This window comes from Pseudomonas sp. RIT-PI-AD (genome assembly GCF_025642785.1).
In the GTDB taxonomy this organism is placed as follows: Bacteria; Pseudomonadota; Gammaproteobacteria; order Pseudomonadales; family Pseudomonadaceae; genus Pseudomonas_T.
On sequence record NZ_JANZKU010000017.1, the window covers coordinates 56916 to 110342 of the forward strand.

Consider the following 53427-nt stretch of genomic DNA (forward strand, 5'->3'; position numbering starts at 1 on the left):
CATCAGGAAGCCCTCGGCGTGCGCTTCCACCTGAGCACCACCCTGGGCGCGCTGACGCCCCTGACGGAGGGCCGCCTGGCCGTGGAGCTGTCCGACGGCCAGCGCCTCGAAGTCGATCTGGCGGTGGTCAGCATCGGCGTCCTGCCCAATGTCGAGCTGGCCGAGCAGGCCGGCTTGCCCATCGATAACGGCATCGTCGTCGATGCCTACCTGGGCACCGCGGACCCGGACATCTCCGCGATCGGCGATTGCGCCGCCTTCGCCTCGCGCTTCGCGCCCGGCCTGTGCCGCATCGAGTCGGTGCAGAACGCCATGGACCAGGCGCGTTGCCTGGCGAAACGGCTGGTCGGGCAACCCGCGGCCTACGACGCGGTGCCCTGGTTCTGGAGCGACCAGGGCGGCCTCAAGCTGCAGATCGCCGGGCTCTCCACCGGGGCCGACGAAGTGGTGCTGCGCGGCGACGTGGAGGCGCACAGCTTCTCCGCCTACCGTTTCCGCGAGGGCGAACTGGTCGCGGTGGAGTCGGTGGCGCGGCCCAGCGACCACATGGCCGCGCGCCGGCTGCTGAGCAGCGGTGCGCGGGTCACGCCGGCCCACGTACGCAACCAGGCGTTCGACCTCAAGACCCTGCTGCCGGCGGCACCGGCCGTTTCGCCCACGGCATGACGGGCACAGGCCGCCTTCCCGGCGGATTCCGATCCCTCGGCGACCCCGCGCGTTCGCGCGCCGGCGTCGCCTCCAGACAGGAAGACTTCAGATGTCCACGCTCCATCCGCGGCTCGACGCCGCCGCCGCCGACTTCATCCGGCGCGAACACCGACTGCTGATCGACGGCCGCTGGGTCGCGGCCAGTTCCGGACGCCTGTTCGAGGTCGAGGACCCCGGCACCGGACGGATCATCGCGCGGGTCGCCGAAGGCGTCGCCCGGGACATCGACCTGGCGGTGGACGCGGCGCGCCGCGCCTTCGACGGCGGCGACTGGCCGAAGCTGAAGCCCGCCGACCGCTCGCGCCTGCTGTTGCGCCTCGCCGACCTGATCGAACGGCACGGCGACGAACTGGCGCAGCTGGAGGTGATGGACAACGGCAAGCCGCTGGCGGTGGCCCGTCGCGGCATCCTCGGCACCGCCGACATGGTGCGCTACATGGCCGGCTGGGCGACCAAGTTCAACGGCGAGGCGGTGCCGCTGTCGATGCCCGGCGAATGGCACGCCTACACGGTGCGCGAGGCGGTGGGCGTGGTCGGGCAGATCATCCCGTGGAATTTCCCGCTGTCCATGGCCATCTGGAAGCTCGCGCCGGCTCTGGCCGCCGGTTGCACCATCGTGCTCAAACCGGCCGAGCAGACCCCGCTGAACGCCCTGCGCCTGGGCGAGCTGATCCTCGAGGCGGGGTTTCCCGCCGGGGTGGTGAACATCGTCACCGGCTTCGGCGCCGAGGCCGGCGCCGCGCTGGCCGCCCATCCCAAGGTCGACAAGGTGGCGTTCACCGGTTCCACCCAGACCGGCAAGCGCATCGTCCAGGCGGCCCTGGGCAATTTGAAGAAGGTCACCCTGGAGCTGGGCGGCAAGTCGCCGGTGTTCATCTTCCCCGACGCCGACCTCGAGGCCGCCGTTCCCGGCGCCGCCAACGCGATCTTCTTCAACAGTGGCCAGGTCTGCTCGGCCGGCTCGCGGCTGTACGTGCACGCGCGTGTCTACGAACGGGTGGTGGCGGATCTCGCCGCCTACGGCGATCGCCTGCGCCTGGGGCACGGCATGGAGGAGGGCGTCGACCTCGGCCCGTTGATCTCGCGGGTGCAGATGGAGCGGGTCCGGGGCTACATCGAGAAGGGGTGCAGCGACGGCGCGACCCTGGTCAGCCAGCGCCGGCTCGACGGCGGCGACGGTTTCTTCGTCGCGCCGACGGTGCTCGCCGACACCCGTGCCGAAATGAGCGTGGTGCGCGAGGAAATCTTCGGCCCGGTGCTCTGCGCCATGCCCTTCGACGACGATGACCTGGAGCGCCTCGCCGGCCTGGCCAACGACAGCGACTACGGCCTGTTCGCCGGCATCTGGACCCGCGACTTCGGCATGGCGCACAAGCTCGCCAAGCGCATCCGCGCCGGTTCCGTCTCGGTCAACGCGCACATGGTCAACGACCCGGCGCTGCCGTTCGGCGGCTTCAAGCAGTCGGGCTGGGGCCGCGAACGGGGCCGCGAGGCGCTGGACATCTATTCCGAGCTGAAAAGCGTCGCCATCAACCTGGGCTGACCGGCGGGCGTGCCCGTGCCGGTCGAGGACAATGCGTCATGAGCGATTACGACTACATCATCGTCGGCGGCGGTTCGGCGGGCTCGGTGCTCGCCCACCGCCTGTCCAGCGATGCCACTACCCGCGTGCTGCTCTGCGAGGCCGGCGTCGATACGCCTGAAGGGCAGGTGCCGGCGGCCATCCTGGACAGCTATCCCGGCACCGCCTACCTCGACCCGCGCTTTCTCTGGACGGGCCTGCAGGTCACCACCCAGGCCGTTCGCGAGGCGTTCAAGCCGCCGCTGCGCAAGTACGAGCAGGGGCGGGTGATGGGGGGCGGTTCCGCGATCAACGGGCAGTTCTTCAACCGGGGTGGGCCTTCCGACTACGACGAGTGGGCCGCCCGCGGCGCCCATGGCTGGGACTGGGCGTCGGTGCTGCCGTATTTCCGCAAGGTCGAGCGCGACCTGGATTTCGACGGCCCCCTGCACGGCGACGCCGGGCGGATCCCGGTCCGGCGAATCTTCCCCGAGGCCTGGCCCGGCCATCCGAAGGCCGTAGCCCGCGCCCTGGACGAGGCCGGCTACCGCTACCTGCCGGACCAGAACGGCGTGTTCGAGGACGGCTATTTTCCCATCGCCATTTCCAACCAGGACGAACGCCGGGTATCGGCGGCCATGGCCTACCTGGACAGCGCCACCCGCCAACGCGCCAACCTGACGATCTGGTCCGGCGCCCAGGTGAGCCGGGTGCTTTTCGAGGGCAACCGCTGCACCGGCGTCGAGGTGGAGTTCGCCGGCGAGATGCGCCGGATCGGCGCCCGCGAGGTGATCCTCAGCGCCGGGGCGATCCATTCCCCGGCCTTGCTCATGCGCTCCGGGGTCGGCCCGGCCGAACACCTGCGCGAGTGGGGCGTCGAGGTGGTGGCGGACGTGCCGGGAGTCGGCCAGCACCTGATGGAGCACCCGTCCATCGCCCTGGCGTCCTATATCCGCAAGGCGGCGCGGGTCAACGACCTGACCCGCCGGCACATCATGCTCGGCTGGCGCTATTCCTCGGGCATGTGCGGCGCGCCGCCGGGCGACATGTTCGTCGCCGCGGTGACCAAGACCTCCTGGCACGCTGTGGGTCGTTGCGTCGGCACCCTGTTGATGTACGTGAACAAACCCTATTCGGACAGCGGCCAGGTGCGCCTGGCCTCCACCGACTGGCGCGTGCCGCCGCGGGTGGAGCTGAACCTGCTGTCCGACCCGCGCGACCTCGATCGCCTGGTGGATGGCTTCCACCGCATGGCCGCCCTGCAGGCCAGCGCGGCCATGCGCGAGGCGACCTCGGAACCCTTTCCCGCCAGCTACAGCGAGAAGGTGCGCCAGGTGGGCATGCTCAGCACGCGCAACCGCATCCTCACCGACGTGCTCGCGGCCCTGCTGGACGGCCCCGCGCCCTTGCGCAAGCTGCTGATGCGCAAGCTGGTGGCCGGCGGCCCGACCCTGGCGGCGGTGCTCGCCGACGAAAACCTGCTGCGCGAATTCATCCGCGGCGCCTGCGTGGGGGTCTGGCACCCCGGCTGCACCTGCCGGATGGGCGCGGACGACGACCCCAGCGCGGTGACCGATGCCGCCGGGCGGGTCCGCGGCACCCGCGGCTTGCGGGTGGTCGACGCCTCGATCTTCCCGGCGCTGCCCAGCGGCAACATCAATTTCCCGACCATGATGGCCGCCGAGCGCATCGCCGACCTGATCCTCGCCGGCGACCCGGCGCCGGAGCGGGCCGCGGTCGCCGACCCGCAGCGCGAGCCCAGCCTGGTCCAGGAGTAGCCGCCACCGGGTTCGAGCGAACCCCCTTCGTGCAACGCCCGCCCGGCTTCCGCCGGGCGGTCACCTTCATTGCGCCGGCATGGGCGCCGGCGCGTGGACCGGGCGTCGGTGGCGGTATGCCGCTCAAGGAGCGAAACCGCCATGCAACCCCGTTCGGTTCTGCTCGCCCTGGCGGTCGCCTTGCTCTGGGGCGGGAATTTCATCGCCCTGAAATTCGCCAGCCAGGCGTTTCCGCCGATCTTCATCGCGGCCATGCGCTTCGCCTGCGTGGCGATCCTGATGCTGCCCTTCGTCAAGGTCCCCAGCCGGGCCAGGATGCCGGGCATCCTGGCGGTGTCCTTCACCCTCGGCAGCCTGCACTTCGGCCCCATGTTCACCGGGTTGGCGCGGGTCGAGGCGGCGACCGGGGCGATCATGTCGCAGCTCAGCGTGCCCTTCAGCGCGCTGCTCGCCGCGTTCTGGTTCAAGGAGCGCCTGGGCCTGCGCCAGATCGGCGGCATCGCCCTGGCCTTCACCGGCGTGGCCCTGCTGGCCGGCGCGCCGAGCGGGGCGAGCGACCCCCTGGGCATCTGCCTGATCGTCTTCGGCGCGCTGTGCTGGGCGCTGGCGAACGGCGTGATCAAGCATTTCGGCCCCTTCGATCCCTACATGCTCACCGCCTGGATGGCGCTGTTCGCCGCGCCGCAGCTGTTCGCCATGTCCTACGTCCTGGAACAGGGCCAATGGCAGAGCCTGCGCCAGGCCGGCTGGGCGGATTGGGGCGCGGTCGCCTACATCGTGGTGGGGGCCGGCATCCTCGGCTACACGCTCTGGTACCGCCTGCTGAACGACAACCCGGTCAGCCAGATCGTGCCCTTCGCGCTGCTGCCGCCGGTGATCGCGGTGTTCCTCGCGATCCCCATCCTCGGCACTCCGCTGAGCGCCGCGCTGCTGCTCGGCGGTTTCCTCACCGTGGCCGGGGTGGGGCTCTGCGAAATCCACTGGCCACGCCGCGGGCACCGTCCGTGGCGCAAGCGCTAGGGATTCCCCGGCAGTTCCCGTGGCGAATGCGCGGCCGCTCCGGGACGCGCGTGCAGCGTCCGTGAACCGCGCCTTTCCGCCGATTCCCGCCTCGCTTGGCGTTTCCGGCCGTCTTCCTGCCATGCCGGCGCTTCCCGCGCCACCGCTCTGCCACGGGCGCCGCGGGCCCGCGCGCGACATTGGCCGGGGACGCGCCCGGAAGTTTTGCCGCGGAGCGTGTTGACAAGACCAGTCCGAACACCGATGCTTTTGTCAAAGGTTCATCCAATGGGCCATTGATTGAGGCGCGAAGAAAGCCTCGGCAACTTGCAGGAGATAATCGCTATGGCGGGAGCACTGGAGGGACTGCGTGTCCTGGATTTCACGCAGATGATGAACGGCCCGTTCGGCACCATGTTGCTGGCCGACTTCGGCGCGGACGTGATCAAGGTCGAGCCGCCGGAAGGCGACACCATGCGCAAGACCGGCGAAACCTTCCTCGGTGACGATGCGGTCTACTTCCTGACCCTGAACCGCAACAAGCGCAGCGTGGTGATCGACCTGACCACGCCGGAAGGCCAGGCCACCGCCCATGAGCTGGCGGCCCAGGTGGACATCGTGGTGGAGAACTTCCGCCCCGGGGTCGCCGAGAAGCTGGGCATCGACTACGACACCCTCAAGCCGCTCAACCCGCGGATGATCTACTGCTCCACCTCGGCCTTCGGCCGCGTCGGGCCGGACAGCAAGCGCCCGGGCATGGACCCGGTGGTGCAGGCGATGTCCGGGATCATGCAGCTCACCGGCGACGAAGCCACCGGGCCGCTGAAGACCGGCATGCCCTATTCGGACCTGATCACCCCGTTGCTCTCGACCATCGGCGTGCTCGCCGCCCTGCAGGCGCGCAACAAGAGCGGCCGCGGCCAGCGGGTCGACCTGTCGATGCTCGACGCCACCATCTTCAGCATGATCCCGCGCGACGCCTACTACTTCGCCACCGGCGAGACCCCCGGGCGGATCGGCAACGCCCACTGGCAGATCGTGCCCTACAACACATACCGCACCGCCGACGACCGGCACATCATGATCATCGCCCACACCGACAAGTTCTGGCAGGCGCTGACCGCCGCGCTGGAAGCCCCGGAACTGGCCGGCGATCCGCGCTTCGCCAGCAAGGACGGCCGCCTGGCCCATCGCGAACTGGTGGACAGCGGCGTCGCCGCGGCCTTCGCCAAAAAGCCCATGGCCTACTGGGACGCGAAGCTGCTGGCTGCCGGGGTGATGTATTCGCCGGTGCTGACCTTCCCCGAAGTCTTCGAGGACCCGCGGGTGCAGCGCGACCTGGTGGTGGAGGTGGACCACCCGGTGGCCGGCGTCTTCAAGCTGATCACCAATCCCATCCGGCTCTCGGAAAACCCGCCGTCGACCCGCCTGGCGCCGCCGGTGCTGGGCCAGCACACGGCCGAGGTGCTGGCCGAGTTCGGCATCGCCGCGGCGACGCCGAAACCGGCGCATTCCTGATCCCCACCGACCGACCCACGGGGCGCGCCCGTCGAGACGCGTTCCACGAGGCGACCCTGGCAGGAGCTTTCCTTGAGCATCATCACCTCCCACGACGGCGCGCATTCGCTCAGCGCGCGCCCCGGTGACTCCGCCGCTTCCGGCTCGCCGGCGGCCGCCGCCGAGGCCCGGCGCGCGGCGTACTACCGGCAAGGGTACTGGCGCGACCAGGACCTCTGGACCTCGATCCAGGCCAGCACCGCCGGCCTGGCCGGGCGCCTGGCGCTGATCGACGGCGAGCAGTCGCTGACCTTCGCCCGCCTGTCGAGCGAGGCCCGGGCCTTCGCCGCGGGGTTGCGGCAGGCCGGCGTCGAGCCCGGCGACGTGGTGCTGATCCATGCGCGCAACGGCCTGCACTCGTCCCTGGCACTGCTGGCCTGCGCCTGCCTGGGGGCGGTGATGGCGCCGATCCCGCCGATGTTCGCCGCCGCCCAGGTGAGCCAGATCTGCCGCAGCGTCCGCGCCCGGCTGTTGTTCGCCCTGGGCGACGAGCGCGAGCGCGCCGCGGCCCTGGAGGGCGCCCGCGACGCCGGCTGCGTCGAGACCTGCGTGGTGCCCGACGACCACCGCCCGGGCCCCGGCCTGCGGGCCTGGTCGAGCCTGCGGGCGAGCGTCGCCGAGGCGCCCAGGCAGCCGCGGGACGCCGACGCGCTGGCCCTGCTGGTGTATTCCTCCGGCACCACCGGCGCGCCCAAGGGCGTGATGCATTCGGCCAACACCCTGCGCTACGCCGTGGAGCAGCGCGCCCGCATGCACGGGGTGGCGGCGGGGGAGGTGAGCCTGGTGGCCTCGCAGTTCGGCTTCGTCGGCAGCGTGGTGTTCGGCCTGCTGGCCGGTCCGCTGCTGGGACTGACCAGCGTGTTGATGCGCGCCTGGAACGGCGACGAGGCGGTGCGCCTGATCGCCCGCCACCGGATCGGCTATGGCCTGCTGATGCCCACCCATGTCCACGACATCCTGGCGTCGCCCCTGCTGGAAAGCAGCGACCTCTCCAGCTTTCGCCGCTGCGCCATGGGCGGCCTGACCCGCGAGCGGCGCCTGGACGTGCGCCGGCGCCTGTGCCCGAGCCCGTTGCCGGCCTATGGCATGTCCGAATGCCTGGGCTTCGCCAGTTGCACGCCCACGGACGACGACGACCTGCTGCTGGGCTGCGACGGCTACCCGTTCCCCGGCACCGAGGTGCGCATCGTCGACGACGCCGGCCTGGAGGTCGCCACGGAAATGGCCGGGCACATCCTGGTGCGCGGCCCGAGCCGCTTCCTCGGCTATTACGACGCGGCGTCTCTCAGCGCCGCCGCCCTCGACGGCGAGGGCTTCTTCCGCACCGGTGACCTCGGCCGGCTCGACGCCCGCGGCGGCATCCATTACGTGGCCCGGGAGAAGGACATGATCCGCCGCGGCGGCGTGAGCATCGTGCCGGGCGACCTGGAGGCGGCGCTGGCCGGCCACCCGCGCATCGAGCACGTGGCGGTGGTCGGTTTGCCGGACGCGCGCCTCGGCGAGCGCGCCTGCGCCTGCGTGATCACCCGCGACGGCCTGCCGCTGACCCTGGAGGAGGTCTGCCGCCACCTGGAGCAGCGCGGCGTCGCGCGCTACACCTGGCCGGAGCGGGTCGAGCGCTTCGACAGCTTCCCGCGCAGCGCCTCGCTGAAGGTGCAGAAAGGCGTGCTGATCGACCTGTTGAGCGGCACGCCATGAGCGCGAACGAGCCCGCCGGGCAGCCTTCGCCGCTGCGCTACCCGTTTCCGGCGCCGCCGGCGCGCGGCCGCCTGCTCGAAGTGGGCCCGGGGGTGTTCTGGATCCGCATGCCGCTGCCGTATGCCCTGGATCACATCAACCTCTGGGCGCTCGCCGACGGACCCGGCTGGACCCTGGTGGACACCGGCCTGCACGTGCCGCTGACCCTGGAAGTCTGGGCCGAGCTGTTCGCCCATTGGCCGGACGCGCGGCCCATCACCCGGGTGATCGCCACCCACATGCATGCCGACCACGTCGGCCTGGCCGGCTGGTTCGCCGAGCATCACGGCTGCCGCTTATGGATGTCGCGGCTGGATTACCTGAACAGCCGGCTGACCGTCGCCGAAGCCGGCGACCCGCCCTCGGCGGTGGCCCGCGCCTTCTATCGGCGCTGCGGCTGGGGCGACGAGGCGCTCGACGCCTACCCCCGTGGCCGCAGCCGCTATGCCAGCCAGTTCTATCGGTTGCCGGAGAGCTACCGGCGCCTGCAGGACGGCGAGGAGCTGGCGATCGGCGCGCAGCGCTGGCGGGTGATCGTCGGCACCGGCCATTCGCCGGAGCACGTCTGCCTGTACTGCGCGGAACTGGCGCTGTTCATTTCCGGCGACCAGGTGCTGCCGCGCATCACCTCGAACGTGTCCACCTACGCCAGCGAACCGGAGGCCGACCCCCTGGCCGACTGGTACGCCTCCCTGGCCAAGCTGCGCCTGGCGGTGCCCGACGAGGTGCTGGTGCTGCCCTCGCACAACGTTTGTTTCTACGGCCTGCATGCGCGCCTGGAGCAGTTGCGGGACTCGGCGGACGAGGCCCTGGCGTCGCTCAGGCGCCGCTTGCGCCAGCCCGCGCGGGTGATCGACACCTTCGCCGCGCTGTTCGCCCGGCCGATCCCGGAAAGCGACCCCAGCCTCCTGCGCATGGCCACCGGCGAGGCGCTCTCGCACCTCAACTGGTTGCTGCGCCGCGGCGAGATCCATTGCCACCTGGATGAGCACGGCATCGCCTGGTACCGGCTCGCGCCGGAGGCGGGCGAGCGGCCAGCGGCCGCGTTCCCCGATGTGACAGTTTGACCTTTTAGCCAGACAGGATGAAGGAAATGAGTGCGCTCGGAACCACCACGCCCGCAGAGGCGACCATGACCGACGGCGACGCCCGCCGGGCCCTGAAGGCGGACCTCGCCCGCTTCAATTGCCGGGTCCACCAGCCGGACGACCCGCCGTTGTTCACCCGCGAACCCACTTCGGACATGCAGAACGTGCATTGGCGCTGGACCGACCTGGAGCCCCTGCTGGAGCGGGTCGGCGCGGCCATCGCGATCGGCTCGGGCGGCCAGCGGCGTACCCTGCGCCTGGCCAACCCCGGGCTGGCGTTCGGCACCACCCACACGTTCTGGGGCTCGATCCAGTACATCCTGCCCGGCGAAGTGGCGGCGGCCCACCGGCACACCGCCAACGCCTTCCGCTTCATCCTGCACGGCACCGGCTGCAGCACCACGGTCGACGGCGAATGCTATGAGATGAACGAGGGCGATCTGGTACTGACCCCGAGCATGGCCTGGCACGACCACGTGCATCGCGGCAGCGAGCCGATGATCTGGCTCGACGTGCTCGACATCAGCCTGTCGCGCTCGCTCCAGGCGACCTTCTTCGACCCCTACGACCAAGGCGACATGCAGCCCCTGGACAGTGTGCCGGAGCGGTCCTACCGGGCGTTCGGCAGCGGCGTGATGGGCAGTCCGCGAGCGCCCTATCGACGTGGCAGCAACCCCTTGCTGGCCTACCCGCGGCAGCAGGCGGAAACGGCGCTGGAGCTGGCCTGCGGCCTGCCGGCCGATCCCTGCGACGACGTCATCCTGGAGTACCGCAACCCGGTCGAGGGCGGCCCGGCGATGAAGACCCTGGGGATGAAGCTGCAAAAGATCCGCGCCGGTTTCCGCGGCCAGCCGCGTCGGCACACCGGCAGCAAGCTGCTCTGCGTGCTCCGCGGGCACGGCTCGACCCTGGTGGACGGCCAGCGCTACGACTGGGCCCCCGGCGACTTCATCGCCATCAAGCCCTGGGCCTGGCACGCGCATCTCAACGCGTCCGGCGAGGATGCGCTGCTGTTCCAGGTCGACGACAGCCCGGCGCTGCAAGCACTGGGTTACTACCGGGAAGAACTCCTTTCTCCGCATGACGGCCAGGCGGCCGATGAGGGTATGCAATGAAACTCGCGGTGTACGACGATTACCGGCTGGCCGTGGTGGAAGACGACCGCCTCTATGACATCACCCAGGTGCTGCCCGAGGCCCTGGACGGCCTGCCGCAGCAACGGATGAACTGGCTGATCGCCCACTGGGAGGCGCTGCGTCCGCAGGTCGAAGCCCGGCGCCGCGAGGTCGAGGGGATACCGGTCTCCCAGGCCCGGCTGCTGCCGCCCAGCCCGCATCCCTCGCACCTGTTCGCCGCGCCGGCGAACTACCGCAAGCACGTCGGCGAGCTGGGCGTGCGCTCGGTGAGCAAGGGCCGCACCGCCCGCGAGCAGGGCTTCTTCCTCAAGGCGCCGGGCTCCCTGGTGGGCGCCGGCAACCGCATCGTCCTGCCCAAGGGCTCGACCCGACGCTTCGACCATGAATCCGAACTGGCGGTGATCATCGGCCGCGCCGGGCGCAACGTGCCGCGCGAACGGGCGATGGAATACGTGTTCGGCTACAGCTGCCTGATCGACGCGACCATGCGCATCGAGCCGGGGGTCGCCGAGGAGGAGCGCTCGATGCGCAAGTCCTTCGCCACCTTCACCCCGCTCGGGCCCTTCCTGGTGACCGCCGACGAGGTGCCCGACGCCGAAGCCTTGGGCAATCGCCTGTGGGTCAACGACACCCTGAAACAGGACGCCAATACCGGCGACATGATCGTCGGCATCGCCGAACTGATCGAACTGATTTCCTCGGTGCTGCCGATCAGCCCGGGCGACGTGATCGCCACCGGCACCCCGGAGGGCGTCGGCCCCTTCGCGCCCGGCGACCGGGTGCGGATCGCCATCGAAGGGGTGGGCGACATGCGCCTCGAGGTGGTCGAGGCCGAGCAGCGCGCGCCGCGCGCCTACTGACCGGCTCCCGGGGCCGAGGGGCCGCCCGCGCGGCCCCGGGCTTTTCCGATTTGATCCGACGAGGCGTTGCCCGGGAGGGAGAAACCCGCAGGGGCGGGAAACGATGCGGTAACCACAGCTCACGCGTGTCCGGCTTTTTCCTAACAACAATAAGAGTGGAAAGCACATGCAAAACAAGCGCAGCAGTATCGAGCGTTTCAACGGCGGCAAGAGTCTCGGCGTCCTCTCCTGCCTGGTCGCCCTGTCGGCCGGTGGCGCCGTCGCGGCCGGCCAGGACGAAGCCAAGGGCTTCATCGAAGAGAGTCACCTGGACCTGCTCAACCGCAACTTCTATTTCTACCGGGATATGCGCAACGGCGCGCGCAACAACCTGGGCGCCAACGCCCACAAACCGGTTTCCGAGCGCAACGGCTACCGCGAGGATTGGGCCCAGGGCCTGATGGCCACCTACCGTTCCGGCTTCACCCAGGGCGTGGTGGGCTTCGGCGTGGATGCCTACGCGATGGTCGGTATCAAGCTGGACAGCGGCGGCGGTCGCACCGGCACCAGCCTGTTGCCCTGGGATGGCGACGGCGAGCCGGAAGACGAATTCAGCAAGTTCGGCGGCGCGGTGAAACTGCGTTTCTCCAATACCGTGCTGAAATACGGCCAGCAGATTCCCAACGTGCCGGTGTTCTCCTCCAACCAGTTCCGCCTACTGCCCAGCACCGCCACCGGGTTCAGCCTGAACAGCGACGAAATCGACGGGCTGAACGTGCAGGCCGGGCATTTCACCTCGGTCAGCAGCACCGATTCGAGCAACAACGACGGCGAGATCACCACCGACTACACGGTGTTGCCGGCGGCCCGCAGCATCGACTACCTGGGTGGCAGCTACCGGGTCAACGACCGGCTCGGCGTGGTGTTCTACGGCTCGCAGCTCAAGGACATCTGGCGCCAGTACTACGGCAACGCCACCTACATCCAGCCGCTTTCCGATACCCAGTCGCTGTCGCTGGCCTTCAATGTGTTCGATACCCACGACTACGGCGACGCCAAGGGCGGGGACATCGACAACACCTCCTGGTCGCTGTTGGCCGGCTACGCCTTCGGCGCGCACAAGGTGTCGGTCGGCTACCAGATGATCGACGGCGACGAGCCCTTCGACTGGGCCGCCTACGAGGGGACCCAGAGCGGCGCGGTGTACCTGAGCAATGCCGGCGCGGTGGTGCCGTTCAGCGAGCCCAACGAGCAGTCCTGGCAACTGCGCTACGACCTGAACATGGCCGGCTACGGGGTGCCCGGGTTGAGCTTCATGGCGCGCTACATCCGGGGCGACGGCATGGACAACTCCGACAGCCGCAACCCCTACTACCGGCGCATCGGCAACTACGACGAGGATGCCAAGGCCAACAAGGAGTGGGAGCGCAACCTGGAGGTCGGCTACGTCGTGCAGTCCGGCCCGGCCAAGGATTTGAGCCTGCGGGTGCGCCAGTCGACCCACCGCGCCTCGTCGGGCACGCGTTGGGTGGATCACGACGAAGTGCGGGTGATCCTGGACTACCCGATCAGCATCTTCTGACGCCCGCCGCGCTCGCGAAAGGCCCGCCTTCCGGCGGGCCTTTTTCGTCGCGCGGCGCTCATTCCTGCTCGCGGGCGGGCAGGGCGTCGATCCGGTCCAGCCAGTCGACCGCCGAGCGGCACCACTTCTGCCGCTGCGGCGCCAACTCGCGGCGCTGGCGAATGCTGCCCCAGCGGATTCCCCACTCGCCCTGGTCGGGGTCTTCGCCGCTGCTGAACAGCGGGGAGCCGCAATCCGCGCAGAAGTACAGCAGGCGCGCGCGACCGCTCTCGGCGATCTTGCGGTACACCTTCGGCGGCGTGCCGCTCAGGCTGATGGCTTCGCGCGGCGTGCTGACGCTGATGCGGAACGCGCAGCCGGTGAGCGCCTGGCAATCGTTGCAATGGCAGATGGCGACCTTCTGCGGATCGATTTCCGCGCGGTAGGCGACTTGCCCGCAATGGCATTGACCCTCGATGTTCATCTCGTTCGTCCTCGTCCGGTGCGGCCGCCACGGCGTCGGCCCCATGCCGATGGCCAGCGACCCAGCCTTGAGACCGGTCTTCCGCCGCGCCGTGCGGCCAGCCCGCCGACCGGCGCGGCGCGCGCTCAGCCTTGGCCGCGGCGCTCGCCGCTGGCGAAGCCGCGGCCTCCCTCCAGTTGCACGCAGAGCGCGGCCACCGCGATCAGGCCAAGCAATGCCCAGGGAACGCTACCGACCCCGGCGCGCTCCAGCAGCAGGCCGCCGAGCAGGCCGCCCCCGGCGATGGCCAGGTTCCACACGGTGACGATCATCGACTGGGCCACGTCGGCGCCGTCACCGGCCGCGTCCGCCGAGGCGGTTTGCAGCAGCGTCGCCGCGCCGCCGAAGGTCAGCCCCCAGAGGGCCACGCCGACATACAGCACGGCGGGCGACCCGCCGCCGAGCCCCAGCAGCAGCGCGGCCAGGGCGAAGCCGGCGAGGCTGAGCAGGACCAGCCGGCGCAGGTGGCGATCGATCCCCAGGCCCACCCCGGCGATGCCCAGCAACGCGCTGCCGCCGAAGGCCAGCAGCACCCATTCGATCTGCCCGGCCATGCCCTGCGCGGCGAGGAAGGGCGCGATGTAGGTGTACAGCAGGTTATGCGCCAGGACCCAGGCGAGGATCACCAGCAGCACCGGCCGCACCCCCGGCGTGCGCAGCACGCTCGCCAGGCCGGCGCGCTGCCCGGCGCGGCGCCCCGGGAAGTCCGGGACCTTCCACGCCACCCAGGCCAGCAGCGCCAGGGCGAAGCCGGAGACCAGCCCGAACAGGGTGCGCCAGCCCAGCAGCAGGCCCAGCCAGGTGCCGAGCGGCACCCCGAGGGACAGCGCCAGGGGCGTGCCGATCATCGCCAGGGCCATGGCGCGCCCTTGCAGGGGCGGTGCCACCAGGCGCCGGGCATAGCCGGCGAGCAGACCCCAGACCAGCCCGGCGGCGACCCCGGCGCAGAACCGCGCCAGCAGGATGAGCCCATAGTGGTCGGACAGCGCGGTGACGGCGTTGAACGCCAGGAAACCGATCAGCGCCAGCATCAGCAACGGCCGGCGGCGCCAGCCCTGGGTCAGGCTGACCAGGGGAATCGCCGCCGCCAGCGAGCCCAGGGCATAGACGCTGACCAGTTGTCCGGCGAGGGCCTCGCTGACCCGCAGGCTGGCGCCGATACCGGGCAACAGGCCGGCCGGCAGGGTTTCGGTGAGGATGGCGATGAAGCCGGTCATGGCCAGGGCCAGCAGCGCCGACAGCGGCAGCCTGGCCACCGGCTCGACGGCCGTCCCGGCGTCGGGTTCCAGGCAGGCGGTTTTCATCGGCCGTGGCCCCCGCGCCCGTAGACCGCGTCGCGCAGGTCCTCGACGAAGCGTCCGTTCATGCCCTCGTAGAGGGTGTTGGTCAGGGCCACCACGCTGAGCGCCCGGGCGCGGTCGACGAACCAGGAGTGTCCGTAGGCGCCACCCCAGCGCCAGGTGCCGGGGGATTCCGGTGAGTTCGCGGCGCGCGGGTCGCGCAGCACCGAGAAGCCCAGGCCGAAGCCGAATCCGGGCGCGGTGGGCAGGTCCGGCCCGCCGATCTGGTCGCGGCCCATTTCCTCCACCAAAGCCGGCGGCAGCAGGGGCGCGCCGCCGCGGCGCAGGCTTTCCAGGAGCGCGAGGACGTCCCCGGCACTGCCGACCATGCCGGCACCGCCCGAGTGAAAGGCGTCGGCATCGAAGGCCCGCGCCGGTTCGAAGCGGATGCCCACGCAGCCGTCGAGCGGCGCGACGGTTTCCCCTTCCGCCAGGCGGTGGGGCGCTGGCGTGTCGCTGACGTAGACCGTCGCCAATCGCTCGGCCGTGGGCGGTTCGAAGCCGCTGTCGAGCAGGCCGAGCGGCACGCCGACCCATTCCCGCAGCGCGTCGCCCAGGCTGCCACCGCACACCCGCGCGACCAGGGCGCCGACCACGTCGGTCGCCAGCGAATAGCCCCACTGGCTGCCGGGCGGGTAGAGCAGCGGCACCTGGGCGATTCGCCGGAGGTTCTCCGCCAGGTCGATACCGCTGCGGTCCATGCCGTCGGAAACCCCGGCGCGGGCGTAGGGCCCGTCGGCGTCCTCCTCGAGGAAGCGGTAGCCGAGCCCGGCGCTGTGGCTGAGTGCCTGGCGCAGGCTGATGCGCGCGGGGCGGCCATCGGCCAGGCACGGACGGAATTCCGGCAACTTCCGGTCCAGGGGCTCGTCGAGGGCGAGCCGCCCTTGCGCCACCAGCACCAGGGCGGCGGTGCTGACGAATACCTTGGTCACCGAGGCCAGGCGAAACAGCGTGTCCTCGCGCATCGGGCGCCCGGCTTCGCGGTCGGCCAGGCCGGCGGCACGGCGGTAGACCGGGACGCCGTCGCGGGCCACCAGCACCACGCAGCCGACCAGGCGGCGCTCCGCCAGGCTCGCCTGGACGACGCGGTCGAGCCGTGCTTCCAGGTCGGGGTCGGGGAGGGCGGCGGTGGATGAGTCCAGTGGGTTCGGCATGGGGAATCCTGCGTATCGATGGGGAGGCTTACAGGTTAGAAGTTCACCCGAAGCGGAAAAAGCCGGATAGAGTTCCGTTCAATGCGGAAGCCGATGTCCGCAATGGCCGGGGGTGCGCAGTGGATAGCCTGAGCGGTTTCATCGTTTTCGTGCGCGTCGCCGAAACCCGCAGCTTCGTCGCGGCAGCCCGCGGCCTGGGGGTCAGCGCTTCGGCGGTGGGCAAGCGCGTGGCGCGCCTGGAGGAGCGCCTGGGCGTGCGCCTGTTCCACCGCAGCACCCGCAGCATCACCCTCACCGCGGAAGGCGCGCTGTTCCTCGAACGCAGCCGGCGCATCCTCGGCGAAATCGAGGCCACCGAACTGGAGCTGTCCCAAGGCCGCGACGTGCCACGGGGCAAGCTGCGGGTGAGCCTGCCGCAGGTGAGCAGCCTGGTGTTGCCGGTCCTGGCGGACTTCATGGCGGACTACCCGGAAATCGAGCTGGAGCTGGTGTTCACCGACCGCGTGGTGGATGTCATCGAAGAAGGGTTCGACGCGGTGCTGCGCACCGGGCAACCGGCGGACTCGCGGCTTTCCGCGCGGCGCCTGGGCGATTTCCGTTTCCGCCTGGTCGGCGCGCCGGATTACTTCGCCCGCCACGGCGTGCCCGAGCGGCCCGCCGACCTGGCGCAGCATCGCTGCCTGCATTACCGCTTCCCCAGTTCCGGCAAGCTGGAAGAATGGCCACTGCGCCGCTCGCCCGGCGAGCCGGCGGCGCAGATCCCGCGCGCGATGGTCTGCAACAACATCGAGGCGCGCCTGTGTTTCGCCCTGCGCGGGCACGGCATCGCCTACCTGCCGGACTTCGCCTTCCCCGGCCTGCTGGAAAGCGGGCAATTGCGCAGCGTGCTCGACGACTGCGTGCTGGGCGAAAACAGCCTCTACATGCTCTGGCCGTCCGGTCGGCAGGTCGCACCCAAGCTGCGGGTGTTCATCGATTACCTCGACCAGCGGATCTTTCCCGCCGACGCGCCGGCCTGATCGCCACGCGCGGAAAACCTGGCCGGCCGGGCTTGCGCGGAACAGCGGCGGATGAGGCGGCGGCCGCCGCGTTTTCGCCCCGGGTATGTCCTCCGGGCGCCTTCGCCGTTTACCCTGGGGCCGCGCGCGCCTCGCCCCCATGCGAGTCCGCCGCGCCTCGAGGGCGCTCCCCGAGCGAGCGCCGAATCGACATCGACAGCCTATCCACCCCACAGTGAGTGTCGCCCCATGTTCGATTTTTCCGCCGACGAATACCCCTATGCCTCGCAACGCCAGAGCGTCTTCGCCCCGCGCGGGATGGTCGCCGCCTCCCAGCCCCTGGCCGCCGAGGCCGGTATCGAAATGCTCCGCAAGGGGGGCAACGCCATCGACGCCGCCATCGCCAGCGCGGCGGCGCTGACGGTGGTCGAGCCCACCGGCTGCGGGATCGGCGGCGACGCCTTCGCCCTGGTCTGGAGCCAGGGGCGCTTGCACGGGCTGGATGCCAGCGGCCATGCGCCCCAGGCGCTGACCCTGGACGCGGTGCGGGCGGCCGGGCACGACAGGATGCCGGCCTATGGCTGGACGCCGGTGACCGTGCCGGGATGCCCGGCGGCCTGGGCCGAGTTGTCCGCGCGCTTCGGCCGGCTGCCCTTCGCCGACCTGCTGCAACCGGCCATCGACCTGGCGGCCGAGGGCTTCCCGGTGTCGCCGGTGATCGCCCGCCAATGGCAACGCGCCCTGGAGACCTTCGGCGCCCAGCGCCAGCCGGCCCTGGAAGCCTGGTTCGACACCTACCTGATCGACGGCCGCGCGCCCCGCGCCGGCGAGCCGTTCCGCAACCCGGCGCAGGCCGAGACCCTCGCCGAACTGGCCGCCAGCGGCTGCGAGAGTTTCTACCGGGGCGCCCTGGCCGAGCGCCTGGACGCGCACTCGCGGGCCAGCGGCGGCTACCTGCGCGCCAGCGACCTGCAGGACTACCGGCCGCGCTGGGTCGAGCCGATCGGAGTGAATTACCGGGGCGTCGACGTCTGGGAAATCCCGCCCAGCGGCCAGGGCCTGATCGCCCTGATGACCCTGAAGATCCTCGAAGGCTTCGCGTTCGAGCAGCGCGACAGCCTGGGCACCTGGCACCGCCAATTGGAGGCGATGAAGCTCGCCTATGCCGACGGGCTGCAGCACATCACCGATGCCGCGCACATGCGCGTGGCGGTCGCCGAGTTGCTCGGCGCCGACTACGCCGCGCGTCGCCGGGGAAGCATCGGTGCGCGGGCGGCGACCCCGGCGGCCGGCGATCCCCAGGCCAGCGGCACGGTGTACCTGGCCAGCGCCGACGGCGAGGGCAACATGGTTTCGTTCATCCAGAGCAACTACGGCGGCTTCGGCTCCGGGGTGGTATTGCCCGACAGCGGCATCGCCCTGCAGAACCGTGGGCAGGAATTCAGCCTCGATCCCGGCCACGTCAACTGCCTGGCGCCGGGCAAGAAGACCTTCCACACCATCATTCCGGGCTTCCTCAGCAAGCAGGGCCACCCCCTCGGGCCCTTCGGCGTGATGGGGGGCTACATGCAGCCCCAGGGCCATGTGCAGATGGTGATGAACCTGGTGGATTTCGGCCTCAACCCGCAGGCCGCCCTGGACGCGCCCCGCTGGCAGTGGCTGGGCGGCCTGAGGGTGGGGGTGGAGCAGGCGACCCCGCGCGATCTGGCCCTGGCGCTGGCCCGCCGCGGCCATCGGATCGAGGTGGCGCACGATTCCCTCGATTACGGCCGCGGCCAGATCATCCTGCGCGATGCCGAGAGCGGGGTGCTCTGCGGCGGCACCGAACCGCGGGCGGACGCCCACATCGCGGTGTGGTGAGAGGCGCTCGTCGTCTTCAACGGATGCCCGTGGCCGGACGGCGCGCCGGTCGGCATCTCGGGCGAACCGGGGAGGCCGGCCGCCCCTCGAAGCACTGAACCCCACCGGCGAGCGCCATGCCCATCGACGACGACCAGATCCGCGCCTGCATCCTGGAGGCGCTGAGCGCACGCGACGCCCAGGCCTCCGCCTGCCCTTCGGAAATCGCCCGTCGCCTGGCGGCGGACGAAGCCGGCTGGCGAGCGCTGATGCCGGCGGTGCGGCGGGTAGCGCTGGAATTGGCGGCCGGCGGCCGGCTGAGGATCACCCAGGGCGAGCGCATATTGGAAGGCGAGGATCTGCCGCGCGGCCCCATCCGCCTGCGGCGCGGTCCGGCGTTCGAGGGCTGATCGGGGTGGCGGGCGCGGCCGCAGCAGCGGCTCGCCGTCGCGCTCAGGCGCGGCGCAGGTCGAGCACCACCGCGGCGATACGGTCGGCGCCGGCGTAGGCGGGTTCGAGCAATTCCTCGCCGAACACGTCCGGGTCCATTTCCCGGTAATGCCAGTTCACCGGGCTGTCTGCCAGGCGCTGGCGCAGGCGGCCGAGGAAGGGGTCGCGGCCTTCCACCATGGCCACGCCGGTGTACAGCAGCAGGGCGCCGCCCGGGGCGAGGCGCTCGAGCGCCGCGTCGACGATGGCCAGGGAAAGCCCCAGCCCCAGGCCGCCACCGCCGTGTCGATAGGCGCGTTCGCCGGGGTCGAGCAGATAGGGCGGGTTGGAGACGATCAGGTCGAAGTCGCCCTCGACGTCCTTGAGCAAGTCGCTGTGCCGGGCGCTGAGCCGCTCGGCACCCGCCAGGGCGGCGTTCACCCGGGTGAGCGCGAGGGCGCGGGGATTGATGTCCAGCGCCAGCACCTCGGCCTGGGGGCATGCCCGGGCGACGCGCAGGGCGCCGGGGCCGGCGCCGCAGCCGATGTCCGCCGCGCGGCGGATCGAACCGGGGACGACGCCCTCCAGGTGCCGATCGATGGCCTGGACGAACCGGTAGGTGTCGGGGCCGAAGAACACCGCATCGGTGGCGTCGGTGGGGTAGCGGGAATGCACCAGCAGGCCGTCGTCCAGGCTCGACCAGCGTACCCGGCTGCGCCAGCCGTCGCCGTGCGCCTCGAGGGCGTCAGCAGCCTCCAGGGCGGCGAAGACCTCAGCGTCGAGCACCTCCCGGCGAAACGGTCGGCTCCAGCCGAAGACATCCGCCAAGCCACGCGCCATACGGTTTTCCGGGCGGGCGTTGACCCGCGCATGGGTCGCCGGGGTGACGGTGACGAAGCGGTAGTCGCGGGCTTGCAGCAGCCGGCCCAGGCGCAGCAGCGCCTCGTCCCTGGCCGGCAGGGCGGTTCCGGCGAGCGGCGCGGTCATTGGGTCAGTTCCCTGAACAGGCGCGTCGCCAACAGGCCCGGCGGGGTGGAATGGAGCGCGGGGGCCATGAGTTCGATGAGCCGCGCCAGGCGCTCGGGGTCGGAGCAGCCCTGCAGTTCCGCTTTCAAGGCGGTGAGTTCGCGGTCGAATTCCGACCCGGCGACGGCTTCGCCCGGAGCGGCGTTGCCCAGGGCCAGGCCCGGGCGCCGCCATTGGCGGAAATTCGTTCGGCCCTGGGGACCCTTGGGCCGGACCTGGGCGGCCAGCCAGTCGCCGGCGATCCAGTCGTGCAGGAGTTGCTGCTCGTAGGGGCTGAACACGCCGAACATCACCGCCCGGTCGCCCTGGACCAGTTGCCAGAAACGGCTCTCGGCCGGGTCTTGGTGACGGCGGATCCAGCCGCGCGTTTCCAGGGCGCCGAGGAATTCGCCGATCTGGCCGGGGCGGCTCAGCCATTCGTTCACGGTGCGCCCTTCGATGCGGCAGAAGTCCGAATGCACCATGCCGGCGGTCTCGCGCTTGCGTTCGAACATCGCCAGCAGCTCGCGCTCCAGGTCGAAGGCTTCGATCACCGCCGTCGTGCCCAGCCCCAGGTCGTTCAGGCGGTAGCCGAGGGCGACGCGTCGGTAGAACGCCTCGGCGTCGCCGATCACCGGCAGGTTGTCCAGCACCGCTTGCGCGGCCTTGTGGGCATGTCCGGTGCTGGCGTTGTCGATGGTCACGTGCAACTGGAAGTAATAGGGGTCGATGTCCAGCTCGCTCAATTCGAACGCGGTGATCAGCAGGTGCAGCGGCAGTTGCTCGTAGCCCAGGTTGTAGCCGATCACTTCCGGCAGGTAGTCCTCGGCCAGGGTGCCCAGCACCAGTTGCAGGGCGCCCTGGGTGAAATGCGCGTCAGACAGCATGGAGGTGTCTTCGCAGCCATGGCTGGCCAACAGCTTCTTGTACAGGACCACGTGGTTCTGCGCGGGATTGCCGTCGCCCAGTTCTTCGAGGTAGGTGCGCGCCAGGCCCTGGAAGCGCGCGTCGTACCAGCGCGGCAGCACCCCGTGCAGCCAGGCGCCATCGACCAGCTTGGTCGGCGCCACGGCGTGGATGAAGTACAGGGCATGGGAGCGGTTGGCGAAGTAGCGACGCGGCTGGCCCTGCTTGCGGCGGGTCAGGTACTGGTTATAGGCCGCGGTGGTGCGTTTCGCGCCGGCGATCACCCAAGCGGACAGTTCTCGGGCATCCTTGGGCAGGTCGCATGGCAGATCCTGCGCCCGCGCCAGTTGCCGCTCCAGGTAGTCGCGGCCGAGCTCGCGGTTGGCCAGCGGCTGCTCCAGCAGCGCCTGGTAGACGTCGCGATCCTGCACCGGGCTCGGGTGAGGAAGGGACATGGCGCGCGGCTGGGTCGAAATCGGGGTCAGTGTCGTCATGATGCAACCTTGGCTTGCCGGAAAGTGCGCAGCGACATGGCCAAGGAGCGGCGACGGATTCGGCGTTATCGCCGATGCCTGCCTGGGTCCCCGTGGTACTCCACTGCTACTGCGAAGCGTCTTGTGAGGCCGAAGCGTTCTGGGCGGTGCGCTTCTGGCCTGTCGAGATTGTGAGTTTGCCCGCGGAAAAAGATTCCGGTTTTAAGCCGGACGGCGTCGTGCCCCGGGAGCGGCTATCCGGAGCCGGAGCGACGGCCTCGCGCAGCGAGGCGCCAGGCTGCGCCAACGCGCGGGCAGGCGGCCCGACGCCAGGGCCTGTGGCGGGTGCGGGCGAGCTTGGCGGCTGGGGACGCAGGCAGGCGACGGGCGGCAAGCATTGACCCCACGCCAAGGGTGCCCGACGCGCAGGGTTCGCCGCGCCGCGCGCACCTGGGCGGACGCGCTCGGCGCCGTCGTCTTCGGAGGCCGGCAGCGCTAAGCTGTTTCCCGGCGTCATGGCTGCAAGCGGCCCGTCGGGACGTATGCCAACGGCCTTTTGGCGAAGCCTCCCATCCCCTCACTCCAGGCGCTCTCGATGCCCGAATCCAACACCTCGATGTTCACACTCGATCCCGCGCCGAAGGTCATCACCTTCGACTGCTATGGCACGCTCGTGCAGTGGTACGAAGTGCTGCTGCGGGAGATCGGCGCGACGCTGGCGAGGCACGACGCGCGCGGCGCCAGCGCATCGGCGATCCTCGACAGCTTCTCCGCGCAGGGCCGACGCCTGACGGCGGAGCGGCCGCACCGCCTCTACGCGGACATCCTGCGCATCGGCTTTGCCGCCGCGTTCGGCGAACACGGCCTGACCCCGAGCGCGGACGAGCTCGAAGGCATCGCCTCGTCGCCCATGAGGATGGGCCCGCACCCCGAGGTGCCGGGTGCCCTGCGGCGATTGCGCGAGCGCTACAAGCTGGCGATCTTCACCAACTCCGACGACGCTCTCATCGCGCCGACCGTGGCGCGCATCGGCGTGCCCTTCGACTACGTCATCACCGCCGAGCAGGCGCAGGCCTACAAGCCGTCGCGCCGGCTCTTCGAGTACGCCTACCGCGCGATGGGCGTGACGCCGGACGAAACCCTGCACGTGGCGATGGGCATGTACTGGGACATGAAGGCCTGTCATGAGCTGGGTCTACGCGGCATCTGGGTGAACCGGCGGGGTGAGGTCGGCAACCCGGACTGGCTGCCCTACGCGCAGGTGTCCGACCTGGACGGCGCGGCCGCCTTGCTCTTGCCCGCATGACGCGAGCCTGGCGCGGCGCCTGTGGCGCTCGGGGTCGGGAGCGGCGCCTCGCCGCCCGGCGGGTGGGGCGAAGTCCTAGAGCAGGCTCATCAGCGCCGCCTTGGCGATGGCCTGGCTCTTGTTGCGCGAGCAGAGCTTGCGGTTGATGCGCTTGATATGGAAGTTGACGGTGCTCTTGCTGATGAACACCTGGTGAGCGATTTCCTCCGCGGTCATGCCGTCGGCGCTGAGCCGGAGGATATGCAGTTCGCGGCTGGAGAGTTTTTCCCGGGGCAGCAACGGGAAGTCGCTTTTCCGCTCCCGGGCCACGATGTCCAGCAGCGTCCGGCACGCCTGGTAGGCCAGGGGCCGCAGGTCCTCGGCCAGTTGCCCGGAGAGCGGCAGGGCGCCGCGGGTCAGGGACAGGATGGCGGTGACCCCGCCCTTGAAGATGAACCAGTAGCTGAGACCCTCGTCGCTGGCGTCCCGCCAGAGCAGGGGGATGCGCCGATGCCGGGGGAGTTCTTCGCGCCAGATCAGGGTGTCCTTGCCGCCGCTGTAGTTCAGCACCGGATCGTCCTGCCAGGACCGTCCTTCGTCGTAGGCCCGGCGCGCGGCGTCGCTGAAGTTGTCCAGCACGTAGACCACCGGAAACGACACCGGCAGCGGCGAGCGCAGGGCGAAATGGAAGTGCGAGAAACCGGCCTTCTCGACGATCAGCCGCTGGACCTCGCTGGTCCTGCTGAGGTGGGGAATGACCCGGGTGAAATCGAACGTGCCGCGTTGCGACGGCTTTCCTGCCTGTTCCATAGCATCCTCCATGACGTGCGTTCCTTGAATTCCAGCATTCCGTGCAGCGCTTCCGCGGTGTCGCGACTCTGTTCCTTTTTCTACGGCGTCGGCCGGCTCGCTTCGTCGCTGCGCCCGCTGCTCTGGCGGTCGCCCGCGCGCTCCCGCGCGAGGGCCTCAGGCGCTCCGCCCCCCCAGGCGCCGTGCCGGGGGCGGGTCGACCCGCTCCGGCGCGTCCCCGACCACGGGGCAGAGCACCCCGGGATAGCGACCGGCCGCCAGGCGGTCCCGGAGGCGCTGGATCAGGCTGCGCATCGCCTGGGTGATGCCGGGGCGCGGCGGGCTGAGCAGGTGCAGCGGCGCCGGATCGGCTTCGTACGCATCGAAGAGCGTAGACAGCCGCCCGCTCTGCAGGTCCTCGTGGCAAGCGAACAGCGGCAGATGCGCCACGCCCTGGCCGCTGCGCGCGGCGGCCAGCAGGAGCGGCAGGCTGTCGCTGCTCAGGGCATTGCCCTGCAGGGTGCGCGGTCGTGCCTGGCGCAGCAGCCAGGGGCGCAGCGCCTGCGGTGGGCCGAAGCCCAGGCAATGCCGTGTCTCCAGTTCGTCCGGGTGGTGCAGGGGGCCCAGGCGGTGCAGCAGCGCCGGGCTGGCCACGCTGACGAAGCGCACCTGGGCCAGAGGGTGCGCCACCAGGCGGGCGTCGTCCCGGGGCGGCGCTTCCAGCCTCAGGGCCAGGTCCAGGTCCTGCAATCCGATCGGCGGCTCCGCGTAGGCCGTCAGCGAGAGGCGCACCTTCGGGTGGGCGGCGGCGAAACCCTGCAGCAGGTCCGGCAACAGGTCCAGCAACAGCGAAGGCACCCCCAGGCGCACCAGCCCCTGGGCTTCCTCCAGGGCTTCCAGGGCCGCGCACTCGGCGGCCTGTGCGGCTTCCAGCATGCGCAGCGCGTGGCGGTAGACCTGCTCGCCGACGGCGGTCATGGCGAAGCTGCGGGTGCTGCGTTCCAGCAGGCGCACGCCGAAGCGGCGCTCCAGTTCGATGATCCTCCGGCTGAGCAGCGAGCGGGCGAGCCCGGTGCCGCGGGCGGCGGCGGAAAACCCGCCGGCCTCGATCACCCGGGTCAGCAGGTACAGGTCGCCCAGGGTGCCCGCCTGGCTCTGCGGCGCGGCTCTGCCCTCGCTTGGCAGGCTTGGCGGGGAATCGGTGAGGAAGGGCGTGGTGCGCATGGCCGGAAGACTGCGAGTGAAGAGTGATCGCCATCCTACGGGCTTCGTCGACGGCGAAGCTTTGCCAGGGCGGACGAGGCTTTTTCCCGGGCGGCGTTTTTCTCCCTTCCGGCAAAACGATTCCCGCGTCGAAAGCCCGCCCGGCGACAGGCGGTCGAAACAGGGTCGCCTGCCGCCGAAGCAAAGCCCGCCGCCCTCGTCGCGCACCGGGGAAACCGCCGTCCAGGGGTGACCCATGGGTCATGCGCCCGCGTCTGGCCTTTTCCGCAGGGTCCGAGTCGTCCTTCGGGCGGGAAGCTGTTTCCCGGCGGGGCGCCTTGTCCGGGGTGCGGTGGATTCCTACAGTCAGCGCCCAATCGACCCCCGGTCCGCTCGCCTCATGCTGTGGCGCGGCGGGGGCCGCGATGCGGGAACGGGCGAGGGGAGCGCCCGGTTCCGCCGGAAGGCGTCAGGAAAACGCGTTCCGCATGCAGCAGGTTTTCCGTTGTTCGTTCGCCGTGTCGCGCCCAGGGGGAGGGCGGACCGGCAGCGCCTGGCCGGCGCCCCTAGCGGTGCCCGCCCGGCGAAGGCCCGGCCCGGCCGCGACTGTCGTCGCCCCGGGGCCGGCCGTTTTCGAGCCGTTCGCCGCTGGACCGGCGACGGCTTCCGTATCGGTTCGAGGTGTTCGGCCGGCGCATGCCGACCCTCGTCCACTCGCTATCACGATGACGCCGCCGCGCGAACCCTTCGCGCGCCCGGCGGATGCAGTTCGTTCGAATACGGTGTGAAGGCCCCGCCGGATCGCCGCCTCATCAATAAGGAGATGTCATGATTCACTCAATTCTGCCAAAGGCCGGCGGGTGCGGCGCGGCCGAAGCCCGTCCGGGCGAGCGGACGACGAAGACCGGGCGCAGATGGCGCCAGGGCCTGTTGTCCTTGCTGCTTTGCAGCCTGTTGCCGGCGGCCGAGGCGGCGTTCAACGCGCGTCACACCTTCAACGAACATGGCAACATCAGCATGGTCGGCAACACCCTGCTGACCTGCGACGGGACCGGCACCTGCGCCGCCGAACAGAACGGCACCACCGCCGGCGGCAACGGCAACCGCCAGATGGTCTACGTCAACGTCGATCCGGCGGCCGGTTTCAACAACTCGTCCAGCGCCACGCTGAACCTGCCGGCCGGCGCCGAAGTGCTCTCCGCCGGCCTGTACTGGGGCGGCCGCGCCGACCCGTCCAACGGCAACCGCGCCGTGCTGCACCTGCGTGCGCCGAACGCCGCGGACTACCAGGACATCGTCGCCCAGGCGGCCGACCTCTACACCTTCACCAGCCAGGGCGATGCCAACAGCCGTCCTTATTCCGCCTACGCCGACGTGACCCAGTTGGTCCGCAGCGCCGGTAGCGGCGAGTATTTCGCCGGCGGCCTCGCCGCGGTCAGCGGCAACGGCGGCGGCCTCGGCCACTTCGGCGGCTGGAGCTTGATCGTGGTCTACCGCGACGCCAACGAGCCCTATCGCCGGCTGATGGTGTTCGACGGCAAGCTCGACGCCAACGACGGCGTGGTCAGCGGCAGCACCTCCGCCAGCATCGACGTCACCGGCCTGCGCACGCCGGCCAGCGCCAGCTTCACCACCTACATGGGGGCCCTGGTCTGGGAAGGCGACCAGAACATCAGCGGCGACGCCTTCAGCTTGAACGGCCAGGTCCTGAGCGACTCGCAGAACCCTTCCAGCAACTTCTGGAACAGCAGCATCTCCCGCCTGGGCGCGCGCCTCGACGCGAAAACGCCCGATTTCGTCAACCAGATGGCCATCGATATCGACTACATCGACGCCTCGGGCATCCTGGCGAACAACGCGAGTACCGCCACCCTGGGCTTCTCCACCTCGGGCGACGCCTACTTCCCCCACGCGCTGACCTTCGCCACCGAGCTGTTCGAACCCAACCTGGTGACCTCGCTGACCAAGACCTACAGCAACCAGAGCGGCGGCAGCCAGATCACTTTCGGCGACGTCATCGTCTATGAAATCGCCTTCAGCAACACCGGAACCGACGGCGCCACCGGCGTAGCGGTGAACGACGTGCTGCCCGTCGGCACCACCTTCGTCCCGGGCTCCCTGGAAGTGCTGGCCAACGTCGCCGGCGCGCCCACCGGCGCCCAGTCGGACAGCGCCGGCAACGACCTGGCCGAGTACGACAGCGCCAGCCGCGCCGTGGCCTTCCGCCTCGGCAGCGGCGCCACCGCCACCAATGGCGGGCTGATGCTGCCCGGCGACAATGCCCGGGTGCGGTTCCAGGTCCGGGTGACCGATCCGCAGCTGGCCAACCAGAGCATCGGCAACACCGCTTCGGTGAGCTACTCCGAGCAGACCAACCCCGGCCCCGATCCCCGTGGCGGCACCGCCACCGCGGTCACGTCCCCGGTGGTCTCGGTGATCGACGCGCTGGACGATCCTTACACCACCCCGGTGATCAGCAGCGCCGGCAACGCCAACCTGGGCAGCGTGTTCGGCAACGACCTGCTCAACGGCGTGGCGCCGAACAACGGCCTGGTCGAGACCACCCTGGTCGGCACCTTGCCCGCCGGCATCGGCTTCGATCCCGTCAGCGGCGTGGTCAGCGTGGCACCGGGCACCGATCCGGGCGCCTACGGCTTCGTCTACCGCATCTGCGAACGGGCCAACCCCACCCACTGCGACGACGCCAACGTCAGCCTGACCGTGCAGGCCGCGCAGATCGTCGCCAACGACGACAGCAACCCGACACCGGTGATCAGCGGCCAGGGCTCGCCGAACGTGGTCAACCTGTATGGCAACGACAGCCTCAACGGCGGCGGGGTGAACACCTCCACCGTGACCTTGAGCGTGACGCCGCCGGCCGGCATCAGCGTCGACCCGGCCACCGGGGTGGTCAGCGTGGCGCCCGGCACGCCGCCCGGCAGCTATAGCTTCCCCTACACCCTCTGCGAAGTGGGCGATCCGGATAACTGCGACAGCGCCACCGTCAGCTTCACCGTGGAAGCCGCGGTCATCGCCGCCGGCAACGACAGCTACGGCCCGGTGACCAGCGAAACCACGCGCAACCTCGGCAACCTGTTCGGCAACGACAGCCTGAACGGCGGCCCGGCCACTCCGGCCACGGTCACCCTGACCGCCACCCCGCCCGCGGGCATCACCCTGAACGCCGCCACCGGCGAGCTGGGTGTGGCCGAAGGAACCGCGCCGGGCACCTACAGCTTCGACTACCGGATCTGCGAAACCAGCGATCCGGACAACTGCACCACCGCGACCGTCAACGTCGAAGTCCGCGACACCCGCGCCGACCTCAGCCTGAACAAGAGCAGCGGCACCACCGCGCTGTTGCCGGGCGACGACGTCAGCTACAGCATCCAGGTCAGCAACGCCGGCCCGGAAGCCGCACGCAACGCCTGGGTCAGCGACCCGCTGCCCAGTGGCCTGACCTACGTGTCGGCCTCGCCCGCCTGCAGCTACGTCATCGCCAGCCGTACCGTTCGCTGCGCGGTGAGCGACCTGGCCAGCGGCGCCAGCGAGTCCTTCACCATCACCACCCGGCTGAACCAGGGCTTCGCCACCTCGTCGCTGGTCAACATCGCCAACGTGAGCTCGGACAACGATCCGACCCCGGGCAACAACAGCGGCAGCGCGGAAACGCCGGTGATCGTCGATCCGGTGGGCGCACCGACCCTCTCGGAATGGGCGCTGATCCTGCTCTCCGGGCTGATGGCGCTGGGTGTGCTCGGCATGTCCGGGCGCAACCGCCGGCTGCTGGGGTAATCACGGATGAAGCGCTTCTTCATCGGTTTCGGCCTGCTCCAGCTGCTGTTGTTCACGCTGGAGCTCACCGCGCCGGTACAGCGCTGGTTCGTCGTGCCCTTCACCGAGGGGCTGGCATTCGCCAGCACCTCGCTGGCGCGGCTGGTGGATCATGGCGTGGTATCCCGCGGTATTCATCTCTACGACGTGGCCTCGGGATTCGGCATGTCGATCGAGGCGGGCTGCAACGGGGTCGAGGCGTCGATCATCCTGCTTTCGGCGATCCTGGCCTTCCCCGCCCCGTGGCGGAAGAAGGCCTGGGGCCTGCTGGTCGGGCTGGGCTCGCTGCACCTGTTGAACCTGTTGCGGATCCTCAGCCTGTTCTACCTGGGCCAATGGAGCCTGCGCGCCTTCGAGTGGGCGCACCTGTACATCTGGCAAGTGCTGATCCTGCTGGATGTGTTCGTGGTGTTCCTGTTCTGGTTGCGTTACCTGGGACGCGCGGCCCGCCCCCTGGAGGAGGCCGTGCATGGCTGATTCCCTGGGCGTCGCGTTGCGCCGGGTGCTGGCCTGGCTACCGTTGACCTTCCTGGCCTGGTACCTGCTCGCCGGGCCCATCGCCAGCCTGGTCGCGACATTCCTGCAACCCGTGCTGCGCGCACTGAGCGACGGGCTGATCTTCCGGCTCGAAAGCGAAGGCGCGCTGATCCACGCCATGATCCGTCTCGGCGGCGGGCAGTACGGCAGTCTGACCGTGCCGCCTGGACGCTTGGCGGAACTGATCCTGGAGGGCCGGCCGATGATCCACGGCTACGGCATTCCCTTGTTCTTCGCCTTGCTGCTGGGCTTGCCGCGGGTTCCCGGCAAACGCCTGGCGACCCTCGCCGCGGTGTCCGGCCTGCTGGCGCTGGTGGCCTTCGGCGTTGCCATGGGCATCGGCAAATCCCTGCTTTTCGACCTGGACCCGGCGGTTTCCGCCCGGCTGGGCCTGCACCAGATGCAGATCGACCTGATCGCGCTGGGCTATCAGTTCGGCGCCCTGATCCTGCCGGCGGTCGTCCCCCTCGCGCTGTGGGCCGGCCTGCACGGCCAGGCGTTGCTGGCGATGACGCGCACAGGGGCTGCGGTCGATGGTATCGTCCGTGTTTCCTGAAACCGATCCGAACAGCGGGATGGAGCCGATGCCGCTCGCCGATGCGCCCTTGATCCTGATCATCGACGACACCCCGGAAGAGCTCCGGGCGTTGTGTACCCTGCTGCGCGCCCACGGGTTCCGCCTGTCCCTCGCCAGCGAGGCGCACCAGGGCTACCAGCGCGCCCTTGCCTTGCAGCCGGCGCTGATCCTGCTCGACGTGCACATGCCGCAGATGAACGGCTTCACCCTGTGTCGGCTGCTGCGCGAGGCGCCGGCCACGCAACGGGTGCCGATCATCTTCCTGACCTCCGCCAGCTCGGTGGACGAGCGCCTGGAAGGCCTGTCCCTGGGCGGCGTCGACTACGTCCTGAAACCTTGCGTGCCGGAAGAAGTGCTGGCGCGCATCCGCATCCACCTGCAACTGATCTGGCGCGACTCGCCCGCCAGCGCGGTGTCGGCCCCGGTGGAGCGCCTGGACACCGACCAGGTGATCCTGCGCGCGGCGATCCGCTTCATCGACCAGCGCCTCGGCGAGCTGCCGGGCCTCGGCGAGATCGCCCGGGAAGTCGGCACCCACGACAAACGGCTGTCGTCGATCTTCCGCGAGCACCTGGGCATGACGGTATTCGCCTATATCCGCGAGGCGCGTCTGCGCCGTGGCCAGGCCCTGCTGCTCGACAGCGACATGAGCATCCAGGACATCGCCGACCTGGTGGGTTTCCGCAGTGCCTGCAACTTCACCACGGCGTTCCGCGAGCGCCTGGGCCTGACCCCCAGCCAGTTCCGCCAGCAGGCCGGCGGCAGTCAAAGCCTGGTACACGCTCACCCATGAAGGGTTTCCTGCGGATCGCGACAGTGCTCATTGGCCTGTTCGCGTTCGCGGCGGCCCATGCCGCGGCGCTCACCTGCAAGACCGCGCATGCCGAACTCGGCCCGCACCTGCAGCTCTTCGAGGATGCCGGCGGCCGCTTGGACGTGGACGAGGTCGCCGCGCTGCCCGCCGCGCGCTTCGCCCCCGGCGCGGCTCGGCTGGACTGGGACATGTCGCGGTCGGCGTTCTGGATGCGCTTCGAGCTGGACAACCCCCTGGCGCGGCCCTGCATGCGCTGGCTGAGCATCGGCCAGCCGCGCCTGGAGGACATCCGCGTGCACATTCGCCGCGGCGCGACCTGGCAGGTGCAGCGCGCCGGCAGCGCGTATCCGCTGGAAGACTGGGTATCGGTCGAGCGGCAGCCGTTGTTCCCGCTGGCGCTGGAGCCCGGCGAGCGGGTAGAGGTGCTGGTGCGGGTGAGCAGCCACACCTTGCTGATCCTCTACCCGCAGCTCTGGTCGCAGGCCGGCCTGCTGCGCGAGCGGCAGCGGGTCAACCTGGTCGAAGGCATTTCCCTGGGCATCGTGCTGCTGGTGGTGCCGTTCAGCCTGATCGTCGGCTGGATCATGCGCTCGCGTCTGCTGGCCATGCATGCCGGCGCGGTGCTCAGCTACATCGCGATGACCTGCGCGCTCAACGGCTACCTGATCTACTGGCCGGGCGCCGTGCCCTGGACGCGGGAGATCACCGCGCTGCTCAGTGTCGTGTCCTTCTTCTTTTTCTGCGGCTATGCGCGCGTGCTGTACCGGGTCCGCCTGCTGCCACGGCAATGGGGCTGGCTGTACGGCCTGCTCCCGGCGGTCTTCGGCGCGTTCAACCTGTGGGCCCTGTGGGGCGATCACGTGCAGGGCCGGCATCTCGCCTTGCTGATGCTGGGTGCCTGTATCTACCTGGTGTTGCCGCTCACCCTGTGGGCCGCCTGGCGGCGCCGGCTGGCGCTGACCTGGATGGCTTGGGCGGTGGTCGGGTTGTTCCTGGCGCAGTTCCTGGCGCGCTATGCGTTGCAGGCCGAACAGGTGCCGCTGCAGGCCCGTCAGGAACGCTACAGCCTGCTGTCGACCTTGCCCGGCGTGCTGCTGCTGGTCTGCACCCTGGTGATGGAGTTCAGCCGCGCCCGGACCCGGGAAAAACGTGCCCTGGACGATCTGGACCGGCAGCGGCAGGCGGAACAGGAGCGCCTGGAAAAGACCGTCGCGCTGCGCACCGAACAGTTGCGCGAATCCCTGCGCGCGCGCAGTTCGCTGATGGCGCGGATCAGCCACGACCTGCGCTCGCCGTTGGTGAGCATCATCGACTACGCCCGGCTGTTGCAGGCGGTCCCGGACCGCGAGTACCCGCGCAAGATCGAACGTAACGCCCGCCAGCAACTGGAGTTGATCGACGAACTGCTGGAGTTTTCCCGCAGCGAGCTGGAGCAACTGGAGCTGATCCTCGCGCCCGGCTACCTGTACGGCTTCCTGCGGGAGCTCACCGAGGAGGGCGCCTTCCTCGCCGCGCGCCAGGGCAACCGGTTCGAGAGCCGCTTCGCCGAGGATTTGCCGGCCCTGGTGCGGGCCGACTTCCGCCGCCTGCGCCAGGTGCTGGTCAACCTGCTGACCAACGCCGCCAAGTTCACCCACGAGGGTTGCATCACCTTCGTGGTGGGTGCGCGCCAGGGTCCACTGGAGAAAACCGTGGAATTGAGGTTCGACGTGCTCGACACCGGTATCGGTATCGATCCCGGCGAACGCGAACTGCTGCTCCAGCCGTTCCGTCGCGGGCACAACGCCGGTCGTCGCGACGGCAGTGGGCTGGGCCTGTCCATCGTGACCCAATTGCTGCAACACATGGGCAGCCGGCTGGACGTGGACGCGCGGGAAGAGGGCGGCAGCCGCTTCGGCTTCAGCCTGATCCTGGAATGCGCAGCGGAACACGACATGGATTTCGACCTGGTGGAAAGCCACCCGGCGCGAGTGGACGGCGCCGGCCTGGGCATCCTGCTGGTGGATGACGTGGAACAGAATCTCGATTGGCTGGGCGACCTGCTGACCGGCTATGGCTTCGATGTGGAGCGCGCCGCCGATGGCCAGGCGGCGCTGGCGCGGCTGGAGGCGGCGCGGGTCGACCTGGTGGTCACCGACCAGATGATGGCCGGCATGGACGGTTGGCAACTGCTGCAACGGGTGCGCGCGGAATGGCCGGGCCTGCCGGTGGTGCTCTATTCCGCCGCGCCGCCGCGCCGGCCGGCGGGCGTGCCCGCCTCGCTGGACTTCGACGCGGTGCTGCTCAAGCCGGCCAGCAGCGGCGATCTGCTCGCCTGCATCGCGCAGACCCTGCACGGCGTTTCGGCGAAGGCCGCGCGCGCGCTCGAGGCGCGTTGATGCGGCGCATCCTCTGGCTCGCCTTGTTCGGCGGCGTGATGCCCGTGCCCGGTTTCGCGGGCGAGGGCGCCGGTGCGGTCGCCGAACCCCTGTTGCTGGAAACCTCGACCATCACTGCCCGGCGCCGCGAGGAAAACGCCCAGGCGGTGCCCCTCTCGGTGGGCGTGCTGGACGGCGACAGCCTCGACGACGCCGGCCTGCACCGTCTGCGGGATATCCAGCGACGGGTTCCCGGCCTGGTGGTGTCCGGGCACAACCCGCGCTATGCCGGCTTCGGCCTGCGCGGGTTCGGCGCCACGCCGTTCAACGACGGGCTCGACGGCAGCGTCGGGGTGTTCGTCGACGGCGTCTACCAGGGGCGCCCGGGCATGGCCTTCGCCGACATGCTCGACGTCGAGCGCATCGAAGTCCTGCGCGGTCCGCAGGGCACCCTGTTCGGGCGCAACACCAGCGCCGGCGCGCTGAACGTCCTGACCCGTCAGCCCACCCCCTATGTCGAATCCAGCGGCCAGCTGGACCTGGGCCAGGACGACCTGCGCGAGTACCGCGGAAGCCTTTCCGGCCCGCTACTCGACGAGGTCCTGGCGGCGCGCCTGAGCGGTTTCCGGCGCACCCGCGACGGCCTGGTGGACAACCTGAATGGCGGGCTGCGGCTCAACGACCTCGACGGCGAGGGCCTGCGCGGCCAACTGTTGTGGACGCCGGACGAGCGCTTCAGCGCCCGGCTGATCGGCGAGCGGGGCGACGAGCGCCAGCACGGCACGGCCCTGCAGCCCAGCTACTACAACACCCAGACCCGCCAGCGCGCCGAGTTCGCCGGTTACCGGCTGCTGCCCACCGATCCCTACCGCCGCGAGGTGAAGCTGGACACCCTGGCGAGCAACCGGGTCCGCCAGGACGGCGTTTCGCTTGAACTGAACTGGGACCTGGCGGACGACCTGCGCTTCACCAGCCTCACCGCAAACCGCGACTGGCGCTACCGGGACAATCGCGATGGCGACGGCACGGCATTGTCGGTGGTGCCCTTGGCCGCCACGGACCTGGAGCATCGCCAGTTCAGCCAGGAATTCCGCCTTGCCGGCAGCCTGGACGCGCGAACCGACTACGTGGTCGGGCTGTACTACCTGCGCCAGCGTCTGGATCGCGACCTGCAAGTGCACTTCGGCGACGACGCCGCGGCCTGGTTCCTCGGCGATATCGATATCGTGCGGCAGCTCGGCATCGGTCCGGCGCACATTCCGCAGAACCTGCTGAGTGGCGCCACGCAGCTGTTCGACGGCACCCAGCGCGGCGACAGCCGGGCGGCCTTCGGCCAGGTGACCTGGCGCCCGCTGGAACGGCTGGAGCTGAACGCCGGCCTGCGCTACACCCGCGAGCGCAAGCGCGGTTTCATTTCCCGCCGCGCGGTGGACGTCAGCCGCCTGGGTAGCGACTGGCTGTCGCAACTCGCCGGCCCGCCACTGCGCGAACTGGCCCTGGGCAACGACTACTATCGCCACGACAGCATCGAGGAGGGCAACCTCTCCGGCCTGCTGGGCATGAGCTACCGCTTCCGCGACGATGTGCTCGGCTACGTCAATTGGTCGCGCGGCTACAAGGCCGGCGGCATCAACTTCGACGTGGTCGGCTCGCGGGCGGCGCCCACCTTCGGCGACGAGCGCGCCACCTCCCTCGAGGTCGGGCTGAAGACCCGCTTCTGGCAGGACCGCGCCCGCCTCGACCTGGCGCTCTACCAGACCGACGTGGACGATTACCAGGCACTGACCACCAGCCCGTCGGAGCAGCCCTACCTGCCGCCGTTGCGCGACAACCTGATCAACGTCGGCCGGGTGCGCATGCGCGGCATCGAGCTGGACAGCGCCTGGCGCTTGCATCCGCGCCTGGACGGGCGGTTCGGCCTGGCCTGGAGCGATGCGCGCTACCGCCGCTTCGCCGATGGGCCCTGTGCCCAGGGATCGGCGCAGGTGAACTGCGACCTGGCCGGCCAGCGGCTGTACAACGCGCCGGAGTGGAGCGCCAGCGCCGGGCTCGACTACCGGCATCCGCTGACGGCGGGCCTGGAGGCCTTCGGTGGCCTCGACTACAGCTTCCGCAGCGGTTACTACGGCACCCTGGAGGGCGGTCCCGGCAGCTACCAGCCGGCCTACGGCCTGACCGACCTGCGCCTGGGCGTGCGCCGGGTGGATCGCCGCTGGGAGGTGGAAGCCTGGGCACGCAACCTGTTCGACCGGCATTACCTGGATGCCGTCTACGCCACCCTGGGCAATGGCGACTACGCGGTGTTGCCCGGCGACCCGCGCAGCCTCGGCCTGAGCCTGCGCGCCCGATACTGAGGCCTGGAGCCGTGGCGGGCCGGTTTCCCGGCTGAACCTTTGCCGGCGCTTCCTTTCCCAATCCTGCGGCGCCCGCCCGAGCGGGCCGTCGAATCGTTCCAGCGCCCGTATGGAAAGGCGTCCGCGCCGCGCCTGAGCGGAGCTCGCCCGGACCCTATGCGCGTACCGACCCCCACAAGGATCAGGAGGTTAGGATGAACCCATCCGTCATCGCCCATCTGCTCGGCTGGAGTCTCGCCGCGGGTTCGGGCATTCCGTCGCTGTCCGCGTTCGCCGCGGACCAGGCCCAGCCCCACGCGTCGCCCCAGGGCGAGGAAAAGACCGCGAAGGTGAAGGTCCTCGAGGGCGGCGCCACGCTGCTCCAGGGCCATGCGCCGGTCCGCGGCTTCGACGTCTATATGGTCGGGTTCCACCCGATGAAGGACGATCCTGGCCTGCAGATGGAGGCCCACCATTACTGCAATCAGGTCAACGAAGATTTCGCCCAATGCGTGCTATTCGACGGCAATACCGCGGCGGCCAACCTGAACGGGGTGGAGTACATCCTGTCCGAGCGACTCTTCCAGACCCTGCCCGCCGAGGAGCGCCCGTACTGGCATCCGCACAACGGTGAAATCCTCTCCGGCCAGTTGATGGCGCCGGGGATACCGGAGACCGCGGAAAAGGCGCTGATGAAGACCAAGCTGAACAGCTACGGCAAGACCTGGCACTTCTGGCACACCGGCTATGCCGGGCATGCCGCCGACACGCTGCCGCTGGGCGAGCCGAGGCTGGCCTGGTCGATCAATCGCGACGGCGAAGTCTTGCCGGCGCTGGTGGCGGAGCGGGACCGGCGCACCGATCGCGACACCGCCAAGACCCGCGAACACCGCGCCGACCTCGCGCCGCTGGCCCATCCGCAGTCCGGGGTCGACGCCCTGAAAGGGCGTTTCGGCCGGGAAACCCGCGACATTCCCCGGGTGGTGGACGAAAAAGCCGCGGCGCCGACGCCCGCCCCGCGGCCCTGAGCCGCCGCGCGCGAAACTAGCGCCTTGCGTGCGATTGTCTATGCTCCCCGCGCGCGGGCGGACCGGCAGGTCCGCCACGACGGCCCACCCCAGGCAAGGATCGGCCGAGCACCCCGCGTTTCAGGCGCGGGGTGCGGTGAGCAGGGAAGGCGGCAGTACGGCATTTCCACCAGGCGGCACCGCTGGCGGAGCCCTTCCAGGCCTGGAAAAGGAATTTCTAAAAAAAGGTCATGAAGGCTATGCATCAGAAATCGCTTCATTCGCTGTTGTTCGCGTTTTGCCTCGCGTTGTTCTTCTGCGGTTCCAGCCAGGCCAGCGGCCAGGCGCCGTCGAAGGATATCCTCGCCTACCTGAGGTCGCTGCCGGGAATGGAGGCGGAAGAGCTGGACAACGCCCCCAGCGGCTACCGCTACCTGTTGCTGCGTTACGAGCAACCCATCGACCACGCCCACCCGGCCCGAGGTACCTTCAAGCAACGCATGGTGCTGCTGCACCGTTCCGCCGACGCACCCATGGTGCTGGCCACCAACGGCTACGACATTCCGGTGAGCAGCTCCCGCTACGCCATCACCCGGGTGCTCGACGCCAGCCAGTTGAAGGTCGAGCACCGTTATTTCGCCGAGTCCGCGCCCAGTCCGCTGGATTGGCGTTACCTCACCCTGGAGCAGGCCGCCGCCGACCATCACCGCATCGTCCAGGCGATCCGGCCGTTCTACAGCGGCAAATGGGTGTCCACCGGCGCCAGCAAGGGCGGCATGACCGCGATGTACCACCGGCGCTTCTACCCGAACGACGTGGACGGCACCCTGGCCAACGTGGCGCCGCAGAGCTTCGCCCGCCTGGACCCGCGCTACGCGGTGTTCCAGGAACAGGTGGGGAGCCTGGCCTGCCGCAACGACCTCAAGCGCTACCAGCGCGAAGTGCTCACCCGGCGCGAGACCATGAAGGCCTACATCCAGCGCTACGCGGCCGACAAGGGGCTGGTCTACAGCCTGCCGGGCGGGCTCGACCGGGTACTCGACCTCACCGTCGGCGAGCTGTATTTCCAGTTCTTCCAGTATGGGTCGTTGGATAACTGCGCGAAGATTCCGGCGAACAGCGCCAGCGACCAGGACCTGTTCGACTTCCTGGTGGCCTGGGGTCCGCTGTCCTCGACGGACGATAGCGAACTGGCGCGCTACGAGCCCTACTACTACCAAGCCATCACCCAGTTCGGTTATCCGCGCCTGCTGACCCAGCACCTGCGCGATCTGCTCAAGTACGACCCGAACGACTACAGCGCCTATGTCAGCCAATGGCCGCGACAGCCTTTCAGCCCGGCGCGCATGTGGGACATCGCCGGTTTCGTCGCGCTGAAAGCACGCAACGTCATGATGATCTACGGCGACATCGATCCCTGGACCGCCGCCGCCTTCCTCATGCCGAATTCCACCCTGCGCGGCACCCGCACCTTCCTGGTGGCGGGCGGTAACCATGGCTCCGACCTGCCGGCGCTGAACGCCCAGGACAAGCAGAAAGCCTATGCCTTGCTGGAAAGCTGGACCGGCGTGAAGCCCAGCGACCCGCCGCTGGTGCTCAAGCGCGAAGCGGCGGACGAACCCTCCGAAGAGTTCCTGCTGCGCAGGCCGCTGTAACCTCGATACGCCCGGGACCGAGGGGTCCCGGGTGTAAACCGCAACCGAGGCCGTTGCCGGGTGGGCAACGGCCTTGCGTATTCGCCATCGGACCGGCCGGGTCTCAGCCGGCTACCGGCAGAGCCGCCCGCGGCGCCATGGCATGCGAACCCTGGCAGACAGGGGGCGGACGCGGCGGGATCAGCGCTTGGCGGTGAGTTCCGGGTCGGCGGAGCGCCGCATGAAAGCCTGGGTCACTTCCGGCAGGTGTTCCAGCAACCAGGCCGCCATGGCTTTTTCCTGTGCGAGGATCTGTTCGCAGGCGGCCTGGGTCTCGGTGTCGCCCAGTTCGGCGGCCGCGGCGATCAGCACCGTATAGGTGGCGATCTCCACGTTCTCGAAGGCATACCCTGCCATGGCGCCCTTGACCACCTCATCGCTCATGACCATGCCGCCGACCGCCTGGCCGAAGGCCATCAGCTTGCCGGTGAGGTCCTTGAAGGTGGAGGCGCTGCCGCCGAGGCGGGTGATGCAGCGGTCGAGCAGCTGCTGCTGGGACTGGGTTTCCTCGATGTGCTGTTCGATGCGCCAGCGCAGTGCGGGGTAGTGCTCCAGGCGGCCGGCCTGGGCCTTGAGCATGTGCTCGGCCTGTTGCTCCATGGCGTGGGCGTCGCGCAGCCAGTCCAGCAGGTTGTCTTTCATGGACGTGCTCATGGGTTTCTCCTCAACGGATTCGCTGAAGCCGATCCCGGCCGGGATCGGCGGCGTTGTCCTTTTTCGGAGTGCGCGGGTAAGCCTAGGATTCCAGCGAAACGATATATGGCGCCGCGCGAGTGCCGACGCTTCAGGCCGGGCGTGGCGTCCAGCCCAGTTGCCGCTCGATGGCCTCGCGATAGGGCGTGCGGATTTCACTGGGCACCTGGCGTACGTAGGCCTCGGCGTGGGCGCGTGGCTCTCCCTGCAGGTCGTTCAGGTAGCGGACGACCTCGGCTTCGCTGGGGATGCGCCCCTCCTGGCCGGCCGAGCGTGGCGGCAGGGCGGTCCAGATCACTGCGGGAATCCCCTCGCGCTCCGCCCAGGCGGCGATCAGCGGGTGGCGCACGTCATCGCTGGACAGGTCGAGGCTGCCGATGCCTTCCGGCCGTTGCGGGTCGATCTGCTCGCGGCGCCGCAGCCATTCCCGCGCGGCCTCCAGGCTGTCCACTTGCAGGTAGGCCCAATACGTTGGCGCCGGCGGGGCTTGCTCGCAGAGCACGATCGCCAGTTCGCCGCCATCGCTTTCCCGCGCGAACTCCAGGGGCAGCAACGGACCGCCCGCGCGCCACGCCGACGCCAAGGGGAGGGGGTCGGGTTTCCAGAGCAAGGAACCCCAGCCCAGGCAGACGATGCGGTTTTCGATGCTCATGGGGCGTTGCTCCTGGTTACGTGCGCCGGATGGCGGACGTCGAAGGGGGCGCCGGCCGCTTGCGGCCGGCAGGCTGTCGCCCTGTTGGCCGTCGCGTCACGCCGCGAAGGCAGGCATAGGGTTGAGAGTAGCGGCTGGCGCGTCGGTTCAGGGCCGTCGGCGGGGAGCGATGGGGTGCCAGCTTTCTCCCGGGCCGACCGGCCAGGCCATCGGGCTGATGCCGATGGCCGACCTCGGCCCCGGACGGCTCGGGAGGGGGCGGGTGAGCGCGATATCGCTGGCGACAGGTTGTCTCCGCAGAACGGGCGATCCGCGCGGCGGGGCTCCAACCGCATTGGATTGCTTTTGCAACTATTGCATGTGCAATTTATACTGAAAGTTCATTTTCGGAGGCCGCCCCCATGCACTTCGCCCTTCCCAGCGCCACGCTGCAGACCCGCCAGGCCGCCCTCGCATGCATCGCCCGGCTGGAGGCGATGGAGGATGCCTTGGCAGCGACGCCGGCTCGGGCGCTCGAAGGCATGGTCGCCGCGCTCCGGGGCGCCCCCTCGCTGGCCGAGCAGGCCTGGATCGTCCGCGCCGACGCGCCATCGTCCGCTGCCGCCAGCGCCTGGCCGTTGTGGTTCCAGCCGCGGGAAACGCGCCATGAGCGGCCGCTGTTTTACCTGATGCATGCACGTTCGATCGACGAGTTGCGCGCCCTGGCCCTGGAGACCGGTGAGCGCGGCATCTTCGGCAATAGCGTCGATGCGCCTGCTTCGGCGCGGCCCGGCATGCAGCCGGGGCTGCCGCTGTGGCTGGCGGCCAATCCGCGCTGTACGCCCTACGATCCGGCGTCGGCGCAGGAAGCCCGCGCCATCGTGACCGCCGCCCTGCGCAGGCTCTACGTGGACGGCCGGCAGGGCTTCTATTACCTCAGGCTGCACGATCGCTGCCCGGACGCGCGTGCCGAGGGGCCGGATCTGTCCCGGCAGGCGGCGCTGGAGGCGGCGCGGGGCATGTATCTCGTGCGCCCGGCCTCGGCGCGGGCGGGCGCAGCCAGGGTCCGGCTGCTGGGGGCCGGGCAGGCCCTGGACGCGGTGCTCGCGGCCGGTCGGGCGTTGCGGGAGGAGTGGAACGTGGAGACGGAAGTCTGGAGCTGCCCGAGCTATACCCGGCTGGCCCGGGAAAGCCGCGCGGTGGAGCGCTGGAACCGCCTGCATCCCTGTGCGCCACGGCGACGCAGTCATCTGCAACGCTGCCTCGGAACGGCAGCCGATCCGGTCATCGCGGTGACCGGCTACGACCGCTGCATCGCCGAGCAGATCGGACGACACGCGCCCGGGCGTTTCCTCGCCCTCGGCGCGGAGTCCGCTGGCCGCGCCGGAACGCCCGTGGACGCCCGCTGGATCGCCTTCGCCGCCCTCGGTGCCCTGGTGGACGAGGGGCGCCTGCCGAGCCGCGTGGCCCGCGAAGCGCTGCTCCGCTACGGTTTCGGCGATGCCTGAGGTTCAGCCGGTCGGGGCGCTGTCGTCCTCGCCCGAAGCGGCACGGCGGGCGGCCTGTCCGGCTTGGTCCAGGGCCTCGGCGAAGGCCTGGCGCTGCGCCGGATCGAAGCGGGCGAGGAACAGGTCGGCCACCGTGGCTTCGTAGATCGCCCACATGCGCTTGCGCAGGGCACGGCCCGCCGGGGTGATGCTGGCGAAGGCCGCGCGGCCGTCTTCCGCCGAACGCACCCGGGTGACCAGGCCTTCCTTTTCCAGGCGGTCCACCAGACGGGTGAGGTTGTAGCGCTCGATGGCCAGCACGTCCGCCAGTTCGTGCATGCGGCGGGTGCCCTCCGGGCCGCTTTCCAGCCCCCAGAGGGCGTCGTACCAGGCATAGACCGGCAGGCCGGCGGCGGCGAGGCGCCGTTCTATCTCGCGGATCATCAAGCGATGGGCGCGGACGAAGGAAAACCAGAGATCGGGTTCGGTGGCCATGGAGTCGTCTTCCAAAAGGGATTGCATTTGCAATTCTAGCGCGGGCGATTACAATCCGGCTCATACGATTGCAGTTGCAACTTTATTTTCCGTCCACCGCCTGCCTGGAGAACGCCATGAATCCATCCTCGACCCGGACGGACGCCGATCCGTCGGAAACCCGCGAATGGCTGGACGCCCTGCATTCGGTGGTGGCGGTGGAGGGCAGGCCGCGCGCCCACTACCTGATCGACCAATTGCTGGACTTCGACGTCGCCCTCCACGGCGACTTCCATGGCCGCGTCACCACGCCCTACGTCAACACCCTCGGGGTCGAGCGCCAATTGCCCTATCCCGGCGACCTGGCCATCGAGCGTCGGCTCAATGCCTTCATCCGCTGGAACGCCATGGCCATGGTGCTGCGCGCCGGCAAGCATTCCAACGTCGGCGGCCACATCGCCACCTACGCGTCGGCGGCGGTGCTCTACGACGTGGGCTTCGAGCATTTCTTCCGCGGTCGCAGCGAGAGCTTCGCCGGCGACATGCTGTACATCCAGGGGCACTCGTCTCCCGGCATCTACGGCCGTGCCTATCTGGAAGGCCGGATCGACGAGGCGCAACTCGACAACTTCCGCCGCGAGACCGGCGGCGCCGGGCTTTCCTCCTACCCCCATCCGCGGCTGATGCCGGACTTCTGGCAATTTCCCACGGTGTCCATGGGGCTCGGCCCGATCATGGCCGCCTACCAGGGCCGCTTCATGCGCTACCTGGAGAACCGCGGGCTCAAGGAGCACCAGGGGCGCAAGGTCTGGGCCTTCCTCGGCGACGGCGAGATGGACCAGCCGGAGTCCCTGGCGGCGATTTCCCTGGCCGGGCGCGAGAAGCTCGACAACCTGATCTTCGTGGTCAATTGCAACCTGCAGCGCCTGGACGGGCCGGTGCGCGGCAACGGCAAGGTGATCCAGGAATTCGAAAGCCTGTACCGGGCGGCGGGCTGGAACGTCATCAAGGTGATCTGGGGCGGTGGCTGGGACGCCTTGCTGGAGAAGGACCGCAGCGGCCTGCTGCGCCAGCGGATGATGGAGTGCGTGGACGGCGAGTACCAGAACTACAAGTCGCAGAACGGCGCCTACGTGCGCGAGCACTTCTTCGGCAAGTACCCGGAGTTGCTGGAACTGGTGGCCGACCTCAGCGACGAGCAGATCTGGAAGCTGTCGCGCGGCGGCCACGATCCGGAGAAGGTCTACAACGCCTACGCCGCCGCGATGCGCCACAGCGGCCAGCCCACGGTGATCCTGGCCAAGACGGTCAAGGGCTTCGGCATGGGGGAGGCCGGCGAGGGGCAGAACATCAACCACCAGTTGAAGAAGATGGGCGCCGAGGCGGTAAGGGCCTTCCGCGACCGTTTCGGCCTGGCGCTCGGCGACGACCGCCTGGACGAGATCCCCTACCTGAAACCGGCCGCGGACAGCGAGGAGGCGTTGTACCTCCGTGCCCGACGCGCCCGCCTCGGCGGCGCCGTCCCGGCCCGCTTCGACGACTGCCCGCCCTTGCGGATCCCGCCCCTGTCGGCCTTCGAGGCGCAGCTCAAGGACTCCGGCGAACGGGCTTTCTCCACCACCATGGCGTTCGTGCGCCTGCTCGGCACCCTGCTGAAGGACCCGCACATCGGCAAGCGCGTGGTGCCCATCGTGCCCGACGAGTCGCGCACCTTCGGCATGGAAGGGCTGTTCCGCCAGATCGGCATCCATTCCCACGTCGGCCAGCTCTACACGCCCCAGGACGCCGGGCAACTGAGCTACTACAAGGAGAGCCGGGACGGCCAGATCATGCAGGAGGGGCTGAACGAGTCCGGCGCCATGTCCTCCTGGATCGCCGCCAGCACCGCCTACAGCAACCACGGCGTGATGACCCTGCCGTTCTACATCTATTACTCGATGTTCGGCTTCCAGCGGGTCGGCGACCTGGCCTGGGCGGCCGGCGACGCGCGGGCGCGCGGCTTCCTGCTGGGGGCGACCTCGGGGCGCACCACGCTGATGGGCGAAGGCCTGCAGCACGACGACGGCCACAGCCACGTGCTGTCCTCGGTGATCCCCTGCTGCCTGTCCTACGACCCGACCTTCGCCTTCGAACTGGCGGTGATCATCCAGGAAGGCATGCGCCGCATGTACGTCGAGCAGGAGGACGTCTTCTACTACATCACCCTGCTCAACGAGAACTACCCGCACCCGGCGCTGCCGCCCGGGACGGAGGCGGGCATCCTCAAGGGGTTGTACCGGCTCAGCGGCTGCGAGGCCCCGGAGGCCGACGCGCCGCGGGTGCAACTGCTGGGCAGCGGCGCCATCCTGCGCGAAGTCATGGCCGCGGCGGAGCTGCTGGCGGCGGATTTCGGCGTGGCCAGCGATGTCTGGAGCGCCACCAGCCTGACCGAGCTGCGCCGCGACGGATTGCAGGCCGAGCGCTGGAACCTGTTGCATCCGGACCGCGAGCCGCGGTTGCCCTACGTGCGCCAGTGCCTGGCGGCCTACCCGGGCCCGGTGGTGGTGGCGACCGACTACATGAAGATCGTCGCCGACCAGATCCGGCCCTTCGTCGAGGACCGCCGCTTCGTGTCCCTGGGCACCGATGGCTTCGGTCGTTCCGACACGCGGGAGGCGCTGCGCCGGTTCTTCGAGGTGGACCGGCATTTCATCGTGCTGGCGGCGCTCAAGGCGCTGGCGGACGACGGACGCCTCGCGCGCACCCGCGTGGCAGAGGCGATCGCCCGCTACGGCATCGAGGCGGACAAGCCCGACCCGACCCAGGGCTGAGGCGGCGTACCGGCGGGCGAGCGCCACGGCGCTCGATGTCCGCCGGGCGGGCCGCGAGCTGTGCCCAGCCGTCACAGCGGCTGTGACCGCCGGGCCGTTCCTCGCGCCGCTGGACTTGCCTAACCTGGCCGCGACCGACGCCGTTCCCCGAAGCGCCGGCGCCCGCCAGCCAGTGAGAAGCCAATGAGCAGTCCAGCCAAGCCCGACGAACTCGCGATTCCCTATCAACTGCCCCAAGTGCCCTACATGTCCCCGGACATGGTGCATCCCGGCGTCATGACCCAATGGCTGGAGAACGACGACCTCTGGGTGCCGGTGACCCAGACCGTGTCCTTCAAGCCGCTGCTGCTCAGCGTCAGCGGTGGCTACTACATCAACCTGCTGCGGGTGCGCCAGGCCGGCGTGCTCTCCCGTCACCGCCACACCGGCGGCGTGCATGCCCTGGTGCTCAAGGGCCGCTGGTACTACCTGGAGCACGACTGGATCGCCGAGGAAGGCTCCTTCGCCTTCGAGCCGCCGGGGGAGACCCACACCCTCTACGTGCCCGAGGACGTCGAGGAGATGATCACCTGGTTCCACGTGCAGGGCGGCTACACCTACGTCGACCCCCAGGGGGTCGCCGTGGGCTACGAAGACGTGTTCACCAAGCTGGAAACCGCGCGCCGGCACTACCGGTCCATCGGCCTGCCGGACGATTACGTCGAGCGGTTCATCCGCTAGGCGAGAAGTGCCGGCGCTCGGATGCTGGTTAAAAACAGGTTCGGAACGCTCATTGACGGCACGTGGGCGCCCCTTCTTCGCCTGTTTTTGCCTGGCCTGACCTTCGCTCGGTGACGTTCGTACAGACTCCAGGGTCTGTCGAATGCGGGCGACGCGCGAGTCGGGCCTTCGCCGCGGTTTCGACCCCGCCCCGGGCACGGGCGCGTTTCGTCCGCAGCCGGGCGCGGCGCGCTCGCCTCCGAGGCGACGGGCCCCCTGGCACGCGGAGCCCGGCGTGGCGCTGCTATGATCGGCGGTCCGAAGCTGAAGGCGGTGCAGGCATGGATCATTACTCGCAGTTGCTGGCGTTCATCTGGGCCACCGAGCAGGGCAGCTTCTCCGCGGCGGCGCGGGCCCACGACCTGTCGCCTTCGGCCATCAGCAAACTGATTTCCCGGCTCGAGGACCGCCTGCAGGTGCGCCTGTTCCAACGCGGCGCGCGCAGCCTGTCGCTCACCGAGGAGGGCGCCGCCTACCTGCGCAGCGCCCGCGCGGTGGTGGAGGCGATGGCCGAGGCGGACTCCCTGGCCGAGGCGTTGCCGGCGCGGGTCGGCGGCACGCTGCGGATCCACACCATGGCCACCTTCGCCAAGCACCAGATCCTGCCCTGGCTGGATGATTTCCTCGATCGCTATCCGGGACTCGACGTGGAGTTGCAGCTCGGCGCGCAGTACCTGGACCAGTTCGACCAGGGCTTGGACCTGGCCATCCACAGCGGCGTGCTGCCCAACTCGTCGCGCATCGCCCGGCGCATCGGCGAAAGCGAATGGCTGCTGTGCGCCTCGCCCGACTACCTGGCGCGACGCGGTACGCCCGGCCATCCGCAGGAACTGCTGGAGCACCGCTGTTTCAATTTCGGTTTCGACAGCCCTTGGAACACCTGGGCCTTCCGGGTCGAAGGGGAGATGCTCAGCGTGCCGGTGGTGGCCCGGGCGTCCTTCACCCAGGGCGATCTGCTGCGGGACATGGCGCTGTCCGGCGCCGGCATCGTCAAGCTGGCGGATTTCCACATCGGCGCGGACATACGCGCGGGCAGGCTGGTCCCGTTGTTGCGGGGGTTCGGCAGCGGGGCGACCGAGCCGATCTACCTGGTCTACGCCAACCGCAAGCACTTGAGCCCACGGATCAAGGTATTCCGGGATTTCCTCGAGGCGCGCATGCGGCGTTCGCCCTGGGGGCTGCCGGCGGAGATGACCTAGGGCCGCCCCGCCTGCGCCCGACGAATGGGTCTGGCGCCGGCGATGCGGGCGCGCCGCCCGGGGATCAGAAGGTCGGCGGCGATACCGCGCTGACCACCACGCACTCTTCGTCGAAGGGGTTGCGCATGCGGTGCGGCAGGCGGCTGTCGAAGTAGTAGGCGTCGCCGGTCTCGAGGATCCGCGTTTCCTCGCCGACGGTCATCTCCAGGCGGCCCTTGACCACCACGCCGCCTTCCTCGGCCTCGTGGGCATAGAGCTCGCAGCCGGTGTCGGCGCCGGGGGCATAGCGCTCGTGGAGGATCATCATCGAGCTGTTGACCAGGTTGGCGCCCACCTGGCGGTAGGAGAGCGAGGTGCCATCCGCCAGCTCAACCAGTTCGTCGGCCTTGTAGAAGACCGCGCGATCGAGCACGTCCGAGTCGGAGAAGAAGCTGCTCAGGGTGACGTTGAGTGGTTCCAGCAGGCGTTTCAGCACGCTGATCGAGGGGCTGGAGTTGTCCCGTTCGATCAGCGAGATGTTCGGGTGGGAGACTCCGCTGAGTTCAGCCAGGCCACGGATGGACAGGCCTCGGGCCTGGCGCAGGGTCTTCAGGCGCGCGCCCACGGAGAGCGCCGGTTCCGCCGCTTTGTCGACCTGCGCGACGGGAGTGGATTCGATGGCTGCGGACATCTCAGTCTTCTCGTTCCTTGGCACGGCTACCCACTGACAACGGTATCCGCCCGCCGATACGGCGAGCGCGAACAGGCGGCATCCTAGCACAGGGAGGAGCTGCGCCTTTTCGCTACAGCGGCGTGGATGGCGCACCCGGGCAGGGCGGCACGGGCGTGGAAACCACCCAGGCACAGGAGCGACGGCATTCGCTGCGATGCGTCCGCGGGGCGGCGTCATCGGCCGAAACGGACCCGTGCAAAACCATCGCGGACCCTGGAAGGCGGGCGATTCCGGGGAAAACCCCGGGCTGTGAAAAAAGACTTGCTGCCGGTCGGTGCGCGGTGGTAAAAATTTTTACCACCGCTGCCACCCCCACTGCGCTGAGGATAAAAATGCACAAATCGAGCCGTACTCTCATCTCCCTGGGTTTCGCCTTGTCGACCCTGACGCTGGCCCAGACCGTCGCCGCCCGCGACCTCACCGTGGTCTCCTGGGGCGGCAACTTCCAGGATGCGCAGCGGGACATCTTCTTCATCCCCTTCGGCAAGCAGACCGGCAAGACCGTGCTCGATCAAAGCTGGGACGGCGGCGTCGGCGTGCTCGACGCCAAGGTGCGGGTGGGCGATCCCAACTGGGACGTGGTCGAGGTGGAGTCCGAGGACCTGGCCCTGGGCTGCGAATCCGGTCTCTACGAGAAGATCGACTGGGCCAAGGTCGGCGACCGGAAGGATTTCCTCCCGGAGGCCGTGCACGAGTGCGGGGTCGGCGCCATCGTCTGGAACACCGGGCTGACCTACGACGGCAATCGCCTGAAGGACGGCCCGACCTCCTGGGCGGATTTCTGGGACCTGAAGAAATTCCCCGGCAAGCGCGGCCTGCGCAAGGGCCCCAAGTACGCCCTGGAGTTCGCCCTGCTCGCCGATGGCGTCGAGGCCAAGGACGTCTATTCGGTGCTGAGCACCCCGCAGGGGGTGGACCGCGCCTTCAACAAGCTCAACCAGATCAAGCCGAGCATCGTCTGGTGGGAAGCCGGCGCCCAGCCCTTGCAGATGCTCTCCGCCGGCGACGTGGTGATGAGCTCCGCCTACAACGGCCGGATCAGCGGCTTCAACCGCAACGAGGGCAAGAACTTCAAGCTGGTCTGGAAGGGCAGCGTCTCGGCGGTGGATTCCTGGGTGGTGCTCAAGGGCAGCGCCAACAAGGACCTGGCGATGGACTTCATCGGCTATGCGAGCAAGCCGGAGAACCAGGCCAAGCTGCCGCCCTACATCGCCTACGGCCTGACCAACACCAAGGCCAACGTCCTGGTGCCGGCGGAATTGCGCGCCGAATTGCCGACCACGCCGGAGAACATGGCCGAGGCGCTGCCGCTGAACGTGGATTTCTGGGTCGAGAACATCGAGCCGCTGACCCAGCGCTTCAACGCCTGGATCGCCCAGAAGTGAGCCCTGGCGGCCGCCCGGCGCGACAGGCCGGGCGCCGCCACGGATGAGCCGATGCCGGGCCGGATGGCCCGGTACGCCTGTACAGTTTTCAGGAGAGCCCATGTCCAATTTGGTTGGCGACGTATCCAGTGCCGCCAGAATCCTCCCCGATCTCGACGGGGAGAAACTGTTCATCCAGCGCGGGGAGGGCGCATACCTCTGGGATGCCCGGGGCCGCCGCTACATCGATACCGCCCTGGGCTTCGGTGCCGTGCTGGTCGGGCACTCGGAGCCGGGAATCGTCGCCGGCGTGGCCGGGGCCCTGCAGGACGCCGCCGCGCCTTCCTGGGCCCACGTCCGCGAGCACGGCGCGGCGCGGGCCCTGGCGGCCCACACCGGCGCGCTGGACAAGGTGATCTTCACCAATTCCGGGAGCGAGGCGGTGCACCTGGCCTGCCGCGCGGCGCGGGCCTACACCGGCCGCGGACGGATCGCCAAGATGGCCGCGGGGTTCGACGGCTGGTTCGACGAGGTGGCGTTCGGCAACGTCAATTCCGCCGAGGCCCTGTTCGATCCGCAACGGCGTCCCACCACCGAGCGCACCACCTTGCTGCGCTACAACGATTTCGCCGATGTCGAGCGCCTGTTCGCCGAGCACCACGACATCGCCGCGGTGCTGCTGGAACCGATGCTGGCCAACGCCGGCTGCATCATGCCGGCGCCCGGCTACCTGAAGCACGTGCAGGCGGTTGCCCACGCCCACGGCGCGCTGCTGATCTGCGACGAAGTGCTGATGGGCTTCCGCCTGTATCCGGGCCTCGCCGGCCTGCGCGAGGGGCTGAGCCCGGACCTGGCCACGGTGGGCAAGGCGATCGGCAACGGCGTGCCGGTTTCGGCGTTGCTGGGGCGCGCGGCGATCCTCGCCGGTTTCGAAGAAGGCCGCGTGTTACGTGGCGGCACCTTCAGCGGCAACCCCATGGCCTGCGCGGCGGTCACCCACACCCTGGAACGCCTCGACGCCGCCGACTATCCGCGCCTGATCGCCCGCGGCGACGCCCTGCGCCGCTCCATCGAAGCCTCCTTCCGGGCCCAGGGCCTGGCGTTGTCCACCAGCGGCTACGGCAACGTCTTCGGCCTCTGGCCCGGGACAGAGGCGCCCACCTGCTACGAGCAGGCGGCCCAGATCGCCGATCCGCTGTTCTCCACCGCCCTGCACCTGGCGTTGCGCCGTGCCGGCGTGCTGGCGATGCCGTCGCCCTATGGGCGCATCTACCTGTCATTCGCCCACACGGATGCGGTGGTCGAGGAGATGCGCGGCGCATTCGACGACGCGGCGCGGGAACTGGCCAGCACCTTTCGCCACGGCTGAGCACGCGCGCCGCCACCGCCCGCGAACGGATGGCGCGGGCAGAGGAGCTGTCTCGGAGCACTCCTAAAAGGGGGGCGCGGGCGACCGATTCGCTGGCGTTGCGAGCCGTCCCGTGGGCTCCCGTGGCGGCGTGGGGCGGATGCAGACGGTCTCGCAGCCTCAAGGGCGGATACGCGTATCCCCCTCGGAGAGGTCGCGGGGGGCTCCAGAGCGACTTCAAGACATCGACACCCTCGCGAGCACAGGGCACTCGTCCGCCGACCGCGGGCATCGGCGCCCGAGAGCGGGGCAGAGTCGATGGTCGAGGAATGGGAGAGGGGAGCGCGCTAACGGCAATCCCGGCAGTCGCGGAGTCGCAGGCCGTTGGAGAAAAGCACGCGTGCGGCTGCTGGGGCGCCGTCGAAGAAGCCCACGGGCCGCGCCGAAGGTGCGCGCGGCCCGGGCGTCGAGGTTAGGGCAGGATCACCAGCCGGTCCGGCAGTTCGTTGCGGGCATGGGTGGCCGGCACGTGCCGCTTGAGGTGCTCGCCGCAGGCTTCGATGCAGGCGAGGAAGCCCTGCAGGGTATCGCCCCGGCGCACGGCCGTGGTGAAGGTGTCGACGATGGCGGCCCAGGTGTCGTCGGCGAGACGGCTGGAAATCCCCCGATCCACCAGGATTTCCACGTAGCGCTCGGCCTCGGACACGAAGATCAGCACCCCGGTGCCGCCCTCGGTGTGGTGCAGCTTGAGCTCGAGGAACTGCCGCCGCGCCAGGTTGGCCGCCCGCCAATGGCGCACCGAGCGCGGGATCAGGTGCGAGGTGACGGCGGGGATCTTGAACGCCAGCCCGAGCACGATGAAGGTGAGCCATTGCGCCACCACCAACTGGTGGGCGTTCAGCCAGAGCGGGTAATAGTTGAGGAGACCCGGCACCAGCAGGGCGAGCAGTCCCGCCCAGAGCAACGGGATGTAGGTGTAGTCGTCGGCGCGGGCGGCGAGTACCGTGACCAGCTCGGCGTCGGTTTCCCGTTCGATTCGCGCGATGGCCTCGGCGACCCGTTGCTGGTCGCTTTCGCTCAATAGACTCATGGGTTTCTTCGCATCCTTCCTCGGTTCACCAGCCACCGGAAGCACCGCCGCCGCCGAAGCTGCCGCCGCCTCCACCGAAACCGCCGCCGCCGAAGCCGCCACCCGAGGACCGTCCGCCGCCGCCCAATAGGCCGCCGAGAATCGCCCCGGTGAGGATCGAGCGTCCACCGCCGCCGCCCCTGCCGCCTCCACCGCCGCCGCGGAGCATCAGCATCACCAGGATGAACAGCACGAAGAAGGCGAAGCCCGGCACCCGTTGCTTGTCGGGGTGGGCTGCGGCGTGTCGTTCGGGCTGCGCCAGCGGGTCGCCGCCGAGCACCTGCAGGATGGCGCCGACACCCTCACGGATGCCGGCCGGGTAGTCGCCGCGACGGAACGCCGGGACGATCACGCTGTTGATGATGACCGCGGACTGCGCATCGGTCAGGCGGTCTTCCAGGCCGTAGCCCACCTCAATGCGCACCTTACGGTCGTCGCGGACGACGATCAGCAGGGCGCCGTTGTCCTTGCCCTTCTGCCCGATGCCCCAGTGGCGCCCGAGCTGGTAGCCATAGTCCTCGAGGCTGTCGCCTTGCAGGCTGGGCAGGGTGACCACCACCACCTGTTCGCCGGTGGCCTGTTCGTGGGCTTCCAGGCTCTGGGTCAGGCTGGCTTGCGTCTGGGCGTCGAGCAATCCGGCTTCGTCGACGACCCGACCGCTGAGCGCGGGGAAGGTCGGCGCGGCCTCGGCCAGCAGGGTGCCGGCCCATAGCAGCAGGACCAGAGGCAGGCCCAGCCATTGCTTCATTCGAAGCTCACGCGCGGCGCCTGCTCGGCGTTCGGTGCGGTGGCCTTGAAGTTCTCCCGTACCTTCATGTCGCGGTACAGGGTCATCTGCCAGAGCCGGCCGGGGAAGGTACGGATCTCGGTGTTGTAGCGTTCGACGGAAGCGATGAAGTCGCGACGCGCCACGGCGATGCGGTTCTCGGTGCCTTCCAGCTGCGATTGCAGGGCCAGGAAGTTCTGGTTGGACTTCAGGTCCGGATAGCGCTCGGACACCACCATCAGGCGACTCAGGGCGCCACTCAGTTGCTGCTGGGCCTGGTCGAATTGCTGCAGTTTCTGCGGGTCGTCCAGGGTGCTGGCGTCCACCTGGATCGAGGTGGCCTTGGCCCGCGCCTCGATCACCTTGGTCAGGGTGTCCTGTTCCTGCTTGGCGTAGCCCTTCACGGTCTCCACCAGATTGGGGATCAGGTCGGCGCGGCGCTGATACTGGTTCTCCACCTGCGCCCAGGCCGATTTCACCTGCTCGTCGTACTGCGGGATTTCGTTCACCCCGCAACCCGACAGCAGCATCGAGAGGAACAGGAAAACGACCAGCTTGGCGTTGGCCAGAGTGGGCAGTTGGGTTCGCATGGCAAGTCCTTGAGCAGAGTGTCGCGATAATCCCGGCAAGCGGCACCGGGTTGGTTGTTCGTCTTAGAAGGGGCAGGCGCGTCCAGAGTTCAGCCCGCCGGCGGAGACCGTTCGAGCCGAGCCCGTCGTAGAAAGGTTTCCATCGGGGCGCATCGCTCCCGCCGCTCCCGCTCCACGCAGCCATGGCACGACTCGACAGCCACCACAGCGGTTGCGCTCCGCTAAAAGCGGCGCCCTCGGGACCGGGTCGCACCGCGCCCGCCTGGTGGCTCGCGCTCGACCGACGCCTGAAACCAAAGAGCACCGGCGCGGCGTTCGGCCGGGCGGAGCCCGGTCCACGCGGGAGGGCTATTCCGCCAACAGCCGCTCGACCGCGTCGAAGGCTTGTCGTTGCCGATCCGGCCAGTCGCCGCCGATTTCCTGGAACGGTTGCCCGTGGCGCAGCAGCCAGTCCTTGCAGGCGCGATGGAAGGCCTGGCGTTCGTCGAGGCCGGGTTGGCAGCGTTGCCCGTCATCGATCCAGGACACGCCGTCCGGGGACAGCAGCAGGTGCAGGTCGTAGCGGCGGGCGAGCAGCGCCGGTTCGATCCAGGCCGGGCAGGCGCCGAACAGCAGCCGGCTCCAGAGCAGATTGCTCAGCAGGTGGGTATCCAGCAGGAGTAGGGACGGCGCCTCGGCGCGGGCGGCGTCTTCCCAGGCCAACTGGCCCTCGGCGATCGCCGGGATATCGGCATAGGTGGTGTCGCGTGCCTGGGTGTCGATGAAGTGGCGGACGTATTCGTCGACCACCCGGCCGCCGAAACGGGCTTGCAGGCGCGCCGCCAGCCAGCTCTTGCCGCTGGATTCGGGGCCTGTGAGCACCACCACCTTCACGCGGCGGCTCCGCGCAGGGCGGGGTCGCGGCGCCATTCGCGCCAGCCTTGCACCGCCAGCAGGGTGAACAACCCGTAGAGCGCCGCGGTGAGGTACAACTCCTTGAAGCAGAACAAGCCGACGAACAGGGTATCGAGCAGCACCCACAGGGCCCAGCATTCCAGGCGCTTCTGTGCCATCCAGACCTGCGCCACCAGGCTGAAGGCGGTCAGGCTGGCGTCCCACCAGGGTTGCGCGGCGTCGGTGTGGGTCGCCATCAGGTAGCCCAGCGCCAGGCTGCCGAGGGCGCCCGCCGCCAGGCCGGCGCTCAGGGCCTTGGCGTCCAGGCGGCTCACGGAGCGCCCGGCGTGGCGTGCGCCGCCGCGGGTCCATTGCCGCCAGCCGTAGATTTGCAGGCCGGCGTAGACCCCTTGCAGGAGCATGTCCGAGTAGAGCTTCACGTCGTAGAAGATCCACCCGTAGAGCAGCACCATGACCAGGCCGATCGGCCAGCCCCAGCGGTTCTGGCGGACGGTCAGCCAGACGGCGATC

General features: G+C 69.6%; 44 protein-coding genes (1 of these 44 cut by a window edge). 28 read left to right on the forward strand and 16 right to left on the reverse strand.

All coding sequences use genetic code 11. From position 1 onward, the window contains the following. The 10 genes from OGL92_RS15280 to OGL92_RS15325 form a co-directional block, all read left to right on the forward strand. On the forward strand, positions 1–666 hold the 3' portion of the coding sequence (locus OGL92_RS15280; RefSeq protein ID WP_263144938.1) for an FAD-dependent oxidoreductase. The gene continues 585 nt to the left of window position 1, outside the view; 666 of the gene's 1251 nt are visible here — the last part of the coding sequence; its start codon lies off the left edge, out of view; the stop codon is at positions 664–666. 91 nt (positions 667–757) lie between these two features. Continuing rightward, positions 758–2251: an aldehyde dehydrogenase family protein gene (locus tag OGL92_RS15285; protein ID WP_263144941.1), complete on the forward strand. Its 1494-nt coding sequence runs from the start codon at positions 758–760 to the stop codon at positions 2249–2251. 38 nt (positions 2252–2289) lie between these two features. Continuing rightward, the gene (locus OGL92_RS15290) at positions 2290–4047 is read left to right on the forward strand and encodes a GMC family oxidoreductase N-terminal domain-containing protein (RefSeq protein ID WP_263144942.1); all 1758 of its coding nucleotides are present in this window, start codon (positions 2290–2292) and stop codon (positions 4045–4047) included. Positions 4048–4188: 141 nt separating this feature from the next. Further along, on the forward strand, positions 4189–5067 hold the full coding sequence (locus tag OGL92_RS15295) for an EamA family transporter (protein ID WP_263144943.1): 879 nt from the start codon (positions 4189–4191) through the stop codon (positions 5065–5067). Positions 5068–5391: 324 nt separating this feature from the next. After that, entirely contained in the window at positions 5392–6564 is a 1173-nt protein-coding gene (locus OGL92_RS15300) for a CoA transferase (RefSeq protein WP_263144945.1), read from the forward strand. Between the two features lie 72 nt (positions 6565–6636). Beyond that, positions 6637–8301 (forward strand): class I adenylate-forming enzyme family protein, encoded by a 1665-nt coding sequence (locus tag OGL92_RS15305; protein ID WP_263144946.1) that lies wholly within the window; start codon positions 6637–6639, stop codon positions 8299–8301. Further along, complete coding sequence (locus OGL92_RS15310) at positions 8298–9407, forward strand: MBL fold metallo-hydrolase (protein WP_263144949.1); 1110 nt, start codon at positions 8298–8300, stop codon at positions 9405–9407. The genes OGL92_RS15305 and OGL92_RS15310 overlap by 4 nt, the downstream gene beginning before the upstream one ends. A gap of 26 nt (positions 9408–9433) precedes the next feature. Continuing rightward, the gene (locus tag OGL92_RS15315; RefSeq protein WP_263144952.1) at positions 9434–10543 is read left to right on the forward strand and encodes a cupin domain-containing protein; all 1110 of its coding nucleotides are present in this window, start codon (positions 9434–9436) and stop codon (positions 10541–10543) included. Continuing rightward, a complete protein-coding gene (locus OGL92_RS15320; protein WP_263144955.1) occupies positions 10540–11424 on the forward strand; it encodes a fumarylacetoacetate hydrolase family protein in 885 nt (294 codons plus the stop codon). Before OGL92_RS15315 ends, OGL92_RS15320 begins: the two co-directional genes overlap by 4 nt. Before the next feature lie 166 nt (positions 11425–11590). Then, on the forward strand, positions 11591–12985 hold the full coding sequence (locus tag OGL92_RS15325) for an OprD family porin (protein ID WP_263144957.1): 1395 nt from the start codon (positions 11591–11593) through the stop codon (positions 12983–12985). A 58-nt stretch (positions 12986–13043) separates the two neighbouring features. Here OGL92_RS15325 and OGL92_RS15330 read toward each other — a convergent pair whose 3' ends face one another. The 3 genes from OGL92_RS15330 to OGL92_RS15340 form a co-directional block, all read right to left on the reverse strand. Next, on the reverse strand, positions 13044–13448 hold the full coding sequence (locus tag OGL92_RS15330) for a GFA family protein (RefSeq protein WP_263144959.1): 405 nt from the start codon (positions 13446–13448) through the stop codon (positions 13044–13046). A gap of 125 nt (positions 13449–13573) precedes the next feature. Then, positions 13574–14791, reverse strand: a complete 1218-nt coding sequence (locus tag OGL92_RS15335; protein WP_263144963.1) for an MFS transporter — start codon at positions 14789–14791, stop codon at positions 13574–13576. After that, a complete protein-coding gene (locus tag OGL92_RS15340) occupies positions 14788–15981 on the reverse strand; it encodes a serine hydrolase domain-containing protein (protein WP_263144966.1) in 1194 nt (397 codons plus the stop codon). The genes OGL92_RS15335 and OGL92_RS15340 overlap by 4 nt, the downstream gene beginning before the upstream one ends. Positions 15982–16100: 119 nt before the next feature. Here OGL92_RS15340 and OGL92_RS15345 point away from each other — a divergent pair, with 119 nt between their 5' ends. From OGL92_RS15345 to OGL92_RS15355, 3 genes are all read left to right on the forward strand, one after another. Continuing rightward, a complete protein-coding gene (locus tag OGL92_RS15345) occupies positions 16101–17000 on the forward strand; it encodes a LysR family transcriptional regulator (RefSeq protein WP_263144969.1) in 900 nt (299 codons plus the stop codon). Positions 17001–17228: 228 nt separating this feature from the next. Next, positions 17229–18839, forward strand: coding sequence for a gamma-glutamyltransferase family protein (locus OGL92_RS15350; protein ID WP_263144972.1), 1611 nt, complete (start codon positions 17229–17231; stop codon positions 18837–18839). Positions 18840–18955: 116 nt separating this feature from the next. Then, positions 18956–19228, forward strand: a complete 273-nt coding sequence (locus tag OGL92_RS15355; RefSeq protein ID WP_263144974.1) for a DUF3253 domain-containing protein — start codon at positions 18956–18958, stop codon at positions 19226–19228. A gap of 43 nt (positions 19229–19271) precedes the next feature. On the opposite strand, the gene OGL92_RS15360 is transcribed toward OGL92_RS15355, so the two are convergent. After that, a complete protein-coding gene (locus tag OGL92_RS15360) occupies positions 19272–20234 on the reverse strand; it encodes a class I SAM-dependent methyltransferase (protein WP_263144977.1) in 963 nt (320 codons plus the stop codon). Continuing rightward, on the reverse strand, positions 20231–21652 hold the full coding sequence (locus tag OGL92_RS15365; RefSeq protein WP_263144979.1) for an iron-containing redox enzyme family protein: 1422 nt from the start codon (positions 21650–21652) through the stop codon (positions 20231–20233). Before OGL92_RS15365 ends, OGL92_RS15360 begins: the two co-directional genes overlap by 4 nt. 574 nt (positions 21653–22226) lie before the next feature. Here OGL92_RS15365 and OGL92_RS15370 point away from each other — a divergent pair. Then, the gene (locus OGL92_RS15370; protein ID WP_263144981.1) at positions 22227–22937 is read left to right on the forward strand and encodes a haloacid dehalogenase type II; all 711 of its coding nucleotides are present in this window, start codon (positions 22227–22229) and stop codon (positions 22935–22937) included. A 75-nt stretch (positions 22938–23012) separates the two neighbouring features. Here the strand turns inward: OGL92_RS15370 and OGL92_RS15375 are convergent, their stop codons facing one another. Continuing rightward, the gene (locus tag OGL92_RS15375; RefSeq protein ID WP_263144983.1) at positions 23013–23726 is read right to left on the reverse strand and encodes a LuxR C-terminal-related transcriptional regulator; all 714 of its coding nucleotides are present in this window, start codon (positions 23724–23726) and stop codon (positions 23013–23015) included. A 156-nt stretch (positions 23727–23882) separates the two neighbouring features. After that, positions 23883–24929 carry a LysR substrate-binding domain-containing protein gene (locus tag OGL92_RS15380; RefSeq protein ID WP_263144986.1) on the reverse strand — a complete coding sequence of 349 codons (1047 nt, stop codon included), beginning with the start codon at positions 24927–24929 and terminating at the stop codon, positions 23883–23885. Between the two features lie 807 nt (positions 24930–25736). Between OGL92_RS15380 and OGL92_RS15385 the strand changes: the two genes are divergently transcribed. From OGL92_RS15385 to OGL92_RS15420, 8 genes are all read left to right on the forward strand, one after another. Then, entirely contained in the window at positions 25737–28703 is a 2967-nt protein-coding gene (locus OGL92_RS15385; protein WP_263144989.1) for an IPTL-CTERM sorting domain-containing protein, read from the forward strand. Between the two features lie 6 nt (positions 28704–28709). Next, positions 28710–29219 (forward strand): exosortase H, encoded by a 510-nt coding sequence (gene xrtH, locus OGL92_RS15390; RefSeq protein WP_263144991.1) that lies wholly within the window; start codon positions 28710–28712, stop codon positions 29217–29219. Then, positions 29212–29835: an exosortase H-associated membrane protein gene (locus OGL92_RS15395; protein WP_263144994.1), complete on the forward strand. Its 624-nt coding sequence runs from the start codon at positions 29212–29214 to the stop codon at positions 29833–29835. The genes xrtH and OGL92_RS15395 overlap by 8 nt, the downstream gene beginning before the upstream one ends. Positions 29836–29863: 28 nt before the next feature. Then, on the forward strand, positions 29864–30649 hold the full coding sequence (locus OGL92_RS15400) for a helix-turn-helix domain-containing protein (RefSeq protein WP_263145044.1): 786 nt from the start codon (positions 29864–29866) through the stop codon (positions 30647–30649). Positions 30650–30672: 23 nt separating this feature from the next. Continuing rightward, entirely contained in the window at positions 30673–33048 is a 2376-nt protein-coding gene (locus tag OGL92_RS15405; protein WP_263144995.1) for a hybrid sensor histidine kinase/response regulator, read from the forward strand. After that, positions 33048–35381 carry a TonB-dependent receptor gene (locus OGL92_RS15410; RefSeq protein ID WP_263144997.1) on the forward strand — a complete coding sequence of 778 codons (2334 nt, stop codon included), beginning with the start codon at positions 33048–33050 and terminating at the stop codon, positions 35379–35381. The genes OGL92_RS15405 and OGL92_RS15410 overlap by 1 nt, the downstream gene beginning before the upstream one ends. A gap of 194 nt (positions 35382–35575) precedes the next feature. Further along, positions 35576–36388: an OBAP family protein gene (locus OGL92_RS15415; protein ID WP_263144999.1), complete on the forward strand. Its 813-nt coding sequence runs from the start codon at positions 35576–35578 to the stop codon at positions 36386–36388. A 239-nt stretch (positions 36389–36627) separates the two neighbouring features. After that, positions 36628–38022 carry a S28 family serine protease gene (locus tag OGL92_RS15420; RefSeq protein WP_263145002.1) on the forward strand — a complete coding sequence of 465 codons (1395 nt, stop codon included), beginning with the start codon at positions 36628–36630 and terminating at the stop codon, positions 38020–38022. 180 nt (positions 38023–38202) lie between these two features. Here OGL92_RS15420 and OGL92_RS15425 read toward each other — a convergent pair whose 3' ends face one another. Next, a complete protein-coding gene (locus OGL92_RS15425) occupies positions 38203–38715 on the reverse strand; it encodes a ferritin-like domain-containing protein (RefSeq protein ID WP_263145005.1) in 513 nt (170 codons plus the stop codon). Between the two features lie 130 nt (positions 38716–38845). Continuing rightward, on the reverse strand, positions 38846–39406 hold the full coding sequence (locus OGL92_RS15430; RefSeq protein ID WP_263145007.1) for a hypothetical protein: 561 nt from the start codon (positions 39404–39406) through the stop codon (positions 38846–38848). Between the two features lie 401 nt (positions 39407–39807). Between OGL92_RS15430 and OGL92_RS15435 the strand changes: the two genes are divergently transcribed. Beyond that, on the forward strand, positions 39808–40893 hold the full coding sequence (locus tag OGL92_RS15435) for a pyruvate dehydrogenase (RefSeq protein ID WP_263145009.1): 1086 nt from the start codon (positions 39808–39810) through the stop codon (positions 40891–40893). Positions 40894–40896: 3 nt separating this feature from the next. On the opposite strand, the gene OGL92_RS15440 is transcribed toward OGL92_RS15435, so the two are convergent. After that, positions 40897–41394, reverse strand: coding sequence for a MarR family transcriptional regulator (locus OGL92_RS15440; RefSeq protein ID WP_263145010.1), 498 nt, complete (start codon positions 41392–41394; stop codon positions 40897–40899). Positions 41395–41483: 89 nt separating this feature from the next. Here OGL92_RS15440 and aceE point away from each other — a divergent pair, with 89 nt between their 5' ends. From aceE to OGL92_RS15455, 3 genes are all read left to right on the forward strand, one after another. Continuing rightward, complete coding sequence (gene aceE, locus OGL92_RS15445) at positions 41484–44156, forward strand: pyruvate dehydrogenase (acetyl-transferring), homodimeric type (protein WP_263145013.1); 2673 nt, start codon at positions 41484–41486, stop codon at positions 44154–44156. A 183-nt stretch (positions 44157–44339) separates the two neighbouring features. Further along, complete coding sequence (locus OGL92_RS15450; protein WP_263145015.1) at positions 44340–44876, forward strand: 2,4'-dihydroxyacetophenone dioxygenase family protein; 537 nt, start codon at positions 44340–44342, stop codon at positions 44874–44876. 320 nt (positions 44877–45196) lie between these two features. Next, a complete protein-coding gene (locus OGL92_RS15455) occupies positions 45197–46114 on the forward strand; it encodes a LysR family transcriptional regulator (protein WP_263145017.1) in 918 nt (305 codons plus the stop codon). A gap of 64 nt (positions 46115–46178) precedes the next feature. Here OGL92_RS15455 and OGL92_RS15460 read toward each other — a convergent pair whose 3' ends face one another. Next, entirely contained in the window at positions 46179–46784 is a 606-nt protein-coding gene (locus tag OGL92_RS15460) for a cupin domain-containing protein (RefSeq protein WP_263145019.1), read from the reverse strand. 374 nt (positions 46785–47158) lie between these two features. On the opposite strand from OGL92_RS15460, the gene OGL92_RS15465 reads away from it, so the two are divergent. Both OGL92_RS15465 and OGL92_RS15470 read left to right on the forward strand, forming a co-directional pair. Further along, on the forward strand, positions 47159–48211 hold the full coding sequence (locus tag OGL92_RS15465) for an ABC transporter substrate-binding protein (protein ID WP_263145021.1): 1053 nt from the start codon (positions 47159–47161) through the stop codon (positions 48209–48211). A 100-nt stretch (positions 48212–48311) separates the two neighbouring features. Then, positions 48312–49559 (forward strand): aminotransferase class III-fold pyridoxal phosphate-dependent enzyme, encoded by a 1248-nt coding sequence (locus OGL92_RS15470; RefSeq protein ID WP_263145024.1) that lies wholly within the window; start codon positions 48312–48314, stop codon positions 49557–49559. Between the two features lie 451 nt (positions 49560–50010). On the opposite strand, the gene OGL92_RS15475 is transcribed toward OGL92_RS15470, so the two are convergent. From OGL92_RS15475 to pnuC, 5 genes are all read right to left on the reverse strand, one after another. After that, positions 50011–50628 (reverse strand): TPM domain-containing protein, encoded by a 618-nt coding sequence (locus OGL92_RS15475; RefSeq protein ID WP_263145026.1) that lies wholly within the window; start codon positions 50626–50628, stop codon positions 50011–50013. 25 nt (positions 50629–50653) lie between these two features. Next, the gene (locus OGL92_RS15480; RefSeq protein ID WP_263145029.1) at positions 50654–51415 is read right to left on the reverse strand and encodes a TPM domain-containing protein; all 762 of its coding nucleotides are present in this window, start codon (positions 51413–51415) and stop codon (positions 50654–50656) included. Next, entirely contained in the window at positions 51412–52023 is a 612-nt protein-coding gene (locus OGL92_RS15485) for a LemA family protein (protein WP_263145031.1), read from the reverse strand. The genes OGL92_RS15480 and OGL92_RS15485 overlap by 4 nt, the downstream gene beginning before the upstream one ends. Before the next feature lie 348 nt (positions 52024–52371). Beyond that, complete coding sequence (locus OGL92_RS15490) at positions 52372–52896, reverse strand: AAA family ATPase (protein WP_263145034.1); 525 nt, start codon at positions 52894–52896, stop codon at positions 52372–52374. Beyond that, positions 52893–53426, reverse strand: coding sequence for a nicotinamide riboside transporter PnuC (gene pnuC / locus OGL92_RS15495; RefSeq protein ID WP_263145036.1), 534 nt, complete (start codon positions 53424–53426; stop codon positions 52893–52895). Before pnuC ends, OGL92_RS15490 begins: the two co-directional genes overlap by 4 nt. Position 53427: the final 1 nt, after the last annotated feature.

Excerpts from the sequence above, each read along its gene's own strand:
- OGL92_RS15435 (WP_263145009.1), top strand. The coding sequence starts at position 39,808 with ATGCACTTCGCCCTTCCCAGCGCCACGCTGCAGACCCGCCAGGCCGCC.
- OGL92_RS15400 (WP_263145044.1), top strand. The coding sequence starts at position 29,864 with ATGCCGCTCGCCGATGCGCCCTTGATCCTGATCATCGACGACACCCCG.
- OGL92_RS15440 (WP_263145010.1), bottom strand. The coding sequence starts at position 41,394 with ATGCAATCCCTTTTGGAAGACGACTCCATGGCCACCGAACCCGATCTC.
- OGL92_RS15460 (WP_263145019.1), bottom strand. The coding sequence starts at position 46,784 with ATGTCCGCAGCCATCGAATCCACTCCCGTCGCGCAGGTCGACAAAGCG.
- OGL92_RS15355 (WP_263144974.1), top strand. The coding sequence starts at position 18,956 with ATGCCCATCGACGACGACCAGATCCGCGCCTGCATCCTGGAGGCGCTG.
- OGL92_RS15475 (WP_263145026.1), bottom strand. The coding sequence starts at position 50,628 with ATGAGTCTATTGAGCGAAAGCGACCAGCAACGGGTCGCCGAGGCCATC.
- OGL92_RS15430 (WP_263145007.1), bottom strand. The coding sequence starts at position 39,406 with ATGAGCATCGAAAACCGCATCGTCTGCCTGGGCTGGGGTTCCTTGCTC.
- aceE (WP_263145013.1), top strand. The coding sequence starts at position 41,484 with ATGAATCCATCCTCGACCCGGACGGACGCCGATCCGTCGGAAACCCGC.
- OGL92_RS15420 (WP_263145002.1), top strand. The coding sequence starts at position 36,628 with ATGCATCAGAAATCGCTTCATTCGCTGTTGTTCGCGTTTTGCCTCGCG.
- OGL92_RS15320 (WP_263144955.1), top strand. The coding sequence starts at position 10,540 with ATGAAACTCGCGGTGTACGACGATTACCGGCTGGCCGTGGTGGAAGAC.
- OGL92_RS15415 (WP_263144999.1), top strand. The coding sequence starts at position 35,576 with ATGAACCCATCCGTCATCGCCCATCTGCTCGGCTGGAGTCTCGCCGCG.
- OGL92_RS15370 (WP_263144981.1), top strand. The coding sequence starts at position 22,227 with ATGCCCGAATCCAACACCTCGATGTTCACACTCGATCCCGCGCCGAAG.
- OGL92_RS15425 (WP_263145005.1), bottom strand. The coding sequence starts at position 38,715 with ATGAGCACGTCCATGAAAGACAACCTGCTGGACTGGCTGCGCGACGCC.
- OGL92_RS15315 (WP_263144952.1), top strand. The coding sequence starts at position 9,434 with ATGAGTGCGCTCGGAACCACCACGCCCGCAGAGGCGACCATGACCGAC.
- OGL92_RS15340 (WP_263144966.1), bottom strand. The coding sequence starts at position 15,981 with ATGCCGAACCCACTGGACTCATCCACCGCCGCCCTCCCCGACCCCGAC.
- OGL92_RS15365 (WP_263144979.1), bottom strand. The coding sequence starts at position 21,652 with ATGACGACACTGACCCCGATTTCGACCCAGCCGCGCGCCATGTCCCTT.
- OGL92_RS15300 (WP_263144945.1), top strand. The coding sequence starts at position 5,392 with ATGGCGGGAGCACTGGAGGGACTGCGTGTCCTGGATTTCACGCAGATG.
- OGL92_RS15385 (WP_263144989.1), top strand. The coding sequence starts at position 25,737 with ATGATTCACTCAATTCTGCCAAAGGCCGGCGGGTGCGGCGCGGCCGAA.
- OGL92_RS15285 (WP_263144941.1), top strand. The coding sequence starts at position 758 with ATGTCCACGCTCCATCCGCGGCTCGACGCCGCCGCCGCCGACTTCATC.
- OGL92_RS15380 (WP_263144986.1), bottom strand. The coding sequence starts at position 24,929 with ATGCGCACCACGCCCTTCCTCACCGATTCCCCGCCAAGCCTGCCAAGC.
- OGL92_RS15325 (WP_263144957.1), top strand. The coding sequence starts at position 11,591 with ATGCAAAACAAGCGCAGCAGTATCGAGCGTTTCAACGGCGGCAAGAGT.
- xrtH (WP_263144991.1), top strand. The coding sequence starts at position 28,710 with ATGAAGCGCTTCTTCATCGGTTTCGGCCTGCTCCAGCTGCTGTTGTTC.
- OGL92_RS15455 (WP_263145017.1), top strand. The coding sequence starts at position 45,197 with ATGGATCATTACTCGCAGTTGCTGGCGTTCATCTGGGCCACCGAGCAG.
- OGL92_RS15350 (WP_263144972.1), top strand. The coding sequence starts at position 17,229 with ATGTTCGATTTTTCCGCCGACGAATACCCCTATGCCTCGCAACGCCAG.
- OGL92_RS15375 (WP_263144983.1), bottom strand. The coding sequence starts at position 23,726 with ATGGAACAGGCAGGAAAGCCGTCGCAACGCGGCACGTTCGATTTCACC.
- OGL92_RS15450 (WP_263145015.1), top strand. The coding sequence starts at position 44,340 with ATGAGCAGTCCAGCCAAGCCCGACGAACTCGCGATTCCCTATCAACTG.
- OGL92_RS15470 (WP_263145024.1), top strand. The coding sequence starts at position 48,312 with ATGTCCAATTTGGTTGGCGACGTATCCAGTGCCGCCAGAATCCTCCCC.
- OGL92_RS15485 (WP_263145031.1), bottom strand. The coding sequence starts at position 52,023 with ATGCGAACCCAACTGCCCACTCTGGCCAACGCCAAGCTGGTCGTTTTC.
- OGL92_RS15395 (WP_263144994.1), top strand. The coding sequence starts at position 29,212 with ATGGCTGATTCCCTGGGCGTCGCGTTGCGCCGGGTGCTGGCCTGGCTA.
- OGL92_RS15465 (WP_263145021.1), top strand. The coding sequence starts at position 47,159 with ATGCACAAATCGAGCCGTACTCTCATCTCCCTGGGTTTCGCCTTGTCG.
- OGL92_RS15330 (WP_263144959.1), bottom strand. The coding sequence starts at position 13,448 with ATGAACATCGAGGGTCAATGCCATTGCGGGCAAGTCGCCTACCGCGCG.
- OGL92_RS15360 (WP_263144977.1), bottom strand. The coding sequence starts at position 20,234 with ATGACCGCGCCGCTCGCCGGAACCGCCCTGCCGGCCAGGGACGAGGCG.
- OGL92_RS15295 (WP_263144943.1), top strand. The coding sequence starts at position 4,189 with ATGCAACCCCGTTCGGTTCTGCTCGCCCTGGCGGTCGCCTTGCTCTGG.
- OGL92_RS15290 (WP_263144942.1), top strand. The coding sequence starts at position 2,290 with ATGAGCGATTACGACTACATCATCGTCGGCGGCGGTTCGGCGGGCTCG.
- OGL92_RS15410 (WP_263144997.1), top strand. The coding sequence starts at position 33,048 with ATGCGGCGCATCCTCTGGCTCGCCTTGTTCGGCGGCGTGATGCCCGTG.
- OGL92_RS15480 (WP_263145029.1), bottom strand. The coding sequence starts at position 51,415 with ATGAAGCAATGGCTGGGCCTGCCTCTGGTCCTGCTGCTATGGGCCGGC.
- OGL92_RS15335 (WP_263144963.1), bottom strand. The coding sequence starts at position 14,791 with ATGAAAACCGCCTGCCTGGAACCCGACGCCGGGACGGCCGTCGAGCCG.
- OGL92_RS15310 (WP_263144949.1), top strand. The coding sequence starts at position 8,298 with ATGAGCGCGAACGAGCCCGCCGGGCAGCCTTCGCCGCTGCGCTACCCG.